A 56,667-nucleotide genomic window follows, 5' to 3' on the forward strand; every position below is an offset into this window, starting at 1 on the left:
CAAAAAAGTCCTCACCGCTTCTGTACGCAACTAACTCATTAAAAAACTTACAAACTGATTCAAACCTGACAGCCTCACTCAGCAAAAGGACCATCACTCCAAGGGGAATACAGTAGCTATCGTTTTTGCCATCACCATATTTCCCATCAATATTGCATAAATGGTTGAAGACACCGGCAATCTTCTCACTATCTATTACATCCCCTCTGTTGCCGGTAAGATTAAGATCGTTGTAAGTTCCATTATGCCTTAGATCGACAACGGATTTCTTTTTACTAAAAGTTATTCCCGCCACCTGAGGCAAACCATCCCCACCTACCCCTCTCTTATCGTCCTTATCCCAGATGGCAATAGTCTGAACTTTATATAGCGCACGGTCTACACTTTGTTTATTCAGCACCTCCTCTAAAAACGCACTCTCCATTTTCATAGAGTCAGTATCCTTACCTTGTGCAACACCAGGAAGTCTATCGCTTAAAAAATATCTCATCCCTCCAGTTGACACATACGCCTTCGGATCAAAACCAACAACATATACACTTACAGGCTCTATATAAAAATCTATAGCTGCATCACCACCATAAGAAACTCTTGCAGCAACATACCTACTAGCCGACCCCACATTCAAAAAACCTTCAGACTGAGCACTACTTTCTTTTATTTTTTTTCTCGCATCCAATATAACACTGCGCAACTCTTCAATACCGTTCAAATAGCCCTGCTCGGTCAGATTAACCTCTACATGCTTCACAACAACCTCCAAATTAACACACCAATCATGAATTAAATATTTGAAGCACTGTACCACAAAGAGAAATATAAAATATTACAGGAGATAACGCAGCAACATATAAAGGCAACTAAAGAAACCTGCATAGCAGTACGCAAACAATACCATCGACGTTTTTTCACTAAAAAAATAACACTCAACCCTTTCCAATAACTACCAAACTCAATTCAACAAAATCCAATTAAGGCAGCCGCATATTCACCCATCCCCTGACATATTTATCCGTAATGAAGTGTCAAATTATCTAATTGCAGTGCAACCTTAAGAGATAACCCTCAGCAAAATCATGAGTGATAGCAATCCGGTTTTACAAAAGCCAAGATAGAGGATAGCACGGGACAAATTTAGCAGAGAGTGATCGCCAGAGTTTTCCATTCCTGTCACCCTGAGCAACACTCTAACGGCTAATGCTATTGACCCAATAATGACTACCTCTCTTATTTGGCCAAATTAGGTATTAAAACCAGCACCGAAATAAAGACTTTATTCTTATTATCTACATTAAATTCTGCATGGACCTTCATACTGCAAGAATAAAAATACAGATGAAAAATACTGCTGATACCTCTCTCTGAGCCATCAGACTTATTCATTAGCTGCAAACAGACATAAAAAAACCGGCGCAAGCGCCGGCTTTTTTATTTAGGCCCAGATCAGTCGACCAGGCCATAATCCTTACGCAACACTTCAAGCAATTCCGCTTTGGGGTTATCGGATATCTCCTGTTTCGTACCAATAATCTTCTCAGCGATACCAACATAAGTATTAGAGAGATCCATCAGCATAGATTCTGGCAGCTCGTTATCGCGAGCCAGAGCCAGGCGCTCATCCATACAGTCTTTGTTTAGCAGGATATCGGCATCGGGGAAGTAGTTGAGCAGCGCCTGGCGGAAGCCCTCTTTGGATTTCTCCACAACCTTGCCCGCGCGATACTGTTCGCCGTCCCAGATACGGGAGGAGTCAGGGGTACCCACTTCGTCCATGTAGATCAGCTTTTCTTTACCATTGGCATCGGTGACATAGCCGAACTCTTAGGATGTCTAAAAGACATTTCATAATTTTTTAAAGTAATCAATATCCAGGAAATATAGAAAAAAGCTCTGCAAGGAGATAAATAGCGGCCTCACCTGACTACCAAGCGATGATAGCTCCCGCGCCATACAAAAGTTCTCTCAGCTTTCCAGCGTCACACATATCTTCTAAGCTTTTTGCCATCTTGTTGCGAAGTTTCTTCTATTCTTACGGCAAGAGTAAATCAGATTAATTTCACGGTGGACAAAGGTATAGCGTGACGGGTCAGAATCCGCATACTTTTCATACACTAGACGTCAAATTTTTGTATTTTCAAAGGTAATATTAAGTGGTGGCTGCTATAAATTTACTTCTGCTAGTAAGGCCAAAGTAACGGTGCTTCCCGAAGGAATACCCCCGCCACCGACCACCGACCACCGACCACCGACCACCGACCACCGACCACCGACCACCGACCACCGACCACCACCATCCACTTTGTACCCTTGCCCTGCTTAGTTTTTCTGACTTCTACTCCCCTTTTTTGCTGGAGAAAAGCTGCCATCCGAGAAAAATTCTTCCCAGTTAAGAAGGGATCTTTGATCGAGCTATCCGAGATAGTTTTCGCCAAACCTCCAACCAAGTGCCTTGTTCTTCTCAAAAATGGAGCCCTCTCCACCAAATACTCAGCGATGTGTAGGATAGAGGCAGCCCCTTCCATCGTACCCCTGAACACAAAATCCATAAGACACCTTCAAAACATGCACGGTTATCAATGGGTTTAGGGCCACTTTTTCCACATTTTAGCTTGGGAAGGCAAGGCTCAATCAATTCCCATTGGGTGTCGGTTGATTCTGACTTAATTCTGCTCACACTTGCTGGTCTTATCATTCCATGAAGCCACAAGAATAACCGATTTCAAGTTATGAAACAGCTTCTAGTAGATTAGTAGATGTTCTTAAACGCCAAGAGAACACTTATTCAACATACCACCATCTCAAGCATGAAAAACTAACATCGAGGGCTGGTTGCCAGCACCAAATTCTATATCAGCAGCAGTTAGAGTTTACATTTCCACTGAAGGCAAATGATACACAAAGCAAATGAATTAAAAAATAAAGCTATAATCTACTTCGCCACCCAAAAATATTCAATATAATTTGAATACAAAATCACTATAATTAATTTGATATAAGCTGTAATCATCCATTATTCATTAATTATTCACCCCCCCTGTTTTCACTTATATAATCTAGCAACCTAAAGCAACAAGCCAGTGTCAGATAATTAATAACGGAGTATTAATATGACTAGATTAAAAGCACAGAAAATATGGGATAATCACCCTTACCCAGACTACCCATGCAGCACAGAACACTTTGGAAATCAGTGCGCAATAAGGATGGGGGTAGCCCTTGAAAAGTCAGGAGTTGATACCAGCTCATTCGATAAGATGTACCCAAATCGAAGATGCTATAAGGGATTAAACCACAACCCAAAGCACATCCTCTCCGCTGAAGAGATGGCTTACTGGATGAAAGCCAATACGAAGTTATTTGGGAGCCAAAAAACTTATACGAAAGCCACCTCAGCCAATTTTATTGGAAAAAAGGGGATTGTTTTTATTATGAATGGCTGGGGGTCTACCGATCATATTGATATCTGGATCGATAATGAGATGAAGGGTGGATCTCCTTATTATTTCGGCCTAGGCGAAAGGGTTTGGTTCTGGGAACTCGATTAATGCGAAATTTAACTTTCATCCTTATTACGCTTCTGACCGCAGCTTGCAATGCAAGCGATAAAAAAGTTACAGATCGAGCAGAAATTGAAGGTCATTCTTTAATCTTAGAAACTGACAAAGGTATATGTATATTACACATTAAAGATAAAGAACTTTTCAGCTCCAAGACTCTTGATATTGCACCACCTTGCTTTTTTTTACGCCAAGGAACTCAAGAACCTCAATCCTTTTCCTACCCTGATAACGGCATTTTATCTGTAATAATGGTAGTCGGCTCACCAGCCCCCCAAGAAAAGAGAGAAAGATGGGGAATTAGGGAGGAAACTATATGTGGGGAAAGCCGACAAGGTATTCTATTCAAGGAATCAGGAGAGGTAGTAGCTGGGAAAACGCTTAAGGGTGGACTGGTGTGCAAGGACAAGGGAGCAGATAAAAAAGATTTTTGGTACCTAGCTCATTAGAGACAAGAAGATCTTTAAATTAGAATTCAGGTTTTCCCCGGCCTCATCATTTTTAGTGAGTACTCTGCTTAGCCTGCAATACTGACATTTGTCTAATTGCACTCTATCTTCAGCCAGTATTGGGTACAAAAAAACCGGCGCAAGCGCCGGTTTTTTTCTCAATCAATCTGAGATCAGTCGACCAGACCATAATCCTTACGCAATACTTCAAGTAATTCCGCTTTGGGGTTATCGGATATCTCCAATTTCGTACCAATAATCTTCTCTGCAATACCAACATAAGTATTAGAGAGATCCATCAGCATAGATTCTGGCAGCTCATTATCGCGAGCCAGAGCCAGGCGCTCATCCATACGGTCTTTGTTTAGCAGGATATCTGCATCGGGGAAGTGATTGAGCAGTGCCTGGCGGAAACCCTCTTTGGATTTTTCCACAACCTTACCTCCGCGGTACTGTTCGCCGTCCCAGATACGGGAGGAGTCCGGGGTACCCACTTCGTCCATATAGATCAGCTTTTCTGCACCATTGGCATCGGTGACATAGCCGAATTCAAACTTGGTATCGACAAAGACCTGGTCGAGTTTTTCCAGCTCGGCGGAGATCAAATCGAAACCTTCTTTCAGCAACTGCTCGTACAGGTCGATATCGCCCGCGCTGCGGAAGCCGAAGGCTTCGAAATTATCTTCGATATTCTTGCGGGTGACATTGACGTCATCCGCTTCCGGCACGCCGGGGATGCCCTTGAGAATACCTTTGCTGGAGGGGGTAATCAGCAATTCTGGCAGCTTCTGGTCTTTCTGCAGGCCAGCGGGAATTTCAATGCCGCAGAACTCGCGCTCGCCCTTTTGGTAAGAGCGCCACATAGAGCCGGTAATGTACTGGCGGGCGATAGCTTCGATCATCACCGGGCGCGCCTTCTGTACGATCCACACCAGCGGATGCGGGATATCCAGAATATGGCTGTCGGCCAGGCCCTGCTCTTTAAACCGCTTGAACCAGTGGTTGGAAATCGCGTTCAATGCCGCGCCCTTGCCGGGTACGCCGCGCATGCCGCCTTCGCCGGTCCAGATGCAGTCGAATGCGGAGATGCGGTCGGAAATCACCATTACCGCGAGAGGGGTATCCGGGGAAACCGGGTAGCCTTTTTCCTCAATCAGGCGGCGGCTATCTTCTTCGCTCAGCCAGTAAACGGAACGGACCTTGCCGCTGTGGACAGGCTTGTCGGTACGGATCGGCAGGTCATTATTGACCGCTAGAACTTTGTCAGCCAGGCTCATGGGCTCTCACCTATTCGAAGGAGCAAATAAAAGAAAGCGCGGCATTCTAGCAATGGCCCGCGTCGATACAAAGAAAAGAAGTTGGCGGGAGCCCCCGAACAATTTCGTGATGCCTCTGGCTTTCAGGCCGGTTACAGGCAGGGCTTGGCTGCGCAGGAGTGCCTAGACGTTTCAATAAGTCGCAACGCAGAGTGTGACCCGCTCTTAAAGCTCTATAGGGCGGGCCAGGTTGCGGAATAACAATGGCCCAGAGGCTCCCTGCGGGCTCGCCGGCATTACTCCGATATACGCTTGGCCTCCCACTCGGCCTGGTGCTCGCTGGTGGGCCAGGCACTCATAATGGCCTTAAGCAGGGTCGCCAGCGGAATAGCGAAGAAGACGCCCCAGAAGCCCCAGATACCGCCGAAAAACAGTACCGCCAGGATAATTGCCACCGGGTGCAGATTGACGGCCTCAGAGAACAACAGTGGCACCAATACATTGCCATCGAGCAGCTGGATAATGCCGTAGGTCATAATCAGGTAGAAAAACTCATTGCTCCAACCCCACTGGAACAGGCCAATGGCCGCCACCGGGATAGTCACCACCGCCGCGCCGATATAGGGAATCAATACACTCAGGCCCACCGCCACCGCCAGCAGCAGGGCGTAATTGACCCCCAGCAACAGGAAGGCGGCGTAGCTCACCGCTGCCACTATGCCGATCTCCACCACTTTGCCGCGCACATAGTTGGCCACCTGGTCGTTCATCTCGTGCCAGATCTGGTGCAGCATGGGGCGCTGCTTTGGCAGGAAAGAGGTACACCAGCGGATCAGCTGGTCGGAGTCCTTCAAGAAGAAAAATACCAGGATCGGCACCACCACCACATAAATCAGCAGGCCGGCAAAAATGGGCAGGTTGGTGAGAGAGAAAGCCAGCAGGGTCTGCCCCATGCCACCCAGCTCTTTGCCGAGGGTATTAAAAACCTCGTCGATCTGCGCCGCAGAAATCAGGCGCGGGTAGCGCTCCGGCAGTAGCAACAACAGCTCCTGGCCGCGCTGCACCATATTCGGCAACTCCGCACCGAGGCGCACCAGCTGGCGCCAAATAATCGGTAGCACCACAAATAGCAGGCCCACGATAGTGCCCACCAATACCAAGCAGGAAAGTGTTACCGCGAGCCAATGGGGCACCCGCCAGGACTTCAACTTTTGCACCATGCCCTGCATCAGGAAGGCGATTACCAGGGCCGTAAGCACGGGCGCCAGCACACCTCCGAGCGTGGCCAGTACCACCAGCGCTACGGTGAGCAGCAGCACGAGCAACACCACTTCTTCCTGACTGAAGTAGCGGTTCACCCAGCCTTTAACAATCGACAACATAGACTCTCGGGATTGATTCTTCATTTGCCAGCGTACAGCCAATATAGAAAGGTATTATCACGCCTCTCGGCGCGCAGCAGGGGCCTGCCACTCAGTGCGGCAAAGCTGTGAAAATCGCGCCAGGAACCCTCATCGGTGGCCATCACACACAGTAAGGTCCCCGCTTCGTATTGGCGCAGGGCCCTGCGCATAGCCAGCAGAGGCTGGGGGCAGGGCAACTGGCGGGCGTCCACCGTTACCGCCGCATGCCAGTCCGGCACAGGGTTTTTATCAACGGTATTGGAAGGGGGCACGGCCATTGGCTATCTGGTCACAAGCTTTACAGAGCCGCGGATTATAACGCGTAATCTGCGCCAGTTACCGACAATGCTTAACCCTTTTTAACCTTCCCGCTGGCGCCGGCCAGAACCTTTACCGCCCCACCCTGTCTAATCCTCGACAGTTCAACGGGGTTGCGTATAGAGTTGGACTATAGATCCTTCATGGACAGACCGAGCAGTAATCAAAATGACTGATCCCCAAAAAAGCCTGCCTCGTCGATCAAACAAAGCGCCTCTCTCACTGCGATTGCGCAATAGCCTAAAGGCGCTCGGCTTAGGCCTGCTGCTCGGCAGCACTCCCATCGCAGCCACCGCTGACTCTGAGGGAATCCGCCTGCCGGAACTTGGAGACAGCACCAGCGGCCTGGTATCCCCCCAGCGCGAGAAAGAATTGGGCCAAATGTGGCTGCGTATATTTCGTAGCCAGGTTAAGACCTCCTCCGATGCACTGCTACAGCAGTACGTCGAAAAAACCGTTAAGGGCCTGGCCGAATACAGCCCCCTGGAGGACAAGAATATTGATGTGGTCGTGGTAAATAATGAAACCATGAACGCATTTGCGGTACCCGGTGGCATTATGGGTATTCACACCGGCCTCTTCCTATTTGCGAAAAACGAAGATCAGTTTGCTTCGGTGGTCGCCCACGAACTGGGCCACCTCAGCCAGCGCCACTACGCCCGCTCCCTCGAAGCCCAGCGCAACAACACCCTACCCACCCTGGCCGGCATGCTCGGCGCCCTGGTACTCGCCGCCACCGCCGGTGGCGAAGCGGGGCTCGCCGCCATAACCGCAACTCAGGCCGCAGCGCTCGACAGTCAGCTGCGCTTTAGCCGCAAGAATGAACAGGAGGCCGATCGGGTCGGTATCGAAACCTTGGCAAGATCCGGCCGCGATCCAGATGCCGCCGGCGAGATGTTCGAGCAGATGCTCAAAGCCACCCGCTACTACCGCCGCCCACCAGAGTTCCTACTGACCCACCCGGTGACAGAGAAGCGTATCGCCGACGCCAAGCTGCGCTCCCAGCGCATGGAGGATGTCGAACCCAGCGATAGCCGCGACTACCATATGATGCGCGCGCGAATCCGACTGGCTACTGAAGCCACGCCACAGCAGGCCGTTAAACGCTTCCAGGCCGAACTTAATGGTATCCATGACAACGAAGATGCCGCCCGCTACGGCCTGGCATTGGCACAAATCGCCGCAGGAAGGCCGGATTCCGCCCTGGACACCCTGCAGCCGCTCCTCGATAAGGAGCCCTCCAAAGCCGCTTTTGTCCTGGCGCGCGCCGATATTGACCTGGTACGCCAAGATTATTCAGGCGCCACCCAGCGCTTACAAGTGGCTCTGGACCGCAACCCCGGCGACCACGCCTTGGTGATGGGGCTCGCCAACGCTCATTTTAAAGCGGGCAACTATCTGGCGGCAGAGCGCATGCTGGCCAAATATAGCCGGGTGCGCAAGAAAGACCCCGCCGTATGGTACCTATTGGCCGAGACCCATGGCTTGGCCGGGGATATTGTCGGAGTGCACGAGGCACGAGCCGAATACTATATTTTGAACGGCGTTTTCGATAAGGCCCTGCAGCACCTGCGCCACGGCATTCGCATGACCAAAGACGACTATCAAACCAATGCCATCCTGAAACAGCGCCTTAAAGACGTCATCAAGATGCAGGAAAAAGCCAAGGAACTTTGACCTCACTCATTAACAACACAAACAAAGCACAAACAAAAAGAGCGGCCTCTAGCCGCTCTTTTTTATTTGCACTGGAGCCCGCTAGGCACCTTTAACCCTTGCGGAAATCCAGCATTCTCTGCAGCGGGATCATCGCCTTACGGCCCAACTCCGCATCTACAAAGATCTCGTTATCACCGCGCTCCAACACCCCACACAAATTCTCCAGGGAGTTCATCGCCATCCAAGGACAGTTCGCACAGCTGCGGCAGGTGGCGCCAGCTCCAGCAGTGGGGGCAACCATCAATTCTTTATCCGGGCACTCCTGCTGCATCTTGTAGAAGATGCCCTGGTCGGTCGCCACGATAAAGCGCTTCTCTGGGCGGGTCTTGGCTGCATTGATTATCTGCGAGGTGGAACCCACCACATCCGCCAGTGCAACCACCGAGGCAGGGGATTCCGGGTGCACCAACACTACGGCATCCGGGTAGAGCGCCTTCAGGTCCTCCACACCTTTCGCCTTGAACTCCTCGTGCACAATACAGGAGCCATCCCAAAGCAGAACATCCGCACCGGTTGCACGCTGCACATAACCACCGAGATGCTTATCAGGGGCCCACAGAATTTTTTCACCGTTGGCATCCAAGTGGTCCACTACATCCAGGGCGATACTGGAGGTAACCACCCAGTCCGCTCTCGCCTTCACCGCCGCAGAGGTATTGGCATAGACAACGACCGTGCGATCCGAATGCTGATCACAGAACTCGGAAAACTCATCCGGGGGGCAGCCCAAATCCAGGGAGCAGGTAGCCTCCAGGGTGGGCATTAACACACGCTTATTCGGCGTCAGGATCTTGGCGGTCTCGCCCATAAACTTCACACCGGCCACCACCAGGGTATCGGCGCTATGCTTGGCACCAAAGCGGGCCATCTCCAGAGAGTCGGATACACAGCCACCAGTCTCTTCGGCCAACGCCTGGATTAATGGGTCTGTGTAATAGTGAGCCACTAACACGGCATTCTGCTCTTTAAGCAGACGCTTGATACGCTCGCGCCAGGCTTGCAACTCCTCCTCACTGTACTGAGACACAACCGGCTCCGCCAAGTGCGCCTGCACCAGGGAGAGGGAATCTACCGTTTCTGCAACAACGGACTTTTGGGTCATGGCTAACTACCACCAGCGAAAAACGCGCAGTATAACGCATTGCGACGCCATATCAGCGCACCTAAAGTATCAACAACTGGTAATTCGACAGCACCGCAAGATAAGTTACGCCCCATGCCCGGGCTGCAGAGCCCAAGAGAACAGAGAAGCAGTTTTGCGCGCCCACATCCAGGCAAAAAAGCCTTCCTATTATTGGGGAGCCCCTAAAATGGAGCAGGTTGAAAACATTGTGATTGGTGCTGGAGCCATTGGTCTCGCCAGCGCCTATGCCCTGGCCATTAGAGGGCAGGATGTGCTGGTTCTGGAACAACACACCAATATCGGCACAGAGATTAGCGCCCGCAGCAGCGAGGTGATCCACGCCGGTATTTACTACCCAAGCCGCAGCTTAAAGGCTAAAGCCTGTGTCGCGGGCAAAGCCAAGCTGTATCGTTTTTGCCGCGAGTATGCGGTCCCACACAAAGCCATCGGCAAATTAATCCTGGCTACCAACGAAGCCCAACTCCCCCAACTCAAAGCCTTGAAAGCCCAAGGAGATAAGAATGGCGCCGGCCATTTACAGCTGCTGAGCGCAAAAGAAGCCAAGGTAATGGAACCCCAGCTGCAGTGTCACAGTGCAATTTATTCACCTACCACAGGCATCTTCGATAGCCACGCCCTACTATTGGCACTGCAGGGCGCCCTGGAAGCGCGCGGCGGCCAGGTGGCACTAGGCACAGCAGTGAAAAAAATATCGCGTGAAAGTGACCACTACCAACTCACCATGAGAGATGGCTACCAGCTCGGTACCAAGAATTTGATCGTAGCCGCAGGGCTACACAGCCACCAACTGCTCTGTAAAATCAACGACAAAAGTATTCGACAACTAGTCCCAAACCAATTCCTGGCAAAGGGGAATTATTTTTCTCTCGACCACAAACCCCCTTTTTCCCACCTGATCTACCCCCTGCCAGAACCCGGCGGACTGGGCACTCATCTCACACTGGATTTGGAGGGCTATGCCCGCTTTGGACCCGACGTTGAGTGGGTAGAAAAAATTGATTACACGGTGGATAAAAAACGAGGGGAAAGGTTTTATAAAAGTGTTCGCCTTTATTGGCCCGAGCTCCCCGCAGAAAGCCTAAAGCCAGATTACGCTGGCATTCGCCCAAAGCTCACGGCAAAAGGCGGCCCAACCGAGGACTTCAAAGTATTCCACTGGGGCGAAAGTCAAGAACCACAACTAGTAGCCTTTTTCGGCATTGAGTCACCCGGCCTTACCAGTTGCTTATATTTAGGGGAGATGGCAGCAGACTGTATTTGTCGCTAAAAACTGCTCTCTGTAGAGACCAATAAATGCCTTAATGGCTCAGCCAAGTAGAGAATTTTCAGGCGCGAGCAAACCATTGTTGACAGAGAAGTAAAAAATAAAAAGGAATGCAGTAAAGAAATGGTGGGTCGTGCTGGATTCGAACCAGCGACCAATTGGTTAAAAGCCAACTGCTCTACCAACTGAGCTAACGACCCTTAGGAAGTTGGGCGAACTTGGTATGTCCCAACTCAGGATGCCTTTACTTCTCTCGCAGATCTGTAAAAGCTGTGGGGTTACTGTGGATATCCCCGGCGGAAATGGTGGGTCGTGCTGGATTCGAACCAGCGACCAATTGGTTAAAAGCCAACTGCTCTACCAACTGAGCTAACGACCCTTTTCCGTGCCTCGATGTGAGGAGCTGCGTATCTTACGGATCTATTTTGAAAAGACAATACCTAACCCGAAAAAAAATCTAACAAATTTAAGGGGTTAGGTATTTCCCATAAAAATGACACCAACTGACAATCAGCTGGCATACACCGTAGGGTCCGCCAGGCCTGCTTCCGTAAATCCCGCAGCACGTAGCCGACAACTATCGCAGCGACCACAGGCCGCACCATCTGGGCGCGCCTGGTAACAGGATACCGTCAAACTGTAATCAACCCCAAGACGGGTTCCCTCGAGTACAATATCCGCCTTACTCATCTGCATCAGCGGCGCTCTCACAGAGAGCTTGTTTCCCTCTACCCCAGCGCGGGTAGCGAGGTTGGCCATCTTTTCATAGGCCTCGATATACTCCGGCCGGCAATCCGGATAGCCCGAGTAATCCACCGCATTGACGCCGACAAAAATATCCTGAGCTCCAAGCACCTCGGCCCAGCCAAGGGCAATAGAGAGGAATACCGTATTGCGAGCCGGTACATAGGTAACCGGGATGCCACTGGTTTCCTCTTCAGGAACCTCAATACTGTCATCAGTTAGGGCCGAGCCGCCAATTGAACGCAGATCGAGCTTCACCACTTTGTGCTCTGCCGCTCCGAGATCAGCGGCTACGCGCTTTGCCGCTAACAATTCAGCTTCGTGCCGCTGACCGTAATCAAAACCCAGGGCATAACATTCATAATCTTCTGCACGCGCCATGGCGAGCACTGTGGCCGAGTCGAGGCCACCGGACAGCAAAATTACCGCTTTCTTTGCAGTCATCTCTTCCTCAATTTTTCAATCCACAATCACCGGGCCAATCAGACACCCGGGATATCTCCCCACAGCAATTTGTGCAGCTGCATCTGCATGCGCACCGGCAACCCATCGGCCAGCACCCACTCCGCGAGCTGCCGCGCCGGCAACTGCTCATAGCTGGGCGAGAAAAGTACCTCCCCTACACGCTCTGGCAAGTTGTACTGATCCAGGGTAAATCTGGCCCACTCATAATCGCCCCGGTCACAGATCACAAATTTGATCTGATCATCGCGGGTGAGCACCTGCATATTTTCCATGCGGTTGCGGTGCTGCTCTCCGGAAGCTGGGGTTTTCAGATCCACAACCCGGGATACCCGCGGGTCCACCTGATCCACCGGCATGGCGCCACTGGTCTCCAATGATACCGAGTAGCCGGCGTCGCAAAGGGCTTCAAGCAAGTGCAGGCAATTGGGCTGGGCCAGGGGCTCGCCTCCTGTCACGCAAACATGACGCGCGGGGTGGCTCTGCACCTGCAGTAATATCTGCTCCAGGGTCATGCGCTCGCCGCCATAAAAAGCGTATTCCGAGTCACAATAGGTACAGCGCAGCGGACAACCGGTCAGTCGAACAAAAACCGTAGGCAGGCCACTTTCCCGCGCTTCCCCCTGAAGGGAGTAGAAAATCTCACTAATTCTGAGTGATTCTTTAGACAGATTGGTCATACACACCCGACACAAAAACGCCCGAATGGCACATGCCATCCGGGCGCGGGATCATAGGCTTTTTCTGCTCAAAAAACCAGCGATGCAAATTAGGCAACAGCAGCAGTTATTACTGCCGCACCGGGCTAGAAGTTCTCCTGCAGATATTTTTTAGCCAGGTTTGATGCACGGGCATCACTCGCCGCCACCTGCTCCAGCAGGTTGCGCGCTTTCTGCTGATCTCCCAGCTGGTGGTAAACCGTTCCCAGCTTGTAACGACCATCCCAGACTTTATTAGAGTTCGGGTAGCCGTCCAGCAGGGCCACAAACCATCCGCGGGCCTCTTCCAAATTTCCCTGTACCAGCGCTATCTCACCCAGCCAATAATTGGCATTGGGGGCATACTGACCGTTGGGAAAGTCTTGTAGCAGACTCTTGAATTCAGCACTGGCGCCACCGTAGTCACCATTGCGAGCCAGACCAAAGCTGGCCTGATAGCGGTCGCGTTCACTCTTGCCGTCTTTCGGCCCCTGGGGCTTGGGCGGCATTGAGGAACCCCCTCCAACAGAGGCGCCACCACTGCCTTTAGTATCCACCGGCGGCTGAGCTGAGGGCTCTGTACCACTCAGGCGCGCTATACGCCGGTCCAGATCCATATAGTCCTCGGTGCGCTGTTGTTTGAGACGCTTAATCTCGTGGCGCAGCTCCTCAACCGTACCGCGCAATTCGCGCACTTCCTGCTGCAATACCTGCATCTGGTAGTAGGCTTCAGCCTGGGGGTTGGTCTTAGCTTTGGGACTGGGGGTTGTGGCGCGGGCGAGGTAGATGTCCTCGTTAGTAGCGTCACTTGAGACGGGCGACGGCTCCTGGCTGCTGGCAGTCAGGTCGACAATCGGGGCTTGGGAGAATACGGGCGATGCCGCAGCCATTATGGCAGCGGCGATCGCCAGTTTTCTAATCGTAAAAGCCATTGGCATCCATTTTGACGATTAGTTAATAACAACGCGACGGTTCATCGCACGGGCAGCTTCGTTAGAGCCCATTTGAGCCGGGCGCTCTTCACCGTAACTGATTACTTCCAGGTTAGCTGCGTCTACGCCCTGCAGTACCAAAAAGTCGCGTACAGCATTGGCGCGGCGCTCACCCAGAGCCAGGTTGTACTCGCGGGTGCCCAGTTCGTCAGCGTGGCCTTCGAGGCGAACAGCAGTAGCATTACTGCGCATGCGGTCGGCGTGACGGATCAGCAGTTCACGGGTTTCTGGCTTCAGCAGGGACTGGTCGAAGTCAAAGTAAACCACATTTTCCAACGGAGCCATGGTTTCAGGCTCATCTACAACGTTAGTTTCAACTTGAGTATCAACCTCAGGCTGAGTGTACTCTTCACCGCTGGTGTTGTCGCTGCTGGTATTGCTACAACCGGCCATTACTGCCAGAACACAGGCCAACCCCAGGCCCGTTTTTACTGATTTCAACATAAGCTACTCCGCTTTTAGTGTTATCGAAAATCCTGAAAGATTTTTAAAATTGGTCTTATAAATACCCTACGCTTCAGAGCGCTGGGCCCCCGCCTCAATCAAAGTATGGCGACCATGCCGGTTCACGGACATCGCCTCTCTGTGAGGGTAAGTTGTACTTCACCCCGGCATCCAGCGATACCGCAGCCAGAATGCCCTTGTCTCCGCGCTTGGTTGCGTACATCAGCATGGCCCCATTGGGTGCAATGCTGGGGGACTCATCCAGGGTGGTCTCCGTGAGGACACGCATCCTGCCCGAGTTAATATCCATCGTGGCGATGGTAAAGGTTCCCCGGTTGCGATGTACCATGACCAACGTCTTCCCATCAGGAGAAACACGCGGCCGCGCATTGTAGTCGCCATCGAAGGTTAAGCGGTCGACTTGACCAGTGGCAAGAGTCAATTGGTAAATTTGTGGCTTCCCTCCCCTATCTGAGGTGAAAACCAGCGATTTACCATCCGGCATCCAGTTCGGCTCGGTATCGATGGAGAAGTGTCTGGTCATGCGAGTGAACTTACCACTCGCCAAATCCAGTACATAGATCTCCGGGTTGCCGTCCTTGGAGAGCACCATAGCCAACTTGGTTCCATCAGGAGACCAGGTTGGCGAGCTATTGATGCCCTTGAAGTTGGTTAGTTGTTTGCGTTCGCCTGTGCGCAAGTTTTCGCGGAAAATCGCCGGGCGGCCGGTCTCGAAAGAAACATAGGCCAGCTCCTGGCCGTTGGGCGACCACATGGGTGACATCACCGGCGCACTAAAGCGACGGATCTGCTTGGCGCGGGCACCGTCGATATCCGAGCGCATCAGCACATAGCTGGGCTTGCCGCCACGCCTCTCTTCCTGCACATACACCATCTCTGTGGAGAAGGCGCCGCGAATACCAGTGATGGCCTCAAAGATTTCATCGGCGGCGCGGTGGGCGATATCGCGCAACTGGGTTTGGCCGCCGCGTACCTGTTTGGTGAACATCTTGTGCTGGCCGAAAACATTAACCAGGTCAAAAGTCAGCAGGTAGCCCGAGGCCTGAGGCTCGATACGGCCGGTAACAATGTACTCGGTGCCGAGGATACGCCAATCGCGGAACACCACATCTTCCGGAGTTTTAGGGAAGGACAGCATGTCCTCCTTGGGTACCGGAGAAAAAAGGCCGCTGCGGCGCAGGTCGGCGGAAATAATTCCAGAGACATCCTCTTTGAGGACACCACCGCCCGACCAGCTGAATGGGGATACCGCGATCGGGGTGGGGTCATCGATACCACTGGTGATATCCACCACCAGCTGGGCGCGAGCCCCCAGGCTCACCGAGGCGATTGCAATAATGACGACTGTCTTCAGTAAACTCTTGATCATTGGCGCAGATCTTCGACTTTAAAGTTCAAAATTGTGGTGCGGACTTCCCGCTCGAATATCACCGGCTCCTCCTGGGCCAACTTGGCCACTTCAGGAAAGACTTCCACCCGACGGATGGCGGTGAGTACCGATCGATCCAGGGCCGCATTACCACTGCCCTCGACGATATTAGTTGCCACCACCCGGCCGGTGGGGACAAAATTTATTTTTACCTTGGTCAACATGCCGTTACGGGCACTCGGTGGGCGACTCCACACGGCTTCAATTTGCTGCTGAATCGCCTGGGCTACAGACATCACCGCCTGCTGCCCATCATTGGCATCAAGCAACTCCTGCTCATCCTCCAGCGCTTCATTGAAAGAGCTCTCTCGCTCTTTGGCCAGCTGCTCCTTAAGTTCTTTTTCCTTACGCTCTTTTTCTTTGCGCTCTTTCTCGCGCTGGGCCTTCTCCTGCTTAGCCTTGCGATCGGCTTCGGCTTTGGCCTTGCGTTTTTTCTCCGCTTCCTGCTTTTTCTTTTGCTCCAGGGCCGCGCGGCGCTTGCGCTCGACTTCGGCCCTGCGTTTTTGCTCAGCCTCGCGCTGGGCGCGCTGCTGAATTTTGTCTATTTTTTTGGGCAGTTTCTTCTTTGGGGTCGCCGCCTCAATAGTTACCAGCTTGGCCTGCACAAACTTCGGCATCGGTTTGCGCTCGGGCATACTGCTGGCTTCCCAACCATAGGTAATGGCAGTGATTAGCGCCCCGTGTAGCAGGAGGCTAATTATTATCGCCAATACATAAAAGCCTTTATTCACCGGCACCCTACCCCTGCGGTGGCTCTGTCACCAGGCCGACACTCGGTGCACCCGCCTGCTGCAGCTCGGTCATGGCATTGACGATCAAGCCATAGCGGGCCTCGCTATCGCCCCACACCAGCACCGGGGTTTTCGGCTTTTGCCGCAACACCTTGGCCACCGTCTCCTTGATCTCAGTGAGAGACTTGGCCTCCTGCTCATCGGTACCCAGATTTAGGTAATAGGTGCCATCGGCACGCACCGAAATAATCAAAGGCTCCTCATCAGTGTCCTCCATCGGCGCCGAGGGCGCATTTGGCAGGTCCACTTTGACCCCTTGCATCAACAATGGTGCCGTGACCATAAAGACAATCAACAGCACCAGCATCACATCGATGTAGGGCACCACATTGATCTCGGAGACCAGCTTTTTCTTGGTTCCCTTGCGAAACACACTCATAGGGTTCGCCTACTCACTACTCAGCCGGAGTGCACTTTGCGGTGCAGGATAGAGGAAAACTCCTCGGCGAAAGTTTCGTAGCTGGACAACAGCCACTCCGCCTTGGCCGAGTAACGGTTGTAGGCCATTACCGCGGGAATCGCAGCGAACAAACCCATGGCCGTTGCCACCAATGCCTCACTGATACCCGGGGCTACAGTGGCAATGGTGGCTTGGTGCATAGTGGCGAGACCACGGAAGGAGTTCATAATCCCCCAAACGGTGCCGAACAGGCCGATATAGGGGCTAACGGAGCCTACAGTCGCCAGAAACGGCAGGTTCATCTCTACCTTTTCCTGTTCCCGGGACATGGCCACGCGCATGGCGCGCTCGGTACCTTCCATAACCGCTTCCGGGCCACCACTGCCCTGCTGGCGCAGGCGGGTAAACTCAGTAAAGCCAGCGCGAAACAGGGATTCGACCCCATCGGTCTTTCCTTTTTCGGCGCGCTCGTTGCCCTCGCGAAAAAGTTTGTTCAGATCTGCACCGGACCAGAAACGACGTTCAAAATTATTGAGCGCGCGTTTGGCCTGGGATAAGTAGAGCCCGCGCTGGATAATCATGACCCAGGACACCACAGAAGCCAGTAACAGCAGCAACATGACGAGCTGTACCAACAGGCTGGCATTCTGAATTAGCCCCCAAAGAGAAAGTTGTTCACCGGCGTTCATCTTCTTAAATAACTGCCTTTAATGCTGAATAAATAGGTTCCGGCAGGGCACAGGGCCTGCGGCTGTCGTCAGCGACACAGGCCACTTTGACCACGCCTTCGCAAATTAGCTCATCGCCGCGCCAAATTTTTTGCTCAAAAGTCACTGCGGCACGCCCCAGTTTGCCAATCGCCGCCGTGGCGCGCAACGCATCATCGAGCCTGGCGGAACGACGGTACTGGACCTCGGCGGAATGTACCACCAACAGTACACCTTCCTGCGGCATCGCCGGCTTATCATACCCGAGGGAGCGCAACAGTTCTGTGCGCGCGCGCTCCATATACTTCAAATAATTCACGTAATACACGATGCCGGCCGCATCGGTATCTTCGATATAAACCCTTACAGGAATACCGAACTCTTCCTTCATTGAATATCCCTCACTTCCACAGCCACCCAACCCAAAAGTACCAGGTGCTGAATCATCAACTGACCTTATCCGGCTTAGGCAGGCCAAAATGTTCATAGGCGAGCCCGGTAACTACTCGCCCACGGGGTGTCCGGGCAATATAGCCCTGCTGGATCAGGTAGGGCTCCAATACATCTTCCAGAGTATCCCGCTCTTCGCTCACAGCAGCGGCGAGACTATCCACCCCCACTGGACCACCATCAAATTTCTCGATCATCGCCAACAGCATACGTCGATCCAGAGAGTCAAAGCCTTTTGCATCCACATTGAGCATATTCAAAGCGGCATCGGCGATATCAGCATCCACCGCACCATCGCCCTTAACATCTGCGTAATCGCGCACACGGCGCAGCAGGCGATTGGCAATCCTCGGGGTACCGCGGGCGCGACGCGCCACTTGTAAGGCTCCGCCTTCATCCATCTCAACCCCCATCAACCTAGCGGAGCGACGCACGATACTGGTGAGGTCTTGCACGTTGTAGAATTCCAGCCGCTGCACTATGCCGAATCGATCGCGCAGGGGCGAGGTGAGCAGGCCCGCTCTGGTAGTGGCCCCCACCAAAGTAAAGGGTGGCAGATCCAACTTGATTGAACGCGCCGCCGGCCCCTCGCCGATCATAATATCCAGCTGGTAATCCTCCATGGCCGGATACAAAACCTCTTCTACATGGGGGCTGAGCCTGTGAATCTCGTCGATAAACAGTACGTCCCCAGGTTCCAAATTCGTCATTAGCGCGGCTAGATCACCGGCCTTCTCCAGCACTGGCCCCGAGGTAGTCTTGATCGCAACACCCATCTCTGCGGCAATAATATTGGCCAGAGTGGTTTTACCCAGACCTGGAGGACCGAACACTAAAGTGTGATCCAGGGCCTCTTTGCGCAATTTGGCCGCCTGAATAAAGATCTCCATCTGCTCGCGCACCACTGGCTGACCCACATAGTCGGCCAGCGCTTTGGGGCGCACAGCGCGGTCGTACTGCTCTTCCTGCCCAGAGGGCCCCGCAGGTTCTGGGGCTACTAAACGATCGGCTTCAATCATCGCAATAACACTCCAAGCCTCCCGGTTTAGGCGGGTGCCATGCCCTTTAGGGCCAGGCGGATAAGGGTGGCACTGTCGGCTTCCGGCTGCTCCTTGCTCGCGCGGGCCACCATTTTGCTGGCCTCAGTGGGCTTGTAACCCAGGGCCACCAGGGCGCTCTCCGCCTCGCCGGTATGATCTACCTTGGGTGCTGTGGCTGCCGCCATCAATGGAATATCGTTGGAATCACCGAAATCCGGGGTCAACTTATCGCGCAGCTCTACAATCAAACGCTCGGCCGTCTTCTTGCCAACGCCTGGTACCTTTACCAGTGCCGCAACATTATCCTCAGCCACACAGCGTGCCAAAGCCGCACCATCGAGACCGGATAAAATCGCCAGGGCCATCTTGGGGCCCACACCACTGACCTTAATCAAGGTTCTGAACAGTTTGCGATCGGCGTCGCGGATAAAGCCGTAGAGTTGCTGGGCCGTTTCGGAAACCGCCAAGTGCGTGTGTACTCGAACCGGCTGTCCCAGGGCGGGCAATTCAAAAATTGTGGTCATAGGCGCGAGCACTTCGTAGCCCACCCCTTGCACATCAATCAGTAACAAAGGGGGCTGTACCGCGGCCAGAGTGCCACTCAGTCTTCCAATCATGTGTTGTTCCAGGTTTATCTATCGCTGCCCACAATGAGGGCCAAGTTCTGCAGAGTTTTCTAAACGCTGAGGCGACCGCGGCGAAAGCGGCTGCGCGCTCCGCCGGCGGTAAATAGCAGAGTCTGCTCCGTGTGCATATGGCAGAGAGCCACGGCGAGTGCATCGGCGGCATCCTCTTGGGGAGTCCCCGGTAGTGACAGCAAGGTTTTGACCATGTGCTGCACCTGCAGCTTGTCGGCTGCACCACTGCCCACCACCGCCTGCTTGACCTTGCGCGCCTCATACTCAGCCACGGCGAGACCACTATTGGCCCCGGCCACTATGGCTGCACCGCGCGCCTGGCCCAGTTTCAGGGCTGAGCCCGCACTCTTAGACATAAATACATTTTCAATTGCCATCTGCGCCGGTTGGTATTGCTGGGCAATCTGAGAAACCGCGTCGAAAATCAGCTTTAGGCGCTCAGGTAGGGGGCCTTCGGGAATACGAATTACCCCACTGGCCACATAGCGGGCCTTACCCCGTTCTACATCGATAATTCCATAGCCGGTTTTACGCGAGCCGGGGTCAATACCCAGGATTCGGGTCAAGAGGTGTTCCCCAAATATCTGTATGTTTATATAGTGGCGGGAGTGTCCCAAGGTGGGAGCGAGGCGTCAAGGAAGATCGCAGACAGCATAGAAAAAGTGGCTATCTGCTAAAGCGATATGAGGGTAAACCGGGGCTAACCTTGCCCGCCCCGGTCTGAACTGGGACTCAGCCCAGCTCCTCCATCACCTCTGCTGGAATATCCGCGTTAGTGTAAACATTTTGCACATCGTCGAGATCTTCCAGCATCTCGATCAGGGCCAACACCTTCTCTGCCCCCTCTTTATCCAACGGGATAGTGGTGGACGGAATCATGGCGATTTCAGCGCTGTCCGGCGTGAAGCCTGCGGCTACCAGCGCATCTTTCACCGTGAGGTAATCCTGGAATTCAGTGGTCACCTCAACGCTGCCATCATCGTTGGTTTCGATATCCTCAGCACCCGCTTCCAGGGCCGCTTCCATCAGCGCGTCTTCATCCACGCCAATGTCGTAAAACATCTGGCCTTTGCGGGTGAACAGATAGCTTACGGAGCCATCGGTACCCAGGTTGCCGCCGCGCTTGGAGAAAGCGTGGCGAACCTCGGCCACTGTACGGTTGCGGTTGTCGGTCAGACACTCCACCAGTACTGCGACACCGCCGACACCGTAACCTTCATAAACCACAGCTTCATAGTTATCACCCTCCGCATTGCCGGCGCCGCGGGCAATAGCTTTATCGATGGTGTCGCGCTTCATATTCGCGCCCAGAGCCTTGTCGATAGTCGCGCGCAATGTCGGATTATCGTCGGGGTTGGGGCCCGCCTTGGCCGCTACGGTCAGCTCACGAATGATCTTGGTAAAGATCTTGCCGCGCTTGGCATCCTGAGCCGCTTTACGGTGCTTGATATTGGCCCATTTACTATGTCCGGCCATGTTCCGTCTCTCTTCAATCTGTGCGAGGGATGGGCCAATAAGCGAAGCGAAATGCCCATCACCACGATTTGACAGGCCCGCTTCGCCCGGCCCGTCGGGGGAAAATCAGCTGATTTTTTCTTCTTTCTGGCGCAGGCGAATATTCAGCTCGCGCAACTGCTTGGCATCCACCGTGCCCGGAGCATCCGTCATGACACAGGCGGCACTCTGGGTTTTGGGGAAGGCAATCACATCGCGAATAGAATCGCTGCCTGTCATCAACATTACCAAGCGGTCCAGACCAAAGGCCAGGCCTCCATGGGGCGGCGCACCATACTTGAGAGCATCCAGCAGGAAGCCAAATTTCTCGCGCTGCTCTTCCGCATCGATACCGAGAATACGGAACACCGCCTGCTGCATGGCCTGGTCGTGGATACGCACAGAACCGCCACCCAGCTCGGTACCATTCAGCACCATATCGTAGGCGCGCGACAGCGCCCCCAGTGGGTTCTGCTCTAATTCTTCGGGGCTACAGGAAGGTGCAGTAAACGGATGGTGCAACGCGGTGAGGCTGCCGTCTTCATTTTCCTCGAACATCGGGAAGGCCACTACCCACAGGGGCGCCCACTCACTGGTGTAGAGATTGAGGTCTTCACCCAGTTTGCAGCGCAGCGCACCCAGCGCTTCGGAGACCACTTTGGCAGTATCCGCGCCGAAGAAAATAATATCGCCGCTCTCAGCCTCAAGCCGATCAAGAATGGCAGCTCGAGTCTCAATGGGCAGGAATTTTACGATCGGCGACTGCAGGCCATTCTCCAGGTCGGAGCGGTCATTCACCTTCACATAGGCCAGACCCTTGGCACCGTAGATACCCACAAACTTGCCGTAGTCATCGATCTGCTTGCGGGTCAGCTTGTCGCAGCCACCGCTCACCTTAATAGCCGCTACGCGACCTTTGGGATCATTGGCCGGTCCAGAGAACACCTTGAAGTCCACTTCGGTCATCAGGTCTTTGATCTCTACCATTTCCAGCGGAATACGCAGATCCGGCTTGTCAGAGCCGTAGCGCAACATCGCCTGGTAATGGGACATACGCGGGAATTCACCCAACTCAATGCCTTTCAATTCCTTGAACAGCTTGCGCACCATGCCCTCAGTGATCGACATAATCTCTTCTTCGTCGAGGAAAGAAGTCTCGATATCGATCTGAGTGAATTCCGGCTGGCGATCGGCGCGCAGGTCTTCATCGCGGAAACACTTGGCAATCTGGTAATAACGATCAAAGCCGGACACCATCAACAACTGTTTAAACAGCTGCGGAGACTGCGGCAGGGCGAAGAATTTGCCATCGTGGGTGCGGCTCGGCACCAGGTAATCGCGCGCGCCTTCGGGGGTGGCGCGGGTCAGGATCGGGGTTTCGATATCGAGGAAACCGTGCTCATCCAGATAATTGCGAATGGCCGTGGTGAGTTTGGAGCGGAAATACAGGTTGTTCTGCATTTCGTTGCGACGCAGGTCCAGGTAGCGGTACTTGAGGCGCACGTCTTCACCCACAGCAGTGTGCTCATCCAGCTGGAAAGGCACCGTCTCTGCCGTGTTGAGAATTTCCAGCTCAGTGCCGTAAACCTCAACTTCACCGGTCACCATATTCGGATTAAGGGCTTCGGGCGCGCGGGCGCGCACACGGCCGGTGACCTTGAGAACATATTCGCTGCGCACGCGATCGGCCATTTCGAAATGCTCGGCCGCATCCGGGTCGAATACCACCTGAACAATTCCCTCGCGGTCGCGCAGGTCGATAAAGATTACACCGCCGTGATCGCGGCGGCGGTCGACCCAGCCACAGAGGGTTACTACACGGTCTATGTCCGCGGAACGAAGGACGCCACAGTAGTCGCTGCGCATGGATGAAAATTCCCGTTATCGATAGGTAAAAAGGTTAAATAGAGAGTACACCGCACAAGCGGCTCCGCACAGCGGGTTTAAGCCGTCTTCGCCGTTTTTGCCGGCTGGCCACTTTTAGCTTTACTGCCATTGGCAGCATCACCGGCCAAATTTTTCTTACTGCCGGTCTTAAAATCTGTCTCGTACCAGCCGCCGCCCTTGAGGCGAAATCCCGCTGCTGAAATCTTCTTGTGCAACTCGGCCTTGTCACAGGCAGGACAGTCTTTGAGGGGGGTGTCGCTCATGCGCTGCAAGGCCTCCATCTCGTGGCCGCAGGCATTGCACTGGTATTCATAGATCGGCATTACTCGGTACCCGATGCTGGAAAAAGGGGGACAGAGTATACATGAGCCCCCCAGAGGGAAGAAGCAGGCACCCCCTTTTGGCCTTTGTAGAAGGGGTTTGGGATCTCAAAACAGGTACAAAATAAGGAAAAAGCACTATTTTTCTAGTATTTTCCCGTGCGGCCAAACAAAAACTATATATACTTCCCACCATCACCCGCTGAGACGCCGTTTTGTGGATGCAGCGCAGCGGGAGACCGAACACACTTTTACCGGATATACACCGAACAACAAAGAAGGAAGTAAGCTATGGCAATCGCCAAGAAAGCTGCCAGCAAAACCACTGCTGCCAAAAAGGCTCCAGCCAAGAAAGCCGCTGCCGCTCCAGTTAAGAAAGTAAAAGCGATCAAAGAGAAGTTCACCAAAACCCAGGTGCTGAACCAGATCGCAGAAAATACTGAACTGTCCCGCAAGCAGGTACAGTCTGTTCTGGACGAGCTGAGCGATATTATTGAAGGCCACATCAAGAAGCGCGCTGTTGGCGAATTCTCCCTGCCGGGCCTGATGAAAATCACCACTGTGAAGAAGCCAGCCAAAAAAGCCCGTAAAGGTATCAACCCCTTCACTGGTGAAGAGACTGTCTTCAAGGCCAAGCCTGCAAGCATCCAGGTAAAAGTTCGCCCGCTGAAGAAGCTGAAGGAAATGGCTGAGTCCTAAGACTCCCAGCCTCAGGCACTAAACCCCGCAACTGCGGGGTTTTTTTATGCCCCTATATACCATCTAAAGATTGGCCATAGCCCCATTCTTAGCTACACCAATTACCCTTTTTACCACGCCCTTATCAATATCAGCAGGGTGTAGCTTCCATAAAAAATAATCGATCCCATACGGGAGTCTATCCGGCAATATTTATTAGCTGATGAATAGCGTAAAATAACCAGCTTACCGATAATTGAACCCAGTTTATTCCTATGCGCGCATCCCGTTACCTTATCGCCACCCAGAAAGAAACGCCCAACGACGCGGTAGTAATCAGCCATCAGCTGATGCTGCGCGCCGGTATGATCCGCCGTCTCTCCTCCGGCCTCTACACCTGGCTGCCCACCGGCCTGCGCGTACTGCGCAAAGTAGAGCGTATTGTGCGTGAAGAGATGAACAGTGCCGGTTCCCTGGAAGTATTGATGCCGGTAGTGCAGCCGGCGGAGCTGTGGGAGGAGTCCGGCCGCTGGCAGCAGTACGGCCCGGAGTTACTGCGTATCCAGGATCGCCACTCCAATGACTTCTGCCTGGGCCCAACCCACGAGGAAGTTATTACCGACCTGATCCGCAATGAGATCAAAAGCTACAAGCAGCTGCCTGCCAATTTCTACCAGGTACAGACAAAATTCCGCGATGAAATTCGCCCGCGTTTTGGTGTGATGCGCGCGCGTGAATTCACCATGAAGGATGCCTACTCCTTCCACATTGATGCGGATTCCCTGCAGGAGACTTACGACATTATGCACGGCGCCTACTGCCGCATTTTTGATCGTATTGGCCTGGACTACCGCCCGGTGCTGGCGGATACCGGCTCTATCGGCGGCTCCAGCTCCCATGAGTTCCACGTTCTGGCACAGAGCGGTGAAGATGATATCGCTTTCTCCACCGAATCCCGCTACGCCGCCAATGTTGAGCTGGCCGAAGCTTTGGCCCCTGCTGGCGAGCGCGCCGCACCGAGCCAGGAAATGCAGGAAGTACACACGCCAGGGCAAAAAACCATCGCCGATGTCAGCGAATTCCTGAACAGCGACCCCACCCATTCGGTAAAAACCCTGATCGTGTTGGGTGAATGCGAAGAGGGTGAAACCGCGCCCCTGGTTGCGCTGGTGCTGCGCGGCGACCATGAACTGAACGAACTGAAAGCAGAAAAATTGGCCGGCATCGCCAGCCCATTGCAGTTCGCCCCGGAGCAACGTATTGCCGATGAACTGGGCTGCAATATCGGCTCTTTAGGACCTGTCGGCATGAAGCTCGAAACTATTGTGGACCGAGCTGCGGCACACCTGGCGGACTTTATCTGTGGCGCCAACCGCGACGATTACCACTTCACCGGCGTGAGCTGGGGCCGCGACGTGGAACTCGGCCGCATTGAAGACCTGCGCAATGTCGTTGCCGGTGACGCCAGCCCCGACGGCCAGGGCACCCTGGAAATCAAACGCGGAATCGAAGTCGGCCATATATTCCAGCTGGGTGACAAATACAGCCGCGCCATGAACGCCACCGTACTCGATGAGAACGGCAAGGAGCAGGTCATGTCCATGGGCTGTTACGGCATTGGAGTATCCCGGATTGTCGCCGCCGCTATTGAGCAAAACCACGATGACTCCGGCATTATCTGGCCAGACGCCATAGCGCCGTTCCAGTTGGCAATTGTGCCCATCAATATGCACAAGAGCGATGTGGTACGGGAAAAGTGTGAGCACCTGTATGAATCCCTGCGCAGCAAAGGCGTGGATGTACTGCTAATGGATGAGCCCAAGGCTCGCTTGGGTGGCATGCTCGCAGATGTCGAATTGATTGGTATCCCCCACCGCATCGTTATCGGCGACCGCGGCCTGGAGAAAGGCATTGTGGAATACAAGGGCCGCGCCGATGCTGAGAGCCAGGAGTTTGCGGTATCCCAGCTGGAGGAAGTACTGCTGGAGAAATTCGGCCTGCGCTAATCTGATGATGAGATAGATTTTCTTTATCTATCTCAAAATACCTCCGTGAAATACCAACACAGCACTTTAAGTCCGTTGGTATTTCACAGCCCCATTCAATTCAAATGCCTCTCCCTGTCCAAATTTGCGCAAAAGGTCCATAAAAGGCGCTACCCAATCTCTCTGGATCTCGTAAAATTCCCAACATGATAAGAAAAGCTATTACCGCGATGGGGTTCTGCCTTATCTGCTGCGGTGCCATATCCCAGACTAACACCAAGCAAGTGGACCCCGAGTTGCGGCTCGCCCTGCGCGAGGCCATTACTCAGGCAGACAGCTTTGTCGATCGCTTCGATGCGGAGGTGTGGCTGATGTCAAAATCCCAGCCCTTAGCACGCTACATCAAAGACCCTAAAAGGCGCATGCACGTTCTTAAGGCTGTGCATCGCGAGGCAACCCGAGCGGGTTTACGCCCGGAAATTGTTCTGGCGGTAATCCAGATCGAGAGTGCCTTTAACCCCTACGCAGTATCCCGGGTAGGCGCGCAAGGCATGATGCAGGTAATGCCATTTTGGAAAAAAGAGATTGGCCGTCCCGGTGACAACCTGATTGATATGGATACCAACCTGCGTTACGGCTGCACCATCCTCAAGCACTACATCAAAAAAGCGAAGGGCAATCTGGCCAACGCCCTCGCCTACTACAACGGCAGCTATGGCCGCCACACCTATAGCAGTAAGGTGCTGGATGCCTGGGCCAACCGCTGGAGATAAGTCGTGACCTCAGGCTATTTATTTTTTTCCGGCGGGGCCTGCGCCTTACTCTTACTGGCCGCAACCAAGGTTTCCGTCAATCACCGACGTCTCGCGGCGGGCCGCTGGCTGATTTTGGTTTTGATCGGTGTTATCTGTTATTTACTGTTACCGACACTCCCTCCCCTTGTCGGGCTCATGGGGCTGCTGATTCACCTGCCGGTGATTCTGGTGCCCGCCGCCTTCTGGTTGTTTACCCACTTGCTCTGTCGCGAGGAAGAACCCTTTCCCCGCTGGGGCTGGATGCCTATCGGCCTCTCCATTGCCTTTAGTGTCGCCGCTAGTCACTCGCCAATCCCTTTAGGCAATAGCGCCGAAGAGGTTTTTTTTAATCTGTCCCAATTTACCCGCTTAGGCCTGATTGGCCTGGGCATGCTCACCCTACTCGGGCAATTTCACTCAGATTTGGTGGAGGAGCGTCGTCGCTTGCGCGCCATACTGTTGATTGCGGTGGGCACTTATATGCTGATCGTTATCAGTGCTGAATCATTGTTTGCCTACCGCCCTGTCCCCAATGGTGTGCCAACTCTTCACGCCCTACTCGCCAGCCTGCTGTCCCTGGCAGCCTGTTTATGGCTGCTTGCGCTCTCACCCAGCGCCCTGGGCGACTCTCTACCACAACCAGCAACAGATATCCCTGAAGAGGAAGCCCCACCTCCAGCACCTGTACCAACCTTGGATGAGCAGCAGCAGATGCAATTGGCTAAATTGCAAAAGCATATGGAAAGTGGAGGCTATCGACACACCGGGTTGACTATTCGCGAACTGGCGGAGCAACTGGATACCCGCGAGCACCTGCTGCGTGCACTGATAAACCGCCACTTGGGCTATCGAAACTTCAACGAATATCTCAATCAATTTCGCATTGATGAGGCCAGCGCCCGCCTGGCCGATCCGGAACAGGCGCATCTACCAGTGCTGACCATCGCCCTGGATATCGGCTACCGATCTCTCAGCCCGTTTAATGCCGCTTTTAAGCGTCGTCACAACCAGACCCCAACCGAGTACCGTCGCGACAAGCTGCCCGCCTAAGAGGGCAGCAATTCGGAATTCGTCAGCATTTTTTCATTTTCCGTAAGCCTCAGTCAGCAAAGCCCCCCAGACTGCAAGCACTGATGCAAAAGCTCCCCATGTGGGTAGCACTTAGAATCCCAAAAGATCCTCAATATCCAAGCTGCCCCTTTAGCAACGCCGATGAAAAAGGATGGTGAAAAAGATGGATTTCTTCGCAGATGTGGCTGATTACGGAACCACCCACTTTAAATTGACCCTATTTCGCTATGTGTTGGCGGCTTCTGTGATGAGTATCTGCGCAAGCTGGCTGTTTCGCGCCTGGATGAACCGGCGCCGCATCCAGAAGCGGCGTGCTAGCTGGGGGGATATTCGCCGGGAAGTCAGCTACTCCATGCTGACCGTTTGTATTTTCACCCTGTTTGGCATCAGCATAAATTTGCTACAGGATATGGGGATCGCCAAGCTGTATTGGAACTGGAGTGACTACCCGCTCTGGTGGAGCATCTTGAGCCTGCCTGTGGTAATTCTCCTGCATGATGCCTATTTCTACTGGACCCATCGGGCAATGCACCACCCAAAGCTGTTTAAGCACTTCCATAAGTTGCACCATATGTCGCGAACCCCAACTCCCTGGACTGCCTACAGCTTCTCTATCGGTGAAATATTTATCAACGGACTTTTCTCTCCACTGATCGCCCTAACGATACCACTGCACCCAAGTATCTGGCTTAGCTTCCTTTTCATAATGATTTTCCGCAACGCCATGCTGCATACAGGCCGCGAATTCCACCCACGCAGCTGGGTCGATGGCGTGCTGGATAATATGACCACCACAACTCATCACGACCTGCATCACCAGCGTTTTCAGGGCAATTACGGTTTTTACTTCACTTGGTGGGACCGCCTAATGGGCACGGAATTCAAGGACTACAAAGAAGTTTTCCGCCAGGCTATAGACGGTAAACTACACGGCGGACAGCAGGTGGAAACTACCACGCTGGAACAGCACTCCGCAGATGACAACTCTGGGAAAATAACCGCCTGATCAATGGCTGCAGTGCAATCACTGGCTTTCAAAGTAGAGAGTCAACGGCAGTGTTATCAAACTGATAAAAGAGGTGGCAACCACCATTGCGGATGCAACGCCGCCATCGCATCCATAGCGTTTCGCCAGTACGGCGGCGATCGCCCCAGAGGGCATTGCCGCCTGTAAAACCAATAGCTCCCGCTCGATGTGCGGTAACTCAATTGGCATTGCCAGAGCCCATGCCACCATAGGCTCTGCCACCAGCTTTAACAGGACGACCACCAGGATCAGGCCCGCCAGTTGGCGCACAGCGATGGGGCGCAGGGCCAGACCGATACTAAATGCCACCAGCACTATCAAGGATTGTCCGGAAATCCGTAATATATCCTCCAGCAGCTGCACAGTAACATTCCCCTGGGGCAGGCCAAATAGGGAAATAATTGTGCCTAAAACCATCGTGATAAAAATTGGTGATACAAAGAAAGGCTTACAGGCCTGCCAAACATTGACCTGCTCACCCTCATCCCGGCCGAAATAAATGGCCACAGCAACACCGACAGTAAATACAGATAAAAGTGCGCCATATTCACCAATGAGAACACTGTCTCTCATAACCAGAGGGTTATCGTGAAAAATCCGACGAATCAGCGATAACCCTAAAGTCGAAGAGCCGCCAAAACCCGCAACCAACACAATCGAGCCGAGGGTCTTACGCCCCAGCCCCATCAATTTACCCACTGCCCACGCAGGCACCATGATTGCAATACTCACAGCAAATAAGGCCAGTGCGGGAAGAAGAGCCTGGGAAGAAAAAGGGACTTTAATCAAGCTATGTAAAATTACTGCCGGCAGCGCAAAGTCTGTTGCCAGACGCCCAAATACTCCTTGCTCTTCTCTAAGAATCACCCCGCGACTTCGCAACCAAATCGCGCAGGCACAGAGCGCAACCAGGATAACCAGAGCTTCCACCAAACTTTGGAATTGAGACATTACTCATATCCATCAGTGACAGGATGCGGCAAACACCAGGCCAGACTTCTCTCAGTATTAACGCGAAAAGTAAGAACTGCCCACAGGCCAAAGTCACCGGTGAACAGAGCTAAGGGCGATCCCAGTATTTAGCTGGTTTGGATTAATGCCCGTGTTGCAGGGGAAGCCAACGAGATTCCCGATAACAGTAGAGTCCCCAAATTACCATGATCACTTCCAGGGCGAAGAACAGTAAATTGCGTTCATCGAAGCTACCGCTGGAAAACATGCCAAAGAGACGGCCAGCCGCGAATCCAATGTAAGAGATTGAGAGTGAAGCATAGGCGGCACGGCGGTGAGGGCGCATGGCCAATGCAATCAGTAAGAGAACGGCGATTGCCAACATAAAGCCGGCGTAAGTTGCAAGAAATTCGGGCACAGCGGTAGGTGAGGTAAATGTAAATCCAATAGCCGCGGCAAACGACTCCGGATTAAACAGGGCCCCAAGACCGATAGACGCAAAAGCCAATAAATTGAGAGTCAGGTAGACTCGCCCTAAATATTTCAACTGCCACTCCCCTGCACCAGCGGTGATTACCAGCCTCTGGATAGCAGCTTTCCAACCGCTGTCGCTACACAGAAGCCTGTCTAAAGTATATATGAGGTTACAGCCGCCACTCTTTCAATTGGATCACCAACCTCACAAAATGGACATAAAAGGGAGGTAAGTTCTTTAAATTCGTCACAGGATCAAGCCAGACTACTCGCCTGGCAGCTAATTCAACCGATTAGAATCCCCGAAGAAAACGACTCAAAACAACATGGGCACCCGCCACCTGGGACAGCCCGAAATTAATCTGGCCGACTAGAGACACCACATTTAACACGCTTGTACAAGAAGGCAGGGTTTACCGCAACAAAATTGTCATACGCATGGCACAGACTGAGCAGCTCTCCGCAATCTCTAGGCTGGATAACTATTAATCATGCTCAACTCTTTGAGCTGGGGCGCTTCAAGCTATTGAATAAACAGCAAGGAAAGCAAGAGAAAGGATTCTTAACCAGCTGGCAACAGTCTCTATTCGCTGTAGATATCGTCGAAGAATAAGGATCATTTTTTGACCAGCATGTCAGGAAGTGCAAACGAAAGCCGCACCACAAATAAGGAGCAGGCAGTGGCATTAAACCTGCCCACTGCCTGGCCTGTTCCTAATCCTGGAAGAGAAGCTCCAGTGGATAACCGGTAAAAGGCTTGGTTTTCTCGATCACCAAATGCGAAGTCATACGCGAGATAGCGGCCTCCTCATTGGCCAGTAACTGCTCGGAAACCCGGTTGAAGTCTGCCGCATCAGGGCAAATAAAGCGCAGCATATAATCGAATTCACCAGACATCTTCACGCAGGAAACGATCTGTGGGATATCACTGATAATTCGCCGGAAGTTTTCACTGGTGCGCGCATCCTGGCGCTTCAGGGCCACATTCACATAAAACTCAGCGTGGCGCACCTTGTCCAGATTGATTTCGGCAAGGAACTCACGGATATAACGCTCACTGGTAAGGCGCTTCACCCTGGCCAGGCAGGCGCTCTCCGACAAGCCAATTTGTTCACTCAAATTCAGGTTGCTAATACGGGCGTTAGTTTGCAGAGCCTGCAAAATACGCAAATTATGCCGGTCAATTTTCACGGAACTGATTTCTTTTGAATCTGAAAGGGGGCAAGGATAGCGGTAATCGCCGGAGGCTGAAACTCTATAACCTCCAGAGATGAAAAAGCCAGCCCCCGGCAAGAGAGGCTGAGAGCTGGCTACCGCCACTTGGGTTAACTAGCCTGGCGATTAGCGCAGGTGACAAAACGCTCGATTCGGTCCAGAGCGCGTGACAACTCACTGTCATCGGCCGCTAGCGTCAAACGCACATGATTCACCGCACTTTCACCAAAAGGTGTACCCGGCAATACTGATACCCGCTCGGCTTCTAGCAGGGCCTCGGCGAATACCTGACCAGAGCTGGCCAACTCGGAAACATTGACCATCACAAACATACCCGCATCCGGGCTGTAACAGCTAAGCCCCGGAATTTTGCCGATTCTCTCAACGATCAAGTTGCGGCGACGTTCATAGGCGTCACGCATCTGTTTCACGAAATAGGTATCGAACTCCAGGGCGAAAGCCGCAGCTTCCTGGATAAACTGTGGGCAGCCGAAGATAGTGGCTCCGGCGAATGCCGCAAGGCGCTCCACCAGGGGGCCGCGCGCTACCGCCCAGCCCAGACGCCAACCACTCATGGCATGAGACTTAGACAGACCATCAATCACCACAATATTGTCCAGAGACTCTGCTGCTGTGCGCAATGAGGTATGGCGGCGGGTAAAAGTGATCATGGAGTACATTTCATCGGACACCAGCCAGATGTTGCGCTCACGGCAAAAGGCAGCCAGTTCACGCAACTGTTCGGGAGTTGCCATTGCACCGGTGGGGTTGACCGGGGTATTGATCATGACCACTCGGGTCTCTTCAGTGACTGCCGCTTTGATCGAGTCCACATCGAACGCAAAATTCTGTTCCGCCGGGCAGGCTACCCGCTTTACAGACAGCCTGAGACTGTCACAAATGGGGACATAACCGATATACATCGGTTCTGGGATAACAATCTCCTCACCAGGGTTCAACAGGCAGGAAAGTACCGCGTAGATAGCATTGGTACCGCCGGGAAACACCACAACATCATCGGGATTGCAGGGGTGGGGTGATACCTTACTCTCGATATCCGCGATAGCTCGGCGCAACACCGGCTCACCGGCGGCGGGAGAGTAATGAGTCCGCCCGACACCCAGGCGAGCGCGGGCAAAATCCAGAATTGGCTCGGGGGTATCGAAGTTGGGGTCCCCCACACAGAGGAAAATGACATCCTCCCCCTTATCGGCAAGATCATGGGCCCGGTCACTGACCGCCCAGACATTGGAATCCTCACAGTTCAGAGCCTCGCTTTGAAGGCTGAATTGGGGGGTAAAATCTGTCACGTTTTTCACTATTTATCTGCCATTTATGCCTGCTAAGGTAGCAACCATCAAAGTAATCTATACCGCTATATAGCCGCATATTTCGCATTACTCAGGAGTTTCTATGTGTATTACCGCAGAAAATTCTGAAGACATTGTCTATGCATAAAGGTGGGATAGACTATTTGGTATCAAGCGGTCATAAAATATCTATCGCAGGCGACCGAATAGCCTATCAGGCAGATGCCAGTACATCTGCTCCCTCCGATCACACACAGAAACAGATTCTCCAAACTGGCTCTATAAACGAATCCAGACTCCAAAGATGGCGCCCAGTCTTGGGCGCATTTCAACAACAGAAGAAAAGATAAGAGTTATACATCCGTCACTTACAGCCAAGCCCCCAGTCAACCCCTCCCTACCGACTTAACTGAGGCAAATGTGCCAGAAATTATCTTTGGCGGCCTCTTTTTTCTGCAATCCAGGCCCATATATTGATTTCGAAGGAATAACGAAAACAGAGGGTTACTGTAATGAAGAAATATCTAGCGGTTGTATTCTTGCTTATCTCATCGCACGGCTTCTCCGCCACCTTCTCAGCAGAGCAAAAAAAGTCTCTCATCGATGCCCTTGAGCTTGAGATTTCCAACCGCTATATACTTCAGGAGAATATCCCCTCAATTCGTGAAAGCTTGCAAAAAGTTGCACACTCCGAGGCCCTAAAAAAAATTAAAACTCCAAAACAAACAGCCAATCTACTTACTAAGGCACTGGAAAAACACGATAAGCATTTTGGTGTGCGTTGGTACGATCCAAACATCCCGAAGAAACAACCGAAGCGAGAAGATTGGTTCAGTAAACTGGCCAGGAAAAATTCTGGTTTCACGCGCGTTGAAGTACTCGAAGGTAACATTGGCTATATCGATTTCTGGGGCTTTGATCATGTCAACGAAGTCTCAAAGAAACGCCTAGAAGCCGTAATGACCTTGATTGAAGATACCGATGCCATCATCTTCGATCTTAGAAATAATGGCGGTGGTGATGGCAATATGGGCCGCCTAATTAGCAGTTATCTTTTTGAGATGCCCACCCACCTGAACAGTATTTACTGGAGAGCAACAGATAGCACCACCGAATTCTGGACTTTCGAAACCCTCAATGGCAAAAGAAAAGCCAAAGTTCCGGTCTTCGTCTTAACCAGTAAAGATACCTTTTCGGCCGCGGAAGCATTTACTTATTATCTAAAACATCTTAAACGAGCCACAATTATTGGCGAAGTCACCAAAGGTGGAGCCCATCCCATACAGTTTCTCAGCCTTGATAAGGAGTTTAAGGTATCAATTCCTATCGCAAAAGCCGTAAATCCAATTACCAAAAGCAACTGGGAAGGTTCCGGTGTTTTACCAGATATTATCGCATCAAAAGAGGAGGCTTTTGATATTGCTTACCAAAAGTCTCTACATATCATTCAAAACACAACAAACAATCCACAACAACTCAAGGAAGTTAGTGAACAATTAGAAGTATTGACTAACAAAGAAAGACGCAACTAGATCAACTTCAACCTGAGTGATTTCCTCGAATGAAGAATTTTAATCAGACAAAACATATTGGTATTGTTGGCTGCTCCTCTGAGGGTGCAGCCCTGTGCTACAAAACAATTTGCACAGAGAGTGGTAAATATCTTGGTGAACATGCTCACCCTGAGATATCCATGCACACTCATTCACTGGCTCGATATGTAGAATATTTAGATTCCAATGATCTTCAAAGTGTTGGCGATCTAATGCTCTCTTCCGCAGACAAGCTCAAACCTCAGGGGGCCTGTTTTCTGATCTGCCCCGATAATACTATTCACCAAGCCTTTGACTATGTAATAGAGAGATCCCCCCTACCCTGGCTACATATTGCCGATAGTGTTATTGCTGAAGCCACTATCAAAGGCTATAGAAAGCTAGGCCTACTCGGTACTCGATGGTTAGTTGAGAGCGACGTTTATCCGTCCAAACTAGAGGCCGCAAACATAGGTTGGTTACGGCCGCCTAAGAAGGCTGTTGAAAGGATCGGGCAGCTGATTATGGGCGAGTTAGTCACTGGGGTATTTCGACAGGAAACAGTGCAATACTTCCAAGACACTATTAACAACCTCAAACAGGATGGATGTGATGCAGTTGTCCTGGGTTGCACCGAAATACCATTGATTATCGATGATAGTAATTCTGTGTTACCAACGCTAAACTCTAACCGCCTTTTAGCTGAGGCCGCGATAAAAGAGGCGATTGTAGCCTCTTGAGTCAGGTGTCAGTCAAAGAATCATAGTACCAATTCTCAATTAGTTAAAAGTTTCAAGCAGTGACTCCTCACCTACCAGCTGTATTAGCTACTCTTCTGTCTCTAATTCCACTTAACGCAACAGCCAATATCTACAAATGGATCGATGAAAATGGTCAAGTTCACTTCAGTGACAAGAAACTAGAACATGTTAAGCAAGAAGTTATTAAGCCTAGAAAGCATAAATCTAATTGGTCTCGATATGATATTTCCGTCGAAGCCATTGACACCAACCTGAGCAATCAGGAATTAAACAAGATTGTTACAGACGTCAACCTCGTCTATGAATTTTACGATCGCGTTCTGTTTTTTGACTTTTATAAAACGGTACCCGTTAAGGTCTTGGTTCTAAAAGATAAAAAGGCCTACTACGAACACCTAAGAAAGAGAATGGGAAAAGAACCATCAGCCTCTTATGGGATATATTTCTCTCAAGATAACCAAATTATTGTTTACATCCAAGAGGATAGAGCCAGAACATTCCGCACTATTAAACACGAGGTTAGTCATGCAATAACCGATACTGTCACTCCCTACGCCCAATCCTGGTTAAATGAAGGTTTGGCCGAGCAGATGGAAACCCTCACTAAAGTGAATGGACAACTGCGCATCACTAGTCACTGGGAAAATTATAGATGGGTAAATCCTCTCAAGCGCCATGAGAGGCTTATGGATATCAGTACATTCCTTAGACTCCCTAACACAAGATGGCGACATGCACAAAGAAATGGGACTGCGCCTTTACAGGCACAGGCCGGGCAATTTTTATACTTTCTATTATCAACACCAGTCGGTAAAAGCTTTGTAATTCGTTTAGTCCATAAGCTGGAGCGTGGTGATCGTACGCACTCGTATTATCTGGTCGATAAAGACTATATTGGCGGGATCAGAGGCCTGGAAATCAACTGGAGAAATTGGTTAAGTGGGGAAACTGACAAACATATCAACTTTTAAAACAAATATTTAAGAAAATTTAGACAAAAAAATATTCTGTTTAAACTATGAAAGACTTAAGAGTCGCAGGCAAGCTCCTTCAATTCAATGGGTGGCTAACACTTTTGTTTGGCATATTATTAACTGCCATTTATATATACAGTCAGGGGGCAGCCTTTACTATCAAAACAGCAGCCCCAGCTATTTTATTTTTAAGCTGGTGTGTAGCACTTATCAGCATAGGAGGAAAGATAAAAAGCGGGGCTAGAATTTATAAAATTCCCGGCATTATTGCTTCATTACTCAGCCTAATAACTTCGCCCATAGGCTTTATTTTTGGCCTGGCTTCACTGTTTTATCAAATCAGGGGAAAAGACTCTTTTCTAAATAGCTGACTTGAGTAGCTGGGGGCGCCTTCCCCTCAGCACCCCATCAACTGATGAGGGCCGACCATTTAGTACATATAGCCAGAATATAACACGCATGGATTTTATATGAAATTTACTCGCTTATAGCTCAGCAAACAACACAGCCAAGCCTCCTAAATTCAGGAAACCTGCAACACCATATAACTAACAACTACATAGCGCAAAAGCTTACCTGCCGTCACCAAAATCAAAAACCATAACAATCGTATTCTTAACACCCCCGCCATAACGGTTAATGGATCTCCAACAACTGGAACCCAAGCAAAAGCTAATGAAATCAGGCCATATTTTTTAAAGCGCTGCTCAGCCTTTACAAATTCATTTTCTGACATCCTCAACCATTTTTTTATAATACCCAAACTTGCCCAATAGCCAAGAGCATAATTCACCAATGAACCAGCCACATTACCAATTGTTGCAACAGTCACCAATGCAAATGGCGAAAAACCATTGATCAGCAGAGTGATTAATACAACCTCCGAACTTACTGGCAAGATTGTTGCCGCCAGAAATGCTGAAACAAAAAGACCGACAAAGCCTAATTCGACCAAACTCCCCATTTAACAAAAACATCCTCCAGGAAAACCATAAGAAACCTATAGGATTTATGCAAAAAAATAAAATTACCATCTCTCCTTTGCATTAACCCCTAAAACTGCCAACACCCATACTCAAAAAAATAAATATACTCCCCTCGAGTAATCACATACCACAACTTCCCAACACTACTAATTTCCTAGATAACTTATTAGCAAGAATTACAGAAAGATAGAATTCCAGAAATATCACTCCAGACATTCAACTAGAAATAAAATCATTCTGGCATTTTACGTAGGCTTTAACCTAAAATTCAAAAGTCTCGAGCTAGATAGACTTTACTTCAGCATGAACCCAATCCTAGAAGAAACTATTCAGTGCCCCTACTGTGGCGAACACTTTAGTATACTCATTGATACCTCTGTACTTCCGCAAGAATATATAGAAGACTGCCAGGTCTGCTGTAGACCCATAGTTTTTCACGTTACCGCTGACCTAGAGGGCTCTATTTCTATTAATGTATACAGGGAGGATGAGTCGTTTTGAATACTATCAAATAGTCGGCATAGTTCTCTTCTATTTATCTAGAGTACCTGCTCAGCAATTTATCACTCCAAAAATAAGCCTCAGGCTCTACAAAACTTATCTCTCTCTACCAACTTGGCTTTGGACATGGTTATTTAAGGTTGGCAAATACCTCTATCGCTCGCTTGCGCCCGGCACTCACATCACAAATTACTTGGGGATACCCTTCAATCATTGGGGGCTCATGAATCTCCTTGTTACTTAGTGAGGAAATTTCCGGGACATAATGTCGAATAAACTCTCCGTTAGGATCGAACTTCTGCGACTGGCTATAAGGGTTAAATACCCGGAAATAAGGTGCTGCATCCGTACCGGTTGAGGCGGTCCATTGCCAGCCGCCATTGTTTGAGGCAAAGTCACCATCAATCAAGTGCTGCATAAAGTAGCGTTCACCCCAACGCCAGTCGATCAGCATATTTTTACTCAAGAACGAGGCGACAATCATTCGTAAGCGGTTGTGCATCCAGCCGGTTTCATTTAGCTGGCGCATTGCAGCATCGACAATAGGCACTCCGGTTTCGCCACTTGCCCAAAGGGAAAATAATCCTTCATCATAGCGCCAAGGAATTTGTTCTGTTTCCTCTTTAAATGGCCTTCCCATACTCAAGCGGGGAAAATCAGTCAGTAAATGTGTATAGAATTCCCGCCAGATAAGTTCGCTGATCCAGCAGGCAATCCCTTCATCTCCACCCTGCCAAAGGCCTTTATTCTGGCTGAGGGCCATCTTGACGCACTGGCGAATAGAAATAGCTCCACTATTTAAATAAGGGGATAGGCGGGAGGTACTATCTTTCGCTGGAAAATCTCGTTCGGCCTGATATTGATCAATAATTTCGGCAAAAGCTTTCAAGTGCTTTTGCGCAGCTTGCTCACCACTCTCCCAACCTTTAACCCTACCTGATCCATCAATATTGAGCGAGCAGCCCAATAACTGGTTAGGTATTTTCTGCGTTAGTTTTCGATTCCCTTTTACATCCACTGCGAACCACTTCGGCCAATGTTCGCTATTGGCAGAAGGTGGTATTTTCCTGGGAGTGGGCAAGGGCTTAACCTGGCTCCCTGCACATAACTGGATTAGGGCACGCTTGAAAGGGGTAAACACTTTGTAGGGATCACCACTCGCCGTTCTCACTGCTCCTGGCGGTAATAAGGTGCGGTCACTGTAGTATTCAACCGAAACATTGTGTTCCTGCAGTTTTTCTCGAACGGTATTGTCTCGACGCAGCTCATTCAGAGGATACTCAGCATTGGCAAACAATGCCTCTACTTTCAGACGCTGAATAATTTGCTGCAGCGCCTCCGGAACCAGAGAAAACTCAGGGACTTCGAGGAAGTACAGGGGAATATTGCAAGTTTGCAACTGCCCTTGGAGTTTCTGCAAGCAGGCCATACGAAAAGAAACCAGTGCATCGCCTTCATCGTGGTTTTTCCAGGTTTCTGGACAGGCGATAAAAATTGCGGCCAATTGTTCGCATCGAGTACTGGCATGATACAGCGCCGAATTATCCTGTATACGCAAATCGCTGCGGAACCAGACTAGGCCCCGCTGTATTGATATTTGACGGCTCATCGCTTCAGCTGCTCCCGCAGTTGCGTTACCACGAAGTCTGTAGTGCCTGATAGTACTGATACCGTCGGTATTTTCTTTAGGTTATCCAAGCTGGCAGACTGTAACTCTACGAAATCCCCCACAAGCCTTAGAGGCTTGCTTAGCTCCTGAAATGAGCGTGGTAATTCCTCCTCAAGTAAGGGTTTTGGCTGTGCCCGATGGCTGTACCAGAGCAGCGCATGCACATCCAGCTTTCTCATATTTTCAGTAAGCCCCGGCAGAACGGCCCGATAATCCAAAACCACTACGCCAATACCGGCAGCCAAAAGTGTGGCGCAAAATAATTGCACAAAGGCCCGCTGATCTTCACCGGGGAAATCCAGCAATAGGACTCGACTCTCGCAAGCCAAACGATCTTTATTTAAATTTCTCCGAGCTATGCCGTTGGCCAATAACAACTGTTCATTAACCAGCTGCCAAAAGAAACCTTGCGCGGCTTCCGATCGCCTCAGCCTAGCCAACTCGGTATGCAGCGGCTTGAGCCAATGATCGAGTAATAGTGATGCCGGTAAGGTGGAAATCCAGTGGTCCAGTTGCTTGCGAAGCTTTGGCTCGTCAAAGTTTTGTGACAAGTTTAAGGCTTCATCGATCATCTCACGCCAACCACCTGCAGTGTTTGCCTCTCTCTCTTTGGCTGACAGGGAGGATGGACCACGTGCCAATAATTCCCGCACCTGTCCAATAGCTACACCTCGGGCCAGGCAGGCCAGTACCTCTTCGATACGCCTGACCTCTTCTTCACTATAAAGTCGGTGCCCCTTGCTGGTTCTGGCCGGTGTTAACAGGCCGTAGCGCCGCTCCCAGGCCCGAAGGGTGACAGGGTGCACGCCGGTACGACGCGCTACCTCACGAATAGGTAAGCTGGCTTCAGTAGGGGGGGCAATCTCAACCATCACAATTCTCAGCGAAATTCACACAAACCCAGCTCTGCCGGCTCAGCGGCGAGCAACACCTGACTGTGGATAAACTGGTGAGGAGTCCGCGGCAAATAATGGCGCAACATGGTAAGCACTGCCGACAGAGGCTTATTACCCTGACGATATTCGTCAATAAGTAGCGCCAGTTCGGCTCTCTCCTCTTTGCTCAGGTAGCTCTTCAGGTGACCCTGGCTGTGCATCAGAGCGTTAGTGCGGTCCTTTCGGCTGGCCAACTGGCTGAGAATCTCCATTATTTTACCTCTCACCTCATAGGCAAACTCCTCCACCGGCAATGCGCGCGAGTTAGAAACAAACTGACCCAATGCACGGGTCATTGGCTGACTGTGCGCCAACAGTAGATATTTATAAGCGGTGTAAAATTCAATGACCCTGGCTGGGCGCAGGTCGGTGGCCACATAGCGATGCCAGGCGTCGTAAGCAAAAACACGGGTGAGGAAATTCTCGCGCAAATCGCTGGCATTGAGCCGCCCCACTTCTTCCATCGGCAAATGGGGAAAATGCTGGCGCAGGCGTGCCACGAATAAGCCGGAGTCGTGCGCCAGCACCCCGGTACCATCTTCTTTATAGTGGGGAGTGGTTCGCACTCCGCAGCTGGGAGATTTCTGCATCAGAATAAAACCACGCAGATTCTCCACTTCAGGGACAATCGTATCCGCGTAGCCCTCTAGAGCCTCGGTAACATCTAAGTTGGGGTCTTCCCGGCCAACCGCACGCAACCGGTCACTCACAATAAGGTGAATAGGCGGTCTGGGCACGCCCATGCCAATGGCAACCTCCGGGCAGTAAGCCTGCAACTCAAAACAATTGCCCAGCAGTTGGGTGCAGACTTTACTGTGCTTGTGGCTGCCGTTGTAACGCACCGGATCACCCACGGCACAGCGGCTAATGCCCACCGGAATTTTTTGAGACAAGAGCTGAATATGCATAGTTTTGCAGCACAGAATCGGTTCACGTTCTTCTTTTATAGACTCTCACAACTAGTTGTACAAGAGGTAGCTTTGTACAACTTTTGGAAAGTAATCAAGTCTCTATGGCCGCTTGCGCCCATACACACCATAGCTACAATGCAGGGCCGCATTTTTACCGAGCGGCAGGGCTGTGATTCTTTATCTCACCAGCTACCCCGGCAATTTGCGGCCTCCTCCTCCCCGAAAGTACGGATTAGCTCATGATTCCAGCATTGCGCGAAGTCGACGAGGTTCAGGCGCTCTATTTGCAGTTTTTGCAGGAGCTTGCAGACGCGGGTTTCCGCGGTGACACCACACCCAGTTACGCCAGCCGCACCGTTTTAGCCACCGATAACTCTATTTACCAGGTTCTACCTCAGGCAGTGGTGTACCCACGCAATCACCGCGACCTGCAACTACTGGCGGAGCTGGCCGAACGGGAGGAGTTCCACTCCGTAGTGCTCTCACCCAGAGGCGGTGGCACCGGCACTAACGGCCAATCGCTTACCGATGGGCTGGTGGTGGATATCTCCCGCCATATGAACCAGATCCTTGAGATCAATGTGGAAGAGCGCTGGGTTCGCGTACAGGCTGGCGTGGTAAAAGACCAGTTGAATGCCGCACTTAAATCCCACGGCCTGTTTTTTGCGCCAGAACTCTCTACCAGCAACCGCGCTACCATCGGTGGCATGATCAATACGGATGCCTCAGGCCAGGGGTCCTGTGTTTACGGCAAGACCCGCGATCACGTATTGGAATTGCACACAGTGTTAATGGGCGGGGAGCTGTGGCACTCCACCGCTATAGGGGACACTCAGCTGCACGAAATATGTGCTGAAAATAGCCGCGTTGCAGAGGTGCATAAAACCTGTGACAAGATTGCCAGGGAAAAAGCCGAACTCATCGAGCAGAAATTCCCCAAGCTCAATCGCTGCCTCACCGGCTACGACCTGGCCCATATTCGTGAAGGCAATCGCTTTAATCTCAACAGCGTATTGTGCGGTTCCGAAGGCACCCTCGGGTTTATTGCAGAAGCCAAACTCAATCTGCTGCCCATTCCCAAGTGTGTGGCTCTGGTCAATTTAAAATACGACCACTTCCAGGAAGCGCTGCGCGATGCCAAGGACCTAATGGGCGCAGGCCCCATGTCGATCGAAACAGTGGACAGCAAAGTACTGCAGCTGGCCATGGAAGATATCGTCTGGCACAGCGTCAGTGAATTTTTTCCCGCAGAGGATCGCCCGGTCAAGGGCATCAACCTGGTGGAGTACGCTGCAGATACCGAGGAGGAACTGGAAAAAGCTCTGCAGCAATTTATTGCACATATCGAGGCAGCCATTGGCCAGCCAGGCAAGAGCTTCGGCTATTCCATCGCCCGCGGCCACGCCGAGGTGAATCGTATCTGGGCCATGCGCAAACGCGCAGTGGGTTTGCTGGGCAACGCCCAGGGGGAAAAGCGCCCGATTCCCTTTGTAGAAGATACTGCCGTACCACCAGAAAACCTGGCCGATTTTATTGCCGAATTCCGCGCAGTGCTGGATGAGGCCGGCCTCGACTACGGTATGTTCGGCCATGTGGATGCCGGCGTATTACATGTACGCCCGGCAATTGATATGAAAGATCCACAACAGGCCGCACAAATTCGCCCCATCACCAACCGGGTGGTAGCACTGACACAAAAATATAAAGGGCTGCTGTGGGGAGAACACGGCAAAGGTGTTCGTTCCGAATATGCCCCAGAATTTTTCGGCGAGCTGTATCCCGAGCTGCAGAAAATTAAATCCGCTTTCGATCCACGCAATCAATTAAATCCCGGCAAAATTGCCACACCCAATGACAGCGCCAGCCTGCTGAAAATTGATGTGGTGAGCACCCGCGGTGAACACGATCGACAAATTCCCGCGCAAGTATGGGAGGGATACGACGAGGGTGTGCACTGCAACGGCAACGGTGCCTGTTTTAATTGGAATCCAGACGATGCCATGTGCCCTTCCTACAAGGCCACGCGCAACCGGATCCATTCCCCCAAAGGGCGTGCCTCGCTGATGCGAGAATGGTTGCGTCTATTGAGTAAACACGATGTAGACGCGGTAGCCAGCGCGCGTAAATACCGCGAGCGCTCTTTTTTTGTCGGCCTGCCCAAACGCATCGTAAATACCCTGGCAAAAACCCGCGGCGAGTACGACTTCAACCACGAAGTCAATGAAGCCATGCAGGGCTGCCTAGCCTGTAAATCCTGTGTAGGGCAGTGCCCTATTCGAGTGGATGTGCCGGAATTTCGCAGCAAGTTTTTGGAGCTTTATTACAGCCGCTACCTACGCCCGCTGAAGGATTACGCCGTGGGCGGACTGGAATTCCTGATACCGCATCTAGCCAGACTACCGCAATTGTACAACTGGCCGCTAAAGCTGAAGCCTGTATCTTTTTTGATGGAGCGTGTTTTCGGCATGGTGGATAGCCCACAGCTCTCACAAAAAACCCTGCAAACCAGCATGAGAGAACTGGGAGTACCCACCGCTACAAAAGCCTGCCTGGATACTCTGGGGCCCTCCCAGCGCAGCCGCGCGGTCATCATTGTGCAGGATGCCTTCACCAGCTATTTTGATGCCGAAGTGGTAGCGGATATTTTGCGCCTACTCAAACAATTGGACTTTGTGCCGATTCTCGCTCCCTATCGGGCCAACGGTAAACCCCTCCACGTTCATGGTTTTTTACGCCAGTTTCAACGAATTGCCGAAGGCAATAGTGAGATGCTTAACAACCTGGCGGAGAGCGGTATCCCCCTGGTGGGCATTGATCCCTCGATGACCCTTACCTATCGCTCTGAATACAAGAAACTCCTAGGGGAACGCGCTCCGAAAGTACATTTGTTACAAGAATGGCTGGTTCAACAAGAAGATCACCTGCAACTACAGCGCGCTCGGGTAAAACCTGGCAGCTTTCAACTACTGCCGCACTGCACCGAGCAAACCAATGCCGCCGCCTCACTCAAGGATTGGCAAACGGTATTCGCCGCCCTGGGCCTGGAGCTGCAGAGTGAAAATCTCGGCTGCTGTGGTATGGCTGGGACCTATGGCCACGAGACCGCGCATAAGGAAACATCGCGGGTGATCTTCCAGCAGTCCTGGGCTCCCAAACTCAATGATGGGGAGCACAACCAACTCGCCACCGGATATTCCTGCCGCTGCCAAGCCAGCCGCTTTGCAGGTGTTAGTCTGCGCCATCCTCTGCAGGGATTACTGGCACAACTCGATAACTAGGGATTTACTGACGTATGAGGGCCGTAACTATGGCCCCATACGTCATCGGGCCAAGCGCGAAAATCCCTATGCATAAACCACTGCCTCATTTATACATATTTTTTTATGCACTTTTCTGCCTAACCGCACTATTAGCGGTAGTCTCCCTTATTTCGGACGTTCTCCCCAACAATACCCAGACTCACAGCGCTCAATCTCACGGGGGAGAAACCCTGGGAGCGATCCACTGGGTCAACGAAGCGGAGGCACTCGCCCGCGAGGGTAATTTTGGCGATGCCTTGCCACTCTATGAAAAAGCCATTTCCGCTCTCGGCGCCTATCCCTCCCAGCAGCACACCCTGCGCTACCGCTACGGCATAGTACTAAATGCCTTGGGGGCCAAATCGAGGCCAGATCTCTACCCGCTGGCGCGGGCCCAGTTTCAATCAGTTCTGCGCTACCTGGATTCAGGTGCACAACTACCCCACTCCAGCGCAAGAGTGCGCTCTGCCCTGGCACACACTTACCACCGCCAAGCTGCCAGCGAAGAGTTGGCCACGCAGCGTGAACATCTCCTCAGCACTGCTTATCTCCTCTATAAAAGTGCCCTGGAAGGTCTGCTCAATCAGGAGGAATGGCACAACCTTTCTATTACTTATTTCAATCTTGGGCAGGTTTGTGAGTGGCAAGGAAATATTGAAGAGGCCATTCGTTGGCTGGAGAAAGCGGTAGAACTGGATTTACAGCACAAATTACCCGACCTAAAAGAGGATAGTGACTATTTGGCCGCGCTTCGCCAGCAGGTAGAACCGGTACAGCAGAACCGTGGAACCACCCTTTAGCCCTCACTTTTCCCCAAATTCTTTGCCAGAAAATGAATCGACGAAGCCGTTTTGCTGTGTTAAACCACGTTTTTTCTTCAATTCAGACTAATTTGGTGGGGCAGTCACAAATAGTTTCAGGGAAATTTTTTACTTTTCTCGTCTGAATTAGAAAGCCGATCCGGAAAAATAGCTTGTTGACCGTAGGATGACATCGCTGTCACTGTAAATCCCACCCAAAAAATGAAATTTCTCAATCATAAAAAAATACGAATTATGTAACCATCAATAGCGTATAAGTTCGAACAAAACCCTTAAATATAAAAATAAAAAGGGTTATTTATTTCAAGCACTCACAATAACCAGCCATTCTTTAAGGCCTTTTGTCGCCAAATAAGAAAAAGTTGCCTCAACCCAAATCCCCAGTAATATAACCAGCGTTGATTAAATATTGATCAACCATTTCCAAAAGCACTTGGAAATTTCGTAAGCACCTTTTGGCTTGCGACCATTTGATTCCTGGAGGTAATGGGACATCATGAAACAGACTCTGCGTAACACTGCTTTTTTCATCGCCGCCCTGCTTGCTATTGGTGTGAGTGTCAATGCATCAGCCGCTCTTAAGAAAACCATGATTGTCGACGCTACCGCGTATAACTCGGTGCCCGGCCAGACAGATAGCGACCCTTGGGTAGCTGCCTGGAACAACCGCCTGCGTCCAGGCGATAAAATCATTGCCGTTTCCCGTGACTTGGAAAAGCACGGCCTGACCAACGGCGCTAAAGTACAGATTGAAGGTCTGCCCGGTACTTACACTGTGCGTGACCGTATGAACAAGCGCTTCACAAACCGTATTGATGTTTGGATGGAAAAAGATATCCGCAAGGCTCGCGCCTGGGGTAAGAAGAAACTGAAGATTGTTTTTGAACCGGTAAAGTAAGGCAGAACTGATTTCAACGACCCTTTTGGCCCCGCCCTCCAGCGGGGTTTTTTTATTTCTGCTATTAGGTAAACAATCAAAAGAGAGAATTACTGCTCTCTAACTTTATGCCATCGATTATTAATAATGATTAGTTAGAGGCTTATTCAAACTTATGCGCTTGGAACGTTGAAAGAAGAGATCCTTGTATCCTTATATCCCTGTATCCCTGTATCTCTGCATCTCTGCATCTCTGCAGCAGAGTCTACTTCCTATAGCCCCACCACAGATAGTCGAGCCTCTACAACAGAGTTAGGTAGCCACCCTTTAGCTCTTATTTACCCCATTTCTTTGCCAAAAAAAATCAGTGACGAAGCAGTTTTTCCACCTAAAATCAGGTTTTCCCTTCAAAGCAGACAGTTTTGGCGGAATGGTCACAAATAGTTTCAGGGAAATTTTTTACTTTTCTCGTACGAATTAGAAAGCCGATCCAAGAAAATAGTTTGTAAACCGTAGAATGACATCGCTGTCACTACAAATCCCACCTAAAAAATGAAATTCCTTAATCAGAAAAAAATAGGAATTCTGTAACCATTAGTAGCGTCTAAGCACAAACAAAAATCTTAAAAGTAAGACTAAAAAGGGTTATTAGTTTTAAGCACTCACAATAACCAGCATTCTTTAAGGTCTTTTGTCGCCAAATAAGAAAAAGTTGCCTCAACCCAAATCCCCAGTAATATAACCAGCGTTGATTAAATATTGATCAACCATTTCCAAAAGCACTTGGAAATTTCGTAAGCACCTTTTGGCTTGCGACCATTTGATTCCTGGAGGTAATGGGACATCATGAAACAGACTCTGCGTAACACTGCTTTTTTCATCGCCGCCCTGCTTGCTATTGGTGTAAGTGTCAATGCATCAGCCGCTCTTAAGAAAACCATGGTTGTCGACGCTACCGCGTATAACTCGGTGCCCGGCCAGACAGATAGCGACCCTTGGGTAGCTGCCTGGAACAACCGCCTGCGTCCAGGCGATAAAATCATTGCCGTTTCCCGTGACTTGGAAAAGCACGGCCTGACCAACGGCGCTAAAGTACAGATTGAAGGTCTGCCCGGTACTTACACTGTGCGTGACCGCATGAACAAACGCTTCACAAACCGTATTGATGTTTGGATGGAAAAAGATATCCGCAAGGCTCGCGCCTGGGGTAAGAAGAAACTGAAAATTGTTTTTGAACCGGTAAAGTAAAGCAGAACTGATTTCAACGACCCTTTTGGCCCCGCCCTCCAGCGGGGTTTTTTTATTTCTGTCGTTAAGTAGGAATCAGAGTAAAAAGTGGATGACCGCTAATTACATACCGGTCCATTATTAGTAAGGACTTGATTAGAGAGCAGTATAATTGTTCTCTCGAGGCCCTTATGCAAAGAAGCCCCTGAAACAATGCCGGCTCACTCTCTCCTCAAATGACTGAAAAAGGCCACAATTTCTAGGGCTCCATTTCCATCAAAATCCCCGGTAATTCCTTACAGTTCGCACTCTCCAAATGGAAAACACTCGGCTGATGCCCCTCTACGTAACGGTGCTCCAGATTTTCACCCGTGAGTAAAAGCAGGTATTCAGACTTGATCCAAACATCCCCCGACCGGTACTCGGTCAACCATAACAGTGAAGGCAGCCCCTCATAGCAATAGCCGTAAAACATACGGTTTTTTTCTACCAGCTTTTTCGTCATATAGTCGAGATACCTACCCGGATAGGTATAACGATCACCATCTGACTGGTTATTACCAACTACTTCACCCGGCCTGGCAATACGTCGTATATAAATCGCTAGATTCTCATCGCAATCAATGCAGTGGCGCCCTGCCACTATTGCGTAGCCATGCAGCTTCGCAACTAGGCGAACCTCCTTGAGGTCTGCATAAAGCTGCTGTTGGGCAATTGGCACCAAGGGGTCGGCATGGAGGGGAAGGGGCGGGATCTGCAAGCAGACCATGATAAAAATACCGCGCATTATCATGGGGAAGGCAACCGCTGGTTTGGTAGCACCGCCGGAGACAAAAGCTCCACAGTTGCCTCGCGACGGCGCTGTGATTGGGGTGTGCTGTCACACAGTCGCGATTCCCTTCACCATAACCATAGCAGTTATCGACATATTGGGCGCAAAGAGCCGCCTCCCAGGACTACCGGGAAGACATCCACCAGCAGCAGGTGCACTTTGAGGTCACAGCAAAACTATCTACCAGCCGCCATCCGCTTCTTGAACAGGGCCGACAAAAGTAGAGATGCCCTCTTCCCGCAAAGCGTCCAAGGCTTCCTCAAGGGCATCCTGCTCTGTCTCAAAGGCATCCTCCCACACGGTGGAGTTGTTATTCTCATCGACAATTTCGAGCAGCCAACCGCCCTCACCATCCTCGAATATATCGATTTGCACAGATACCTCGCCCTCGCGGTAGATCTGGCTCAATTCTGACTCTTTCGGTGCAAATTCTTCGCCCATGGGGTTCACCTCGCTATGACCCTGAAAATTCGGCCAGAACTTTGACAAGTTGCGGCTCCCCGGTCAACAAATATTGTTGTGCTGGGACAACAGCTGGAGCGCTTGCTAAATGTACGACAAGCTGTTTTTTTTGCGATAAAATGCGCGGCGATTTTTTCTGCCCCGGATTTACGCTCCGGACTGCATTTAAGGAAGTACCATGAATCAATTCGTTGTCTGTGCACTCTACAAGTTCGTCACTCTGGAGGGCTTTGAGTCTCTGCGCACTCCCCTGCTTGACGTTATGCTGGAAAACCAAGTGCGCGGCACCCTACTCTTGGCCCGAGAGGGCATTAACGGCACTGTTGCTGGATCCCGCGAGGGCATCGACACCATCCTCGCCTACTTGAAGTCAGACGAGCGCCTTGCCGAGCTGGATTACAAGGAGTCCTACACTGGCGAGATGCCGTTTTTGCGCAGCAAGGTCAAATTGAAGAGAGAGATTGTCACCATGGGCGTAGAGGGCATTGACCCCCGCCGAGTGGTTGGCACCTACGTCAAACCAAAAGACTGGAACGCCCTAATCAGCGACCCAGAAGTCATTGTTGTGGATACCCGCAACGACTATGAATTCCAGGTAGGTACTTTCAAAGATTCTCTCAACCCCAATACCGAAACCTTCCGAGAATTTCCCCAGTACGTCAAAGAGAACCTGGATCCAGTCAAACACAAAAAAGTCGCCATGTTCTGCACTGGTGGTATCCGCTGTGAAAAGTCCACCGCCTATTTGAAAGAACAGGGCTTTGAAGAGGTTTACCACCTGCACGGTGGCATCCTCAAGTACTTGGAAGAAGTACCCAAAGAGGAATCTCTGTGGGAGGGGGAGTGCTTTGTTTTCGATGAGCGCGTCACCGTCAACCACGATCTGGAGCGAGGCCAGTACGATCAGTGCAATGCCTGCCGTATGCCTATCACCAAGGAGGACCAGCAGTCAGAACAGTTTGAGCAGGGAGTTAGCTGTCCGCATTGCTATGACAAAGTGAGTGACGCTGATCGCCACCGCTTCCGCGAGCGCGAGAAGCAGATTCAACTGGCGAAAAAACGCGGGGAAAAACACATGGGCCAAGATGCCCGTGAAATGACTACCGCTAAACGCCTGCAGAAAAAAGAAGAGCGGCGCCGCCAGGCGGAAGCTCAGCAGGCCAAAACCCAGCAGGCGTAGCAATCAGCGAAGTACCGGCCTGGGAGTGCCCTTGATCTGGGTGAGCCAGGCCTCAGCCTCAGCTTCGGCAACAAATTCCCGCGAACTATGCCGGCACAGGCAGGTGCCGTCGGTCGACAGGGGGGAAGTACAGCGGTTGCGCGGATGTAAAACGGCAATATAAGCGCAGCGCAACACCGGGTGCTCGGCTATAAAGCTGGTGAACTGCCGCTGCTCCTCCAGGGTAACCCTCGTGCGCGCATAGCGCATATCCAGTAATACCCGCAAAGGTACACGGTGGCGGTACTTTTCTACCAATCGGGCAGCCGCCTCCATTTTTTCTGCAAATCCCACGGGCCCATAAAATAAAACCCGCGCTATACCCCCTATCGGTCGATAGCTAATATTAAAATTCATGGATGAAAGCACTCGCGCTTTTGTCTTTGTTATTTTTATCGACTACAGCTACTGCAATGCCTGATGTATGCCCTACCTGAGACCAATAACACGGTGGCCACCACAGGTTTGCACTCCTGATATTATTGCCCTCGGCGCAGTATGTCTGTACCACGCAACCGAGTGTTATCCACGAACCGACTAAACATCTCCCGGTATATTCCGTGGATTATCGCGGCTTTTCTGATTATCCGAGTTGTCCCTCCAATAAAAGTAAAATCACATAAATACCTTGACGATTGCCAGAGGATATTCAGCAGGAATACTTACTCTTTTTACCGCAGAGGCTGAATTCGAGCAGTCATAGGCAAAACTGCCATAAGTATCTACAGAATAAATTGGGTCTGTTAAAAAAATACTAAAACCCTGACGATTAACTCGGCAGCGTACCAATAAAGGCTAACAGGCACACTAGCGCGAGCGAAGGCGCCGTAAATACAAAATCGCAATAAATAAATTATTTAAAGACCCATGTTTCAATGGCTCAACTGCGAGCCATCAACACAAGTCATTATTACGAATCTTTACAGAGACATGAAAAGCCTGCGTTAAATTCTGGCTTATCAAGATTGAGCGCTCCTGCAAAAACGAAATTTCACAGAGGCGCCCGAAGGAGTTCAATATAGGGAGTTTTGCCCCTTTAAAAAACCACAAAAAATAAAAAGTTAATGCTTTGTGATCAATATCGCGGTTGGGTTCAACTAATTTCGATTTCCGGCAGTTCCTCGTCGCTGCTGGCATTCAACCAAACCTGAGCTGCAGCTTTGCGGGCAATTTCCCGGTAGAAACCGGCAATTTCACCCTCGGGATCTGCGGTTACACTGGGGCGACCACTGTCGATATCGGCGCGAATTTTCTGTGCCAGAGGCAATTCGCCAAGCAGGTGGGTATCGTATTCCTCAGCGATACGCTCACCACCACCTATGCCGAAGATCGGCTCACTATGGCCACACTTGGAACAGGTATGAAGGGCCATATTCTCAACAATGCCAAGCACTGGTACCGACACCTTGCGGAACATCTCCACGCCTTTGATAGCATCCTTCAACGCCAAATCCTGTGGTGTAGTAACAATCACCGCACCAGCCAAAGTAGTTTTTTGCGCCAGAGTCAGCTGGATATCGCCAGTTCCCGGGGGCATATCCACAATTAAATAATCCAGCTCTTCTTTGGCATCACACCAAAGTGTTTGTGTGAGAATTTGATTGAGTGCACCACTGGCCATAGGGCCGCGCCAAACTGCCGGGGTATCCTCAGTCATCAAGTACCCCAAAGACATTGTCTCGATACCTAATGCATCCACTGGCACGAAGAACTTCTGTTCCTTCACATGCGGGCGGACCCCTTCGGTACCAAGCATGGTGGGCAGGCTGGGACCATAGATATCCGCATCAAGTAACCCGACCCGCGCACCCTCTGCCGCCAGCGCCAAGGCCAGGTTCACGGCTGTGGTGGACTTGCCGACGCCACCCTTACCAGAAGCAACTGCGACAATATTCTTTACGCCACGCAATGGCTCTGGAGCGTTGGCCGATGAGGTGGCAGGGATATCGCTGAATAATTCAAATTGCAAGCCGTGGCCGCCTAAGGGACCACTCTTCATCAGGGGCTCACAGGCCTCGGTAACCCGCTTGCGCCAATGTACTTCCTGGCTTGCGCAGGGGTAGCCGAGGGTAATACCGACGTACACGGTATCATCTTCGTAGCCCACCTCAATATCTGCATCCAGTTGATCCAGCGGCAGGCCACTGGCCGGGTCCTGCAACTGACCAAGGCACTCTGCCAGACGCTCCAGTTCGGCCTGCACTTCCTTTGATAACTCTTCATGATCGTGGTGGTGATCGCTCACGGTATCTCCCTCTAGGTGCTTCTTGTCAGAACCGCATTGTGTCGGATGAAGCGGCCCAGCGCCAGCGACGGGCTCAATCCCGACCGCTTTATACACGAGCATGGCCCACACCTCCCCGGCATAGTACAAATCTGCTATATTTCGCCGTCTTTTGACGATCTCCGGCCACTCCAGCGGAGCCTCCGGCCGCAACCCCACAGCGATGGAAAAACCGATGCCCGATACGCGCAAAATCCTAGTCACCAGCGCACTCCCTTACGCCAACGGCTCCCTGCACCTGGGCCACATACTCGAATATATACAGACCGATATCTGGGCGCGTTTTCAGCGCTCCCGCGGTAACGACTGCCTGTACATCTGCGCCGATGATGCGCACGGCACCGCAATCATGCTCAAAGCTGAGCAGCTGGGTCTGACACCGGAGCAACATATCGCCAATATGCAGGCGGAGCACGAGCGGGATTTCGCCGACTTCCTAATCGGCGTGGACAACTACCACTCCACCCACTCGGAGGAGAACCACGAGCTGTCCGCTATGATCTATCGCCGCCTCAGTGAAAATGGCCACATCGCTTCGCGCACCATCACTCAGGCCTTCGATCCGGAGAAACAACTCTTCTTGGCGGATCGCTATATCAAGGGCACCTGCCCCCGTTGTAGCACTCCCGATCAGTACGGTGACAACTGCGAGGCCTGTGGTGCCACTTACAGCCCCACGGAGTTGATTGATCCAGTGTCCGCCATCTCTGGCGCCACGCCGGTGGAAAAAGAGTCAGAACACTTCTTCTTCACTCTCCCCGCCTTTACCGAGTTCCTACGCAACTGGACCCGCTCCGGAACCCTGCAAGATGAAGTGGCCAATAAGCTGGCCGAGTGGCTCGAAGAGGGATTGCAGGAGTGGGACATCTCTCGCGATGCGCCTTACTTCGGTTTTGAGATCCCCGATGCGCCGGGCAAATACTTTTACGTATGGCTGGACGCCCCCATCGGCTATATGGCCAGCCTGAAAAATTACTGTGATAAAAATGGTAGCGACTGGCTCGATTACTGGAAAAAAGACAGCGATGCCGAGGTATATCACTTTATCGGCAAAGATATCGTCAATTTCCACGCCCTGTTCTGGCCGGCCATGCTGGACTCCGCCGATTTCCGCACCCCCAATAAAGTGTGCGTACACGGCTTCCTCACCGTTAACGGCAAGAAAATGTCCAAGTCCCGTGGCACCTTTATTAATGCCCGCAACTACCTGGACCATCTGAGCCCGGAATATCTGCGCTATTACTTCGCCGCCAAACTCACTGCGGGCGTGGATGACCTGGACCTCAACCTCGACGATTTTATTGCCAAGGTAAATTCCGATCTGGTGGGCAAAGTGGTCAATATCGCTTCGCGCACCGCCAAGTTTGTCAGTAAGGCCGGCGGCCAGCTCGCTACCGAACTGGCCGATGAACAGCTGTGGAATCAATTTGTCGAGGCCGCACCGCGTATTGCCGATTACTACGAGCAGCGCGAATACGCACGCGCCATGCGCGACATAATGGCCCTGGCCGATGCCGCCAATGCCTGGATCGCCGACAAGGCACCCTGGTCCCTTGCCAAACAGGAAGGCACTGAAGCCGAAGTACTGGCGATTTGCTCTCAAGGCGTAAATATGTTCCGCGCCCTGATCACCTGGCTGGCACCGGTACTACCCAATACCGCGCAAAAGGCAGCGGAATTCCTCAACAGTGAGCTGGATTGGACCCAGGCCACCACACCGCTAGCGGACCACGAGATCAAAAAATTTAAACCGCTGCTACAACGGGTGGAAAAAACCCAGGTAGATGCGGTGATGGAAGCCGCACAGGAATCACTGGCCCAGCTACAGGCTGAAGTCAAAGCGGCCAGTGGCCCGCTGGCAGAAGACCCTATCGCCGAGCAGATCCAGTTCGACGATTTTGCCAAAGTGGACTTGCGTATCGCCCTGATCGCCGAGGCGGAACACGTCGAGGGCGCCGGCAAACTGCTGCGTTTGACATTGGACCTGGGCGGAGAGACCCGCCAGGTATTCGCCGGTATCAAGAGTGCCTATGCGCCGGAAGACCTGGTGGGCAAGCACACCGTTATGGTAGCAAACCTGGCGCCGCGCAAAATGCGTTTTGGTGTGAGTGAAGGCATGGTGCTGGCCGCCGGTCCAGGCGGTAAAGACCTGTGGATTCTCGAACCCCACACAGGCGCCAAGCCCGGTATGCGCGTAATGTAATTTATTTTGGAGGTGGACACTGTCCACCTTAGCGCAGCGATACCGCAATTAAACCGGCGCACACCAGCCCTACGCCTAACAGCTGGGGTCTGTGTGCCGGTTCTCCCAACAGCCAAATAGCAAATCCCACTCCCAATGGAATACTGAGCTGGCGTAAAGCGACCACGTAGCTCACATTTTCCGTCATCGTCATCGCCAGCAGCACCAGTCCATAAGTCGCTCCCATCATCAGGCCGGTCAAGATACCAACCTTCAAATCCCGCAGATTTTCTAATAATTGTCCACGCCCCACTCGACTCATACAGCCACACAGTAACCAGACTCCACTGACAAAAAACTGCAAGCCCAAGTAGCTATACGCCACCACCGCAGGTGTTACCGCGTCGCCAAGCGCCTCTTCCAAATAAAGCAGTGCGCCCTTATCCGCCAATGAATATCCCACCGTACCCAGTGCCGCTACCAGAGCCCAGGCGCAGTCCGCTCTCCAGTACACGCTCCAGTGCCATTGACGAAAATACACCAGCGGCACCAGCAAACAGCCGATCGTCACCAACAACATGCCCAGCCAGGCTTGCCAGGGCAGAATCTGTCCTAACAACACCGTTGCCAGTGCCACAAGGAGTACCGGCAGAGCCCGTGCGATGGGGTAAACCAGGCTGATATCGGCGCGCTGATAGGCCAGTGCCAGCCCCCCCATATAAATCATCTGAAAAAAACCGCTGGCCAGTAACAACAACCAGAAAGCACGCGGCAGTGAATGAGCCTGTGACAGGACCCAGAGACCAAGGGGGAGAAGTAGTAAACCCACACTAAGGGTGGCGATACAGAAAAAAGCTGGGGAGGGGGTGCGGGATTTCCCCAGTAAATTCCAGCCCGCGTGAAGAAATGCCGAGATTAAAACCAATGATGCTGCAGTTATCGATATTCCCATAAAGGCCCTCTTCATTTGTGACAGAAAGGCCCGTAAACAAACCGTAGCCAACCCTACAAGATCTGCAGCCGTCCTATAAAAGCCATTGCATTCGACCTCTGCTGACGTAGCATGCCGCTATCTCACACAGGAAATTGAGGAGATTCCATGCGCGGAGTATTTCTGGACGCAATGACCATGAAACTTGGGGAGTTGAATATACAGTCCCTAAAAAACAGTCTAGATCATTGGGATTTCTATGAGACCACCTCAGCCAAGCAAACCGCCGAACGTATCGCCGATGCGGACGTAGTTATTACTAATAAAGTGGTTTTGGACCGCACGCTTCTGGAGCAGGCCCGCTCTCTCAAGCTGATCTGTGTGTGCGCTACAGGCACGAATAATATTGACCTGCAAGCCGCACAGGACTTGGGCATTCCCGTGCGCAACGTGCAGGGATACGCCGGCGCTTCGGTACCACAGCACACCCTGGCACTAATTCTCGCCCTCGCTTCCCGCTGGCATCACTACCATCAGGACGTCATGACCGGCCGCTGGAGTCAGTCGGAAATTTTCTGTTTACTCGATCATCCTGTCGTAGAACTAGCTGGTAAAACCCTGGGAATAATCGGTTATGGTGAATTAGGGCAAAGGGTCGCCAAACTGGGGGAAGCCCTGGATATGCAGATTTTGGTGGCGGAATCCTTCAGTGGAGAAAAACGCGCTGACCGGGCACCACTGGCGCAACTTACAAAGGAATCTGATGTAATCAGTCTGCATTGCCCCCTCACGAAGCAGACGGAGAAATTGATCGATCGCGATTTTATCGCCAACATGAAACCCGGCGCACTGTTGATCAATACCGCGCGGGGCGGTTTGGTGAATGAGGAGGCCGTAGCCGACGCACTGCGCAGTGGAAAGCTCGGCGGCGCCGCACTGGATGTTTTGAGTGAAGAGCCCCCACCGGCAAGTCACCCCCTACTGGCCACTGATATTCCCAACCTGATTATCACGCCTCACAACGCTTGGATCAGCCGTGAGAGCCGCCAGCGCTTACTCGATGGTGTGGTAAACAATATTGAGGCCTGGAAAGGGACACTCACACCATAAATGCCATCAGTCCCCTGTAGAG

General features: G+C 51.6%; 55 protein-coding genes, 2 tRNA genes and 1 pseudogene (1 of these 58 running past the window's edge). 21 read left to right on the top strand and 37 right to left on the bottom strand.

Annotated features, from left to right (window positions below; translation table 11 throughout):
- The 3 genes and pseudogenes from ACJJIV_RS07320 to ACJJIV_RS07330 form a co-directional block, all read right to left on the bottom strand.
- Positions 1-751, bottom strand: partial view of a hypothetical protein gene (locus tag ACJJIV_RS07320; protein WP_444891286.1) — the 5' portion only. It extends 95 nt beyond the left edge of the window; only the first 751 of its 846 coding nucleotides appear in the window; it begins with the start codon at positions 749-751; its stop codon lies beyond the left edge, outside the window.
- Between the two features lie 692 nt (positions 752-1,443).
- Positions 1,444-1,821, bottom strand: a pseudogene (locus ACJJIV_RS07325) (phosphoribosylaminoimidazolesuccinocarboxamide synthase); the annotation flags it as partial.
- 637 nt (positions 1,822-2,458) lie between these two features.
- Positions 2,459-2,692, bottom strand: coding sequence for a transposase (locus ACJJIV_RS07330; RefSeq protein WP_444891287.1), 234 nt, complete (start codon positions 2,690-2,692; stop codon positions 2,459-2,461).
- Between the two features lie 415 nt (positions 2,693-3,107).
- Here ACJJIV_RS07330 and ACJJIV_RS07335 point away from each other — a divergent pair, with 415 nt between their 5' ends.
- On the top strand, positions 3,108-3,545 hold the full coding sequence (locus ACJJIV_RS07335) for a T6SS effector amidase Tae4 family protein (RefSeq protein ID WP_444891288.1): 438 nt from the start codon (positions 3,108-3,110) through the stop codon (positions 3,543-3,545).
- Positions 3,545-4,006, top strand: coding sequence for a hypothetical protein (locus ACJJIV_RS07340; RefSeq protein ID WP_444891289.1), 462 nt, complete (start codon positions 3,545-3,547; stop codon positions 4,004-4,006). The genes ACJJIV_RS07335 and ACJJIV_RS07340 overlap by 1 nt, the downstream gene beginning before the upstream one ends.
- A gap of 173 nt (positions 4,007-4,179) precedes the next feature.
- Here the strand turns inward: ACJJIV_RS07340 and ACJJIV_RS07345 are convergent, their stop codons facing one another.
- From ACJJIV_RS07345 to ACJJIV_RS07355, 3 genes are all read right to left on the bottom strand, one after another.
- On the bottom strand, positions 4,180-5,283 hold the full coding sequence (locus tag ACJJIV_RS07345) for a phosphoribosylaminoimidazolesuccinocarboxamide synthase (RefSeq protein ID WP_444891290.1): 1,104 nt from the start codon (positions 5,281-5,283) through the stop codon (positions 4,180-4,182).
- A 275-nt stretch (positions 5,284-5,558) separates the two neighbouring features.
- Positions 5,559-6,644, bottom strand: coding sequence for an AI-2E family transporter (locus ACJJIV_RS07350; RefSeq protein ID WP_252085962.1), 1,086 nt, complete (start codon positions 6,642-6,644; stop codon positions 5,559-5,561).
- Between the two features lie 20 nt (positions 6,645-6,664).
- On the bottom strand, positions 6,665-6,943 hold the full coding sequence (locus ACJJIV_RS07355; RefSeq protein ID WP_252084634.1) for a sulfurtransferase TusA family protein: 279 nt from the start codon (positions 6,941-6,943) through the stop codon (positions 6,665-6,667).
- Between the two features lie 208 nt (positions 6,944-7,151).
- On the opposite strand from ACJJIV_RS07355, the gene ACJJIV_RS07360 reads away from it, so the two are divergent.
- The gene (locus ACJJIV_RS07360) at positions 7,152-8,660 is read left to right on the top strand and encodes a M48 family metalloprotease (protein WP_444891291.1); all 1,509 of its coding nucleotides are present in this window, start codon (positions 7,152-7,154) and stop codon (positions 8,658-8,660) included.
- 91 nt (positions 8,661-8,751) lie between these two features.
- On the opposite strand, the gene nadA is transcribed toward ACJJIV_RS07360, so the two are convergent.
- Positions 8,752-9,804, bottom strand: a complete 1,053-nt coding sequence (gene nadA, locus ACJJIV_RS07365) for a quinolinate synthase NadA (RefSeq protein WP_444891292.1) — start codon at positions 9,802-9,804, stop codon at positions 8,752-8,754.
- A gap of 208 nt (positions 9,805-10,012) precedes the next feature.
- Between nadA and ACJJIV_RS07370 the strand changes: the two genes are divergently transcribed.
- Positions 10,013-11,113 (top strand): NAD(P)/FAD-dependent oxidoreductase, encoded by a 1,101-nt coding sequence (locus ACJJIV_RS07370; RefSeq protein WP_444891293.1) that lies wholly within the window; start codon positions 10,013-10,015, stop codon positions 11,111-11,113.
- 121 nt (positions 11,114-11,234) lie between these two features.
- Here the strand turns inward: ACJJIV_RS07370 and ACJJIV_RS07375 are convergent.
- The 17 genes from ACJJIV_RS07375 to ACJJIV_RS07455 form a co-directional block, all read right to left on the bottom strand.
- A tRNA-Lys gene (locus tag ACJJIV_RS07375) sits at positions 11,235-11,310 on the bottom strand.
- Positions 11,311-11,413: 103 nt separating this feature from the next.
- Positions 11,414-11,489: transfer RNA gene (locus ACJJIV_RS07380), tRNA-Lys, on the bottom strand.
- Between the two features lie 131 nt (positions 11,490-11,620).
- Complete coding sequence (queC, locus tag ACJJIV_RS07385) at positions 11,621-12,298, bottom strand: 7-cyano-7-deazaguanine synthase QueC (protein ID WP_444891294.1); 678 nt, start codon at positions 12,296-12,298, stop codon at positions 11,621-11,623.
- A 38-nt stretch (positions 12,299-12,336) separates the two neighbouring features.
- Entirely contained in the window at positions 12,337-12,996 is a 660-nt protein-coding gene (gene queE, locus ACJJIV_RS07390) for a 7-carboxy-7-deazaguanine synthase QueE (RefSeq protein WP_444891295.1), read from the bottom strand.
- A 125-nt stretch (positions 12,997-13,121) separates the two neighbouring features.
- Positions 13,122-13,946: a YbgF trimerization domain-containing protein gene (locus ACJJIV_RS07395; RefSeq protein WP_444891296.1), complete on the bottom strand. Its 825-nt coding sequence runs from the start codon at positions 13,944-13,946 to the stop codon at positions 13,122-13,124.
- An 18-nt stretch (positions 13,947-13,964) separates the two neighbouring features.
- Positions 13,965-14,450, bottom strand: coding sequence for a peptidoglycan-associated lipoprotein Pal (pal, locus tag ACJJIV_RS07400; protein ID WP_444891297.1), 486 nt, complete (start codon positions 14,448-14,450; stop codon positions 13,965-13,967).
- A 94-nt stretch (positions 14,451-14,544) separates the two neighbouring features.
- Complete coding sequence (gene tolB, locus ACJJIV_RS07405) at positions 14,545-15,840, bottom strand: Tol-Pal system beta propeller repeat protein TolB (protein WP_444891298.1); 1,296 nt, start codon at positions 15,838-15,840, stop codon at positions 14,545-14,547.
- Positions 15,837-16,631, bottom strand: coding sequence for a cell envelope integrity protein TolA (tolA, locus tag ACJJIV_RS07410; protein ID WP_444891299.1), 795 nt, complete (start codon positions 16,629-16,631; stop codon positions 15,837-15,839). Before tolA ends, tolB begins: the two co-directional genes overlap by 4 nt.
- 7 nt (positions 16,632-16,638) lie before the next feature.
- Positions 16,639-17,070 carry a protein TolR gene (gene tolR / locus ACJJIV_RS07415; RefSeq protein ID WP_444883811.1) on the bottom strand — a complete coding sequence of 144 codons (432 nt, stop codon included), beginning with the start codon at positions 17,068-17,070 and terminating at the stop codon, positions 16,639-16,641.
- Between the two features lie 20 nt (positions 17,071-17,090).
- The gene (gene tolQ / locus ACJJIV_RS07420) at positions 17,091-17,780 is read right to left on the bottom strand and encodes a protein TolQ (RefSeq protein WP_444891300.1); all 690 of its coding nucleotides are present in this window, start codon (positions 17,778-17,780) and stop codon (positions 17,091-17,093) included.
- A 4-nt stretch (positions 17,781-17,784) separates the two neighbouring features.
- Positions 17,785-18,189, bottom strand: a complete 405-nt coding sequence (gene ybgC, locus ACJJIV_RS07425; RefSeq protein ID WP_444883810.1) for a tol-pal system-associated acyl-CoA thioesterase — start codon at positions 18,187-18,189, stop codon at positions 17,785-17,787.
- 55 nt (positions 18,190-18,244) lie between these two features.
- Positions 18,245-19,267, bottom strand: coding sequence for a Holliday junction branch migration DNA helicase RuvB (ruvB, locus tag ACJJIV_RS07430; RefSeq protein WP_252084622.1), 1,023 nt, complete (start codon positions 19,265-19,267; stop codon positions 18,245-18,247).
- Between the two features lie 26 nt (positions 19,268-19,293).
- Positions 19,294-19,905, bottom strand: coding sequence for a Holliday junction branch migration protein RuvA (ruvA, locus tag ACJJIV_RS07435; RefSeq protein WP_444891301.1), 612 nt, complete (start codon positions 19,903-19,905; stop codon positions 19,294-19,296).
- Positions 19,906-19,964: 59 nt separating this feature from the next.
- Positions 19,965-20,492, bottom strand: a complete 528-nt coding sequence (gene ruvC, locus ACJJIV_RS07440) for a crossover junction endodeoxyribonuclease RuvC (RefSeq protein WP_252084620.1) — start codon at positions 20,490-20,492, stop codon at positions 19,965-19,967.
- A gap of 166 nt (positions 20,493-20,658) precedes the next feature.
- Entirely contained in the window at positions 20,659-21,402 is a 744-nt protein-coding gene (locus ACJJIV_RS07445) for a YebC/PmpR family DNA-binding transcriptional regulator (RefSeq protein WP_252084619.1), read from the bottom strand.
- Positions 21,403-21,507: 105 nt separating this feature from the next.
- Complete coding sequence (aspS, locus tag ACJJIV_RS07450; RefSeq protein WP_444891302.1) at positions 21,508-23,286, bottom strand: aspartate--tRNA ligase; 1,779 nt, start codon at positions 23,284-23,286, stop codon at positions 21,508-21,510.
- 77 nt (positions 23,287-23,363) lie between these two features.
- Complete coding sequence (locus ACJJIV_RS07455) at positions 23,364-23,630, bottom strand: FmdB family zinc ribbon protein (RefSeq protein WP_444891303.1); 267 nt, start codon at positions 23,628-23,630, stop codon at positions 23,364-23,366.
- A 288-nt stretch (positions 23,631-23,918) separates the two neighbouring features.
- Here ACJJIV_RS07455 and ACJJIV_RS07460 point away from each other — a divergent pair, with 288 nt between their 5' ends.
- The 5 genes from ACJJIV_RS07460 to ACJJIV_RS07480 all read left to right on the top strand — a co-directional run bounded on the left by ACJJIV_RS07460 (position 23,919) and on the right by ACJJIV_RS07480 (position 29,161).
- Positions 23,919-24,326 carry an HU family DNA-binding protein gene (locus tag ACJJIV_RS07460; RefSeq protein ID WP_252084616.1) on the top strand — a complete coding sequence of 136 codons (408 nt, stop codon included), beginning with the start codon at positions 23,919-23,921 and terminating at the stop codon, positions 24,324-24,326.
- 254 nt (positions 24,327-24,580) lie between these two features.
- Entirely contained in the window at positions 24,581-26,311 is a 1,731-nt protein-coding gene (locus tag ACJJIV_RS07465; RefSeq protein WP_444891304.1) for a proline--tRNA ligase, read from the top strand.
- Positions 26,312-26,520: 209 nt separating this feature from the next.
- On the top strand, positions 26,521-27,063 hold the full coding sequence (locus ACJJIV_RS07470) for a lytic transglycosylase domain-containing protein (RefSeq protein WP_444891703.1): 543 nt from the start codon (positions 26,521-26,523) through the stop codon (positions 27,061-27,063).
- Positions 27,064-27,066: 3 nt separating this feature from the next.
- On the top strand, positions 27,067-28,134 hold the full coding sequence (locus ACJJIV_RS07475) for a helix-turn-helix transcriptional regulator (protein ID WP_444891305.1): 1,068 nt from the start codon (positions 27,067-27,069) through the stop codon (positions 28,132-28,134).
- Between the two features lie 184 nt (positions 28,135-28,318).
- Positions 28,319-29,161 (top strand): sterol desaturase family protein, encoded by an 843-nt coding sequence (locus ACJJIV_RS07480; RefSeq protein WP_444891306.1) that lies wholly within the window; start codon positions 28,319-28,321, stop codon positions 29,159-29,161.
- A gap of 18 nt (positions 29,162-29,179) precedes the next feature.
- On the opposite strand, the gene ACJJIV_RS07485 is transcribed toward ACJJIV_RS07480, so the two are convergent.
- The 4 genes from ACJJIV_RS07485 to ACJJIV_RS07500 form a co-directional block, all read right to left on the bottom strand.
- Entirely contained in the window at positions 29,180-30,133 is a 954-nt protein-coding gene (locus tag ACJJIV_RS07485; RefSeq protein WP_252084612.1) for an AEC family transporter, read from the bottom strand.
- Between the two features lie 142 nt (positions 30,134-30,275).
- The gene (locus ACJJIV_RS07490) at positions 30,276-30,680 is read right to left on the bottom strand and encodes a DUF4345 family protein (RefSeq protein ID WP_444891307.1); all 405 of its coding nucleotides are present in this window, start codon (positions 30,678-30,680) and stop codon (positions 30,276-30,278) included.
- A 641-nt stretch (positions 30,681-31,321) separates the two neighbouring features.
- The gene (locus ACJJIV_RS07495) at positions 31,322-31,798 is read right to left on the bottom strand and encodes an Lrp/AsnC family transcriptional regulator (protein ID WP_226644702.1); all 477 of its coding nucleotides are present in this window, start codon (positions 31,796-31,798) and stop codon (positions 31,322-31,324) included.
- A gap of 134 nt (positions 31,799-31,932) precedes the next feature.
- Positions 31,933-33,141, bottom strand: a complete 1,209-nt coding sequence (locus ACJJIV_RS07500) for a pyridoxal phosphate-dependent aminotransferase (RefSeq protein WP_444891308.1) — start codon at positions 33,139-33,141, stop codon at positions 31,933-31,935.
- 503 nt (positions 33,142-33,644) lie between these two features.
- Between ACJJIV_RS07500 and ACJJIV_RS07505 the strand changes: the two genes are divergently transcribed.
- The 4 genes from ACJJIV_RS07505 to ACJJIV_RS07520 are packed head-to-tail and all read left to right on the top strand — an operon-like array spanning position 33,645 to position 36,770.
- Positions 33,645-34,664, top strand: coding sequence for a S41 family peptidase (locus ACJJIV_RS07505; RefSeq protein ID WP_444891309.1), 1,020 nt, complete (start codon positions 33,645-33,647; stop codon positions 34,662-34,664).
- A gap of 29 nt (positions 34,665-34,693) precedes the next feature.
- Positions 34,694-35,404, top strand: a complete 711-nt coding sequence (locus tag ACJJIV_RS07510; protein WP_444891310.1) for an aspartate/glutamate racemase family protein — start codon at positions 34,694-34,696, stop codon at positions 35,402-35,404.
- Positions 35,405-35,463: 59 nt separating this feature from the next.
- Positions 35,464-36,396 (top strand): DUF4124 domain-containing protein, encoded by a 933-nt coding sequence (locus ACJJIV_RS07515; protein ID WP_444891311.1) that lies wholly within the window; start codon positions 35,464-35,466, stop codon positions 36,394-36,396.
- Between the two features lie 47 nt (positions 36,397-36,443).
- Complete coding sequence (locus ACJJIV_RS07520) at positions 36,444-36,770, top strand: hypothetical protein (RefSeq protein ID WP_444891312.1); 327 nt, start codon at positions 36,444-36,446, stop codon at positions 36,768-36,770.
- Positions 36,771-36,922: 152 nt separating this feature from the next.
- Here ACJJIV_RS07520 and ACJJIV_RS07525 read toward each other — a convergent pair whose 3' ends face one another.
- The gene (locus ACJJIV_RS07525) at positions 36,923-37,363 is read right to left on the bottom strand and encodes a YqaA family protein (RefSeq protein WP_444891313.1); all 441 of its coding nucleotides are present in this window, start codon (positions 37,361-37,363) and stop codon (positions 36,923-36,925) included.
- Positions 37,364-37,688: 325 nt separating this feature from the next.
- On the opposite strand from ACJJIV_RS07525, the gene ACJJIV_RS07530 reads away from it, so the two are divergent.
- On the top strand, positions 37,689-37,886 hold the full coding sequence (locus ACJJIV_RS07530; protein ID WP_444891314.1) for a CPXCG motif-containing cysteine-rich protein: 198 nt from the start codon (positions 37,689-37,691) through the stop codon (positions 37,884-37,886).
- 130 nt (positions 37,887-38,016) lie between these two features.
- Here ACJJIV_RS07530 and ACJJIV_RS07535 read toward each other — a convergent pair whose 3' ends face one another.
- Genes ACJJIV_RS07535 through ACJJIV_RS07545 form a run of 3 tightly spaced genes read right to left on the bottom strand, consistent with a single transcriptional unit; the run spans position 38,017 to position 41,398 of the window.
- Positions 38,017-39,495, bottom strand: coding sequence for a cryptochrome/photolyase family protein (locus ACJJIV_RS07535; protein ID WP_444891315.1), 1,479 nt, complete (start codon positions 39,493-39,495; stop codon positions 38,017-38,019).
- Positions 39,492-40,427, bottom strand: a complete 936-nt coding sequence (locus ACJJIV_RS07540; RefSeq protein ID WP_444891316.1) for a MerR family transcriptional regulator — start codon at positions 40,425-40,427, stop codon at positions 39,492-39,494. The genes ACJJIV_RS07535 and ACJJIV_RS07540 overlap by 4 nt, the downstream gene beginning before the upstream one ends.
- A gap of 8 nt (positions 40,428-40,435) precedes the next feature.
- A complete protein-coding gene (locus ACJJIV_RS07545) occupies positions 40,436-41,398 on the bottom strand; it encodes a YbgA family protein (RefSeq protein WP_444891317.1) in 963 nt (320 codons plus the stop codon).
- A 242-nt stretch (positions 41,399-41,640) separates the two neighbouring features.
- Between ACJJIV_RS07545 and ydiJ the strand changes: the two genes are divergently transcribed.
- The 4 genes from ydiJ to ACJJIV_RS07565 all read left to right on the top strand — a co-directional run bounded on the left by ydiJ (position 41,641) and on the right by ACJJIV_RS07565 (position 47,646).
- Entirely contained in the window at positions 41,641-44,679 is a 3,039-nt protein-coding gene (gene ydiJ, locus ACJJIV_RS07550) for a D-2-hydroxyglutarate dehydrogenase YdiJ (protein ID WP_444891318.1), read from the top strand.
- 68 nt (positions 44,680-44,747) lie between these two features.
- Positions 44,748-45,500, top strand: coding sequence for a tetratricopeptide repeat protein (locus ACJJIV_RS07555; protein ID WP_444891319.1), 753 nt, complete (start codon positions 44,748-44,750; stop codon positions 45,498-45,500).
- Between the two features lie 517 nt (positions 45,501-46,017).
- Positions 46,018-46,419 carry a 3D domain-containing protein gene (locus ACJJIV_RS07560; protein ID WP_444883789.1) on the top strand — a complete coding sequence of 134 codons (402 nt, stop codon included), beginning with the start codon at positions 46,018-46,020 and terminating at the stop codon, positions 46,417-46,419.
- An 825-nt stretch (positions 46,420-47,244) separates the two neighbouring features.
- Positions 47,245-47,646, top strand: a complete 402-nt coding sequence (locus tag ACJJIV_RS07565; RefSeq protein WP_252084600.1) for a 3D domain-containing protein — start codon at positions 47,245-47,247, stop codon at positions 47,644-47,646.
- Between the two features lie 238 nt (positions 47,647-47,884).
- Here the strand turns inward: ACJJIV_RS07565 and ACJJIV_RS07570 are convergent, their stop codons facing one another.
- Both ACJJIV_RS07570 and ACJJIV_RS07575 read right to left on the bottom strand, forming a co-directional pair.
- Positions 47,885-48,418 carry a hypothetical protein gene (locus tag ACJJIV_RS07570; RefSeq protein WP_444891320.1) on the bottom strand — a complete coding sequence of 178 codons (534 nt, stop codon included), beginning with the start codon at positions 48,416-48,418 and terminating at the stop codon, positions 47,885-47,887.
- Between the two features lie 219 nt (positions 48,419-48,637).
- Positions 48,638-48,898, bottom strand: coding sequence for a hypothetical protein (locus ACJJIV_RS07575; RefSeq protein WP_252084598.1), 261 nt, complete (start codon positions 48,896-48,898; stop codon positions 48,638-48,640).
- Between the two features lie 199 nt (positions 48,899-49,097).
- On the opposite strand from ACJJIV_RS07575, the gene trhO reads away from it, so the two are divergent.
- Positions 49,098-50,099: an oxygen-dependent tRNA uridine(34) hydroxylase TrhO gene (gene trhO / locus ACJJIV_RS07580; protein WP_444891321.1), complete on the top strand. Its 1,002-nt coding sequence runs from the start codon at positions 49,098-49,100 to the stop codon at positions 50,097-50,099.
- Between the two features lie 3 nt (positions 50,100-50,102).
- Here trhO and ACJJIV_RS07585 read toward each other — a convergent pair whose 3' ends face one another.
- Both ACJJIV_RS07585 and apbC read right to left on the bottom strand, forming a co-directional pair.
- Positions 50,103-50,495: a hypothetical protein gene (locus ACJJIV_RS07585; RefSeq protein WP_252084596.1), complete on the bottom strand. Its 393-nt coding sequence runs from the start codon at positions 50,493-50,495 to the stop codon at positions 50,103-50,105.
- Between the two features lie 736 nt (positions 50,496-51,231).
- The gene (gene apbC / locus ACJJIV_RS07590) at positions 51,232-52,383 is read right to left on the bottom strand and encodes an iron-sulfur cluster carrier protein ApbC (RefSeq protein WP_252085959.1); all 1,152 of its coding nucleotides are present in this window, start codon (positions 52,381-52,383) and stop codon (positions 51,232-51,234) included.
- A 214-nt stretch (positions 52,384-52,597) separates the two neighbouring features.
- Here apbC and metG point away from each other — a divergent pair, with 214 nt between their 5' ends.
- Entirely contained in the window at positions 52,598-54,625 is a 2,028-nt protein-coding gene (gene metG, locus ACJJIV_RS07595) for a methionine--tRNA ligase (protein WP_444891322.1), read from the top strand.
- Positions 54,626-54,653: 28 nt separating this feature from the next.
- On the opposite strand, the gene ACJJIV_RS07600 is transcribed toward metG, so the two are convergent.
- Entirely contained in the window at positions 54,654-55,556 is a 903-nt protein-coding gene (locus tag ACJJIV_RS07600; RefSeq protein ID WP_444883784.1) for an EamA family transporter, read from the bottom strand.
- A 147-nt stretch (positions 55,557-55,703) separates the two neighbouring features.
- On the opposite strand from ACJJIV_RS07600, the gene ACJJIV_RS07605 reads away from it, so the two are divergent.
- Positions 55,704-56,645, top strand: a complete 942-nt coding sequence (locus ACJJIV_RS07605; RefSeq protein ID WP_444891323.1) for a D-2-hydroxyacid dehydrogenase — start codon at positions 55,704-55,706, stop codon at positions 56,643-56,645.
- Positions 56,646-56,667 lie beyond the last annotated feature (22 nt).

This window comes from Microbulbifer mixtoriginis (SeqCode) (assembly GCF_052466765.1).

Bases quoted from the DNA above. Each gene is read 5' to 3' on its own strand.
- ACJJIV_RS07525 (WP_444891313.1), bottom strand. From the start codon at position 37,363: ATGGGGAGTTTGGTCGAATTAGGCTTTGTCGGTCTTTTTGTTTCAGCA.
- ACJJIV_RS07345 (WP_444891290.1), bottom strand. From the start codon at position 5,283: ATGAGCCTGGCTGACAAAGTTCTAGCGGTCAATAATGACCTGCCGATC.
- ruvA (WP_444891301.1), bottom strand. From the start codon at position 19,905: ATGATTGGAAGACTGAGTGGCACTCTGGCCGCGGTACAGCCCCCTTTG.
- tolB (WP_444891298.1), bottom strand. From the start codon at position 15,840: ATGATCAAGAGTTTACTGAAGACAGTCGTCATTATTGCAATCGCCTCG.
- ACJJIV_RS07545 (WP_444891317.1), bottom strand. From the start codon at position 41,398: ATGCATATTCAGCTCTTGTCTCAAAAAATTCCGGTGGGCATTAGCCGC.
- ACJJIV_RS07555 (WP_444891319.1), top strand. From the start codon at position 44,748: ATGCATAAACCACTGCCTCATTTATACATATTTTTTTATGCACTTTTC.
- nadA (WP_444891292.1), bottom strand. From the start codon at position 9,804: ATGACCCAAAAGTCCGTTGTTGCAGAAACGGTAGATTCCCTCTCCCTG.
- ACJJIV_RS07460 (WP_252084616.1), top strand. From the start codon at position 23,919: ATGGCAATCGCCAAGAAAGCTGCCAGCAAAACCACTGCTGCCAAAAAG.
- ybgC (WP_444883810.1), bottom strand. From the start codon at position 18,189: ATGAAGGAAGAGTTCGGTATTCCTGTAAGGGTTTATATCGAAGATACC.
- ruvB (WP_252084622.1), bottom strand. From the start codon at position 19,267: ATGATTGAAGCCGATCGTTTAGTAGCCCCAGAACCTGCGGGGCCCTCT.
- queC (WP_444891294.1), bottom strand. From the start codon at position 12,298: ATGACTGCAAAGAAAGCGGTAATTTTGCTGTCCGGTGGCCTCGACTCG.
- trhO (WP_444891321.1), top strand. From the start codon at position 49,098: ATGAATCAATTCGTTGTCTGTGCACTCTACAAGTTCGTCACTCTGGAG.
- ACJJIV_RS07540 (WP_444891316.1), bottom strand. From the start codon at position 40,427: ATGGTTGAGATTGCCCCCCCTACTGAAGCCAGCTTACCTATTCGTGAG.
- ACJJIV_RS07575 (WP_252084598.1), bottom strand. From the start codon at position 48,898: ATGGGCGAAGAATTTGCACCGAAAGAGTCAGAATTGAGCCAGATCTAC.
- ACJJIV_RS07445 (WP_252084619.1), bottom strand. From the start codon at position 21,402: ATGGCCGGACATAGTAAATGGGCCAATATCAAGCACCGTAAAGCGGCT.
- ACJJIV_RS07330 (WP_444891287.1), bottom strand. From the start codon at position 2,692: ATGATAAGACCAGCAAGTGTGAGCAGAATTAAGTCAGAATCAACCGAC.
- ACJJIV_RS07340 (WP_444891289.1), top strand. From the start codon at position 3,545: ATGCGAAATTTAACTTTCATCCTTATTACGCTTCTGACCGCAGCTTGC.
- tolR (WP_444883811.1), bottom strand. From the start codon at position 17,070: ATGAGTGTGTTTCGCAAGGGAACCAAGAAAAAGCTGGTCTCCGAGATC.
- ACJJIV_RS07535 (WP_444891315.1), bottom strand. From the start codon at position 39,495: ATGAGCCGTCAAATATCAATACAGCGGGGCCTAGTCTGGTTCCGCAGC.
- pal (WP_444891297.1), bottom strand. From the start codon at position 14,450: ATGTTGAAATCAGTAAAAACGGGCCTGGGGTTGGCCTGTGTTCTGGCA.
- metG (WP_444891322.1), top strand. From the start codon at position 52,598: ATGCCCGATACGCGCAAAATCCTAGTCACCAGCGCACTCCCTTACGCC.
- ACJJIV_RS07355 (WP_252084634.1), bottom strand. From the start codon at position 6,943: ATGGCCGTGCCCCCTTCCAATACCGTTGATAAAAACCCTGTGCCGGAC.
- ACJJIV_RS07520 (WP_444891312.1), top strand. From the start codon at position 36,444: ATGAAAGACTTAAGAGTCGCAGGCAAGCTCCTTCAATTCAATGGGTGG.
- ACJJIV_RS07455 (WP_444891303.1), bottom strand. From the start codon at position 23,630: ATGCCGATCTATGAATACCAGTGCAATGCCTGCGGCCACGAGATGGAG.
- aspS (WP_444891302.1), bottom strand. From the start codon at position 23,286: ATGCGCAGCGACTACTGTGGCGTCCTTCGTTCCGCGGACATAGACCGT.
- ACJJIV_RS07470 (WP_444891703.1), top strand. From the start codon at position 26,521: ATGGGGTTCTGCCTTATCTGCTGCGGTGCCATATCCCAGACTAACACC.
- ACJJIV_RS07480 (WP_444891306.1), top strand. From the start codon at position 28,319: ATGGATTTCTTCGCAGATGTGGCTGATTACGGAACCACCCACTTTAAA.
- ACJJIV_RS07570 (WP_444891320.1), bottom strand. From the start codon at position 48,418: ATGATAATGCGCGGTATTTTTATCATGGTCTGCTTGCAGATCCCGCCC.
- ACJJIV_RS07485 (WP_252084612.1), bottom strand. From the start codon at position 30,133: ATGTCTCAATTCCAAAGTTTGGTGGAAGCTCTGGTTATCCTGGTTGCG.
- ACJJIV_RS07510 (WP_444891310.1), top strand. From the start codon at position 34,694: ATGAAGAATTTTAATCAGACAAAACATATTGGTATTGTTGGCTGCTCC.
- ACJJIV_RS07335 (WP_444891288.1), top strand. From the start codon at position 3,108: ATGACTAGATTAAAAGCACAGAAAATATGGGATAATCACCCTTACCCA.
- tolQ (WP_444891300.1), bottom strand. From the start codon at position 17,780: ATGAACGCCGGTGAACAACTTTCTCTTTGGGGGCTAATTCAGAATGCC.
- ACJJIV_RS07530 (WP_444891314.1), top strand. From the start codon at position 37,689: ATGAACCCAATCCTAGAAGAAACTATTCAGTGCCCCTACTGTGGCGAA.
- ACJJIV_RS07395 (WP_444891296.1), bottom strand. From the start codon at position 13,946: ATGGCTTTTACGATTAGAAAACTGGCGATCGCCGCTGCCATAATGGCT.
- queE (WP_444891295.1), bottom strand. From the start codon at position 12,996: ATGACCAATCTGTCTAAAGAATCACTCAGAATTAGTGAGATTTTCTAC.
- ACJJIV_RS07465 (WP_444891304.1), top strand. From the start codon at position 24,581: ATGCGCGCATCCCGTTACCTTATCGCCACCCAGAAAGAAACGCCCAAC.
- ACJJIV_RS07370 (WP_444891293.1), top strand. From the start codon at position 10,013: ATGGAGCAGGTTGAAAACATTGTGATTGGTGCTGGAGCCATTGGTCTC.
- ACJJIV_RS07605 (WP_444891323.1), top strand. From the start codon at position 55,704: ATGCGCGGAGTATTTCTGGACGCAATGACCATGAAACTTGGGGAGTTG.
- ACJJIV_RS07360 (WP_444891291.1), top strand. From the start codon at position 7,152: ATGACTGATCCCCAAAAAAGCCTGCCTCGTCGATCAAACAAAGCGCCT.
- ACJJIV_RS07350 (WP_252085962.1), bottom strand. From the start codon at position 6,644: ATGTTGTCGATTGTTAAAGGCTGGGTGAACCGCTACTTCAGTCAGGAA.
- ACJJIV_RS07585 (WP_252084596.1), bottom strand. From the start codon at position 50,495: ATGAATTTTAATATTAGCTATCGACCGATAGGGGGTATAGCGCGGGTT.
- ACJJIV_RS07505 (WP_444891309.1), top strand. From the start codon at position 33,645: ATGAAGAAATATCTAGCGGTTGTATTCTTGCTTATCTCATCGCACGGC.
- ydiJ (WP_444891318.1), top strand. From the start codon at position 41,641: ATGATTCCAGCATTGCGCGAAGTCGACGAGGTTCAGGCGCTCTATTTG.
- ACJJIV_RS07560 (WP_444883789.1), top strand. From the start codon at position 46,018: ATGAAACAGACTCTGCGTAACACTGCTTTTTTCATCGCCGCCCTGCTT.
- ACJJIV_RS07565 (WP_252084600.1), top strand. From the start codon at position 47,245: ATGAAACAGACTCTGCGTAACACTGCTTTTTTCATCGCCGCCCTGCTT.
- ACJJIV_RS07600 (WP_444883784.1), bottom strand. From the start codon at position 55,556: ATGGGAATATCGATAACTGCAGCATCATTGGTTTTAATCTCGGCATTT.